The organism is Rossellomorea vietnamensis (assembly GCF_008180415.1).
Lineage (GTDB): Bacteria > Bacillota > Bacilli > Bacillales > Bacillaceae_B > Rossellomorea > Rossellomorea vietnamensis_C.
On sequence record NZ_VTEI01000004.1, the window covers coordinates 172,401 to 230,071 of the forward strand.

Annotated in this window: 49 protein-coding genes, 1 pseudogene and 2 riboswitches (1 of these 52 only partly in view); of the genes and pseudogenes, 30 read left to right on the forward strand and 20 right to left on the reverse strand. The window is 38.8% G+C overall.

Annotated elements, in window-relative coordinates; all coding sequences use genetic code 11:
* From FZC78_RS10670 to FZC78_RS10680, 3 genes are all read right to left on the reverse strand, one after another.
* A protein-coding gene (locus tag FZC78_RS10670) for a hypothetical protein (RefSeq protein WP_148939690.1) crosses the window boundary here: on the reverse strand, positions 1-225 show its 5' portion. It extends 6 nt beyond the left edge of the window; only the first 225 of its 231 coding nucleotides appear in the window; it begins with the start codon at positions 223-225; the stop codon falls past the left edge of the window.
* A 549-nt stretch (positions 226-774) separates the two neighbouring features.
* Complete coding sequence (locus FZC78_RS10675) at positions 775-1,335, reverse strand: hypothetical protein (protein ID WP_148939691.1); 561 nt, start codon at positions 1,333-1,335, stop codon at positions 775-777.
* A 524-nt stretch (positions 1,336-1,859) separates the two neighbouring features.
* Entirely contained in the window at positions 1,860-4,628 is a 2,769-nt protein-coding gene (locus FZC78_RS10680; protein ID WP_187444894.1) for a CsxC family protein, read from the reverse strand.
* A 609-nt stretch (positions 4,629-5,237) separates the two neighbouring features.
* Between FZC78_RS10680 and FZC78_RS23645 the strand changes: the two genes are divergently transcribed.
* From FZC78_RS23645 to FZC78_RS10700, 4 genes are all read left to right on the forward strand, one after another.
* The gene (locus FZC78_RS23645) at positions 5,238-5,384 is read left to right on the forward strand and encodes a hypothetical protein (protein ID WP_187444895.1); all 147 of its coding nucleotides are present in this window, start codon (positions 5,238-5,240) and stop codon (positions 5,382-5,384) included.
* 148 nt (positions 5,385-5,532) lie between these two features.
* Positions 5,533-6,414: a DNA helicase gene (locus tag FZC78_RS10685; protein ID WP_148939692.1), complete on the forward strand. Its 882-nt coding sequence runs from the start codon at positions 5,533-5,535 to the stop codon at positions 6,412-6,414.
* On the forward strand, positions 6,359-7,678 hold the full coding sequence (locus FZC78_RS10690) for a replicative DNA helicase (RefSeq protein ID WP_252183583.1): 1,320 nt from the start codon (positions 6,359-6,361) through the stop codon (positions 7,676-7,678). Before FZC78_RS10685 ends, FZC78_RS10690 begins: the two co-directional genes overlap by 56 nt.
* A gap of 593 nt (positions 7,679-8,271) precedes the next feature.
* Positions 8,272-8,505 carry a hypothetical protein gene (locus tag FZC78_RS10700; RefSeq protein ID WP_148939694.1) on the forward strand — a complete coding sequence of 78 codons (234 nt, stop codon included), beginning with the start codon at positions 8,272-8,274 and terminating at the stop codon, positions 8,503-8,505.
* 77 nt (positions 8,506-8,582) lie between these two features.
* Here the strand turns inward: FZC78_RS10700 and FZC78_RS10705 are convergent, their stop codons facing one another.
* From FZC78_RS10705 to FZC78_RS10725, 5 genes are all read right to left on the reverse strand, one after another.
* A complete protein-coding gene (locus tag FZC78_RS10705) occupies positions 8,583-9,128 on the reverse strand; it encodes a GNAT family N-acetyltransferase (RefSeq protein WP_148939695.1) in 546 nt (181 codons plus the stop codon).
* A gap of 102 nt (positions 9,129-9,230) precedes the next feature.
* The gene (locus tag FZC78_RS10710; protein ID WP_148939696.1) at positions 9,231-9,518 is read right to left on the reverse strand and encodes a hypothetical protein; all 288 of its coding nucleotides are present in this window, start codon (positions 9,516-9,518) and stop codon (positions 9,231-9,233) included.
* 265 nt (positions 9,519-9,783) lie between these two features.
* Complete coding sequence (locus FZC78_RS10715) at positions 9,784-11,355, reverse strand: hypothetical protein (RefSeq protein ID WP_148939697.1); 1,572 nt, start codon at positions 11,353-11,355, stop codon at positions 9,784-9,786.
* Positions 11,348-11,899, reverse strand: coding sequence for a sigma-70 family RNA polymerase sigma factor (locus FZC78_RS10720; RefSeq protein ID WP_252183349.1), 552 nt, complete (start codon positions 11,897-11,899; stop codon positions 11,348-11,350). The genes FZC78_RS10715 and FZC78_RS10720 overlap by 8 nt, the downstream gene beginning before the upstream one ends.
* A gap of 481 nt (positions 11,900-12,380) precedes the next feature.
* Positions 12,381-12,620: a VOC family protein gene (locus tag FZC78_RS10725; RefSeq protein ID WP_148939698.1), complete on the reverse strand. Its 240-nt coding sequence runs from the start codon at positions 12,618-12,620 to the stop codon at positions 12,381-12,383.
* A 266-nt stretch (positions 12,621-12,886) separates the two neighbouring features.
* On the opposite strand from FZC78_RS10725, the gene FZC78_RS10730 reads away from it, so the two are divergent.
* Genes FZC78_RS10730 through FZC78_RS10740 form a run of 3 tightly spaced genes read left to right on the forward strand, consistent with a single transcriptional unit; the run spans position 12,887 to position 14,874 of the window.
* Positions 12,887-13,255 (forward strand): helix-turn-helix domain-containing protein, encoded by a 369-nt coding sequence (locus tag FZC78_RS10730; RefSeq protein ID WP_148939699.1) that lies wholly within the window; start codon positions 12,887-12,889, stop codon positions 13,253-13,255.
* A 4-nt stretch (positions 13,256-13,259) separates the two neighbouring features.
* On the forward strand, positions 13,260-14,051 hold the full coding sequence (locus FZC78_RS10735; protein WP_148939700.1) for a hypothetical protein: 792 nt from the start codon (positions 13,260-13,262) through the stop codon (positions 14,049-14,051).
* The gene (locus FZC78_RS10740; protein WP_148939701.1) at positions 14,038-14,874 is read left to right on the forward strand and encodes a hypothetical protein; all 837 of its coding nucleotides are present in this window, start codon (positions 14,038-14,040) and stop codon (positions 14,872-14,874) included. Before FZC78_RS10735 ends, FZC78_RS10740 begins: the two co-directional genes overlap by 14 nt.
* 146 nt (positions 14,875-15,020) lie before the next feature.
* Here the strand turns inward: FZC78_RS10740 and FZC78_RS10745 are convergent, their stop codons facing one another.
* The 3 genes from FZC78_RS10745 to FZC78_RS10755 form a co-directional block, all read right to left on the reverse strand.
* Positions 15,021-15,422, reverse strand: a complete 402-nt coding sequence (locus FZC78_RS10745) for a DUF4362 domain-containing protein (RefSeq protein ID WP_148939702.1) — start codon at positions 15,420-15,422, stop codon at positions 15,021-15,023.
* Positions 15,423-15,524: 102 nt separating this feature from the next.
* Complete coding sequence (locus tag FZC78_RS10750; protein WP_148939703.1) at positions 15,525-16,331, reverse strand: VOC family protein; 807 nt, start codon at positions 16,329-16,331, stop codon at positions 15,525-15,527.
* Between the two features lie 122 nt (positions 16,332-16,453).
* A complete protein-coding gene (locus FZC78_RS10755; protein WP_148939704.1) occupies positions 16,454-17,542 on the reverse strand; it encodes a carbohydrate kinase in 1,089 nt (362 codons plus the stop codon).
* A 328-nt stretch (positions 17,543-17,870) separates the two neighbouring features.
* Between FZC78_RS10755 and FZC78_RS10760 the strand changes: the two genes are divergently transcribed.
* The 3 genes from FZC78_RS10760 (at position 17,871) to FZC78_RS10775 (ending at position 21,466) form a co-directional block, all read left to right on the forward strand.
* On the forward strand, positions 17,871-18,977 hold the full coding sequence (locus tag FZC78_RS10760; RefSeq protein ID WP_148939705.1) for a carbohydrate kinase: 1,107 nt from the start codon (positions 17,871-17,873) through the stop codon (positions 18,975-18,977).
* A 1-nt stretch (position 18,978) separates the two neighbouring features.
* Entirely contained in the window at positions 18,979-19,896 is a 918-nt protein-coding gene (locus FZC78_RS10765) for a pseudouridine-5'-phosphate glycosidase (protein WP_148939706.1), read from the forward strand.
* Positions 19,897-20,485: 589 nt separating this feature from the next.
* Positions 20,486-21,466, forward strand: coding sequence for an SDR family oxidoreductase (locus tag FZC78_RS10775; protein ID WP_148939707.1), 981 nt, complete (start codon positions 20,486-20,488; stop codon positions 21,464-21,466).
* A 765-nt stretch (positions 21,467-22,231) separates the two neighbouring features.
* On the opposite strand, the gene FZC78_RS10780 is transcribed toward FZC78_RS10775, so the two are convergent.
* The gene (locus FZC78_RS10780; protein WP_148939792.1) at positions 22,232-24,988 is read right to left on the reverse strand and encodes a carbohydrate binding domain-containing protein; all 2,757 of its coding nucleotides are present in this window, start codon (positions 24,986-24,988) and stop codon (positions 22,232-22,234) included.
* A gap of 597 nt (positions 24,989-25,585) precedes the next feature.
* Between FZC78_RS10780 and FZC78_RS10785 the strand changes: the two genes are divergently transcribed.
* Entirely contained in the window at positions 25,586-26,665 is a 1,080-nt protein-coding gene (locus tag FZC78_RS10785; protein WP_148939708.1) for a LacI family DNA-binding transcriptional regulator, read from the forward strand.
* A 192-nt stretch (positions 26,666-26,857) separates the two neighbouring features.
* On the opposite strand, the gene FZC78_RS10790 is transcribed toward FZC78_RS10785, so the two are convergent.
* Genes FZC78_RS10790 through FZC78_RS10800 form a run of 3 tightly spaced genes read right to left on the reverse strand, consistent with a single transcriptional unit; the run spans position 26,858 to position 29,372 of the window.
* Positions 26,858-27,682, reverse strand: a complete 825-nt coding sequence (locus FZC78_RS10790; RefSeq protein ID WP_148939709.1) for a MetQ/NlpA family ABC transporter substrate-binding protein — start codon at positions 27,680-27,682, stop codon at positions 26,858-26,860.
* 21 nt (positions 27,683-27,703) lie between these two features.
* Entirely contained in the window at positions 27,704-28,369 is a 666-nt protein-coding gene (locus FZC78_RS10795) for a methionine ABC transporter permease (RefSeq protein WP_148939710.1), read from the reverse strand.
* Entirely contained in the window at positions 28,359-29,372 is a 1,014-nt protein-coding gene (locus FZC78_RS10800; protein WP_148939711.1) for a methionine ABC transporter ATP-binding protein, read from the reverse strand. The genes FZC78_RS10795 and FZC78_RS10800 overlap by 11 nt, the downstream gene beginning before the upstream one ends.
* A 69-nt stretch (positions 29,373-29,441) precedes the next feature.
* Positions 29,442-29,546, reverse strand: a riboswitch (SAM riboswitch).
* Between the two features lie 256 nt (positions 29,547-29,802).
* Between FZC78_RS10800 and FZC78_RS10805 the strand changes: the two are divergent.
* The 7 genes and pseudogenes from FZC78_RS10805 to FZC78_RS24270 all read left to right on the forward strand — a co-directional run.
* Positions 29,803-30,474: pseudogene (locus FZC78_RS10805) on the forward strand (ABC transporter permease); the annotation flags it as partial.
* Positions 30,475-30,837: 363 nt separating this feature from the next.
* Entirely contained in the window at positions 30,838-31,974 is a 1,137-nt protein-coding gene (locus FZC78_RS10810; protein WP_148939712.1) for an ABC-three component system protein, read from the forward strand.
* A complete protein-coding gene (locus FZC78_RS10815) occupies positions 31,961-32,482 on the forward strand; it encodes an ABC-three component system middle component 2 (protein WP_148939713.1) in 522 nt (173 codons plus the stop codon). The genes FZC78_RS10810 and FZC78_RS10815 overlap by 14 nt, the downstream gene beginning before the upstream one ends.
* The gene (locus FZC78_RS10820) at positions 32,475-34,334 is read left to right on the forward strand and encodes a hypothetical protein (protein WP_148939714.1); all 1,860 of its coding nucleotides are present in this window, start codon (positions 32,475-32,477) and stop codon (positions 34,332-34,334) included. The genes FZC78_RS10815 and FZC78_RS10820 overlap by 8 nt, the downstream gene beginning before the upstream one ends.
* 245 nt (positions 34,335-34,579) lie before the next feature.
* On the forward strand, positions 34,580-35,182 hold the full coding sequence (locus FZC78_RS10825) for a hypothetical protein (RefSeq protein ID WP_148939715.1): 603 nt from the start codon (positions 34,580-34,582) through the stop codon (positions 35,180-35,182).
* A 237-nt stretch (positions 35,183-35,419) separates the two neighbouring features.
* A complete protein-coding gene (locus tag FZC78_RS10830) occupies positions 35,420-35,866 on the forward strand; it encodes an EcsC family protein (protein WP_252183584.1) in 447 nt (148 codons plus the stop codon).
* 39 nt (positions 35,867-35,905) lie between these two features.
* Complete coding sequence (locus FZC78_RS24270; protein WP_252183585.1) at positions 35,906-36,235, forward strand: hypothetical protein; 330 nt, start codon at positions 35,906-35,908, stop codon at positions 36,233-36,235.
* Positions 36,236-36,355: 120 nt separating this feature from the next.
* On the opposite strand, the gene FZC78_RS10835 is transcribed toward FZC78_RS24270, so the two are convergent.
* A complete protein-coding gene (locus FZC78_RS10835; protein ID WP_148939716.1) occupies positions 36,356-37,519 on the reverse strand; it encodes a hypothetical protein in 1,164 nt (387 codons plus the stop codon).
* Positions 37,520-37,822: 303 nt separating this feature from the next.
* Between FZC78_RS10835 and FZC78_RS10840 the strand changes: the two genes are divergently transcribed.
* The 7 genes from FZC78_RS10840 to FZC78_RS10865 all read left to right on the forward strand — a co-directional run bounded on the left by FZC78_RS10840 (position 37,823) and on the right by FZC78_RS10865 (position 43,419).
* Positions 37,823-38,047 (forward strand): type II toxin-antitoxin system HicA family toxin, encoded by a 225-nt coding sequence (locus FZC78_RS10840; RefSeq protein WP_148939717.1) that lies wholly within the window; start codon positions 37,823-37,825, stop codon positions 38,045-38,047.
* Between the two features lie 73 nt (positions 38,048-38,120).
* Positions 38,121-38,507, forward strand: coding sequence for a toxin-antitoxin system HicB family antitoxin (locus tag FZC78_RS10845; RefSeq protein WP_148939718.1), 387 nt, complete (start codon positions 38,121-38,123; stop codon positions 38,505-38,507).
* A 104-nt stretch (positions 38,508-38,611) separates the two neighbouring features.
* A complete protein-coding gene (locus tag FZC78_RS10850) occupies positions 38,612-38,836 on the forward strand; it encodes a hypothetical protein (protein ID WP_148939719.1) in 225 nt (74 codons plus the stop codon).
* 152 nt (positions 38,837-38,988) lie between these two features.
* The gene (locus FZC78_RS23650; RefSeq protein ID WP_187444896.1) at positions 38,989-39,159 is read left to right on the forward strand and encodes a hypothetical protein; all 171 of its coding nucleotides are present in this window, start codon (positions 38,989-38,991) and stop codon (positions 39,157-39,159) included.
* Positions 39,160-39,441: 282 nt separating this feature from the next.
* A riboswitch (SAM riboswitch) is annotated at positions 39,442-39,605 on the forward strand.
* A gap of 144 nt (positions 39,606-39,749) precedes the next feature.
* Positions 39,750-40,829 carry a sugar ABC transporter substrate-binding protein gene (locus tag FZC78_RS10855; protein ID WP_148939720.1) on the forward strand — a complete coding sequence of 360 codons (1,080 nt, stop codon included), beginning with the start codon at positions 39,750-39,752 and terminating at the stop codon, positions 40,827-40,829.
* 66 nt (positions 40,830-40,895) lie between these two features.
* Positions 40,896-42,431 carry a sugar ABC transporter ATP-binding protein gene (locus FZC78_RS10860; protein ID WP_148939721.1) on the forward strand — a complete coding sequence of 512 codons (1,536 nt, stop codon included), beginning with the start codon at positions 40,896-40,898 and terminating at the stop codon, positions 42,429-42,431.
* The gene (locus FZC78_RS10865) at positions 42,400-43,419 is read left to right on the forward strand and encodes an ABC transporter permease (protein ID WP_148939722.1); all 1,020 of its coding nucleotides are present in this window, start codon (positions 42,400-42,402) and stop codon (positions 43,417-43,419) included. The genes FZC78_RS10860 and FZC78_RS10865 overlap by 32 nt, the downstream gene beginning before the upstream one ends.
* 125 nt (positions 43,420-43,544) lie before the next feature.
* On the opposite strand, the gene FZC78_RS10870 is transcribed toward FZC78_RS10865, so the two are convergent.
* Both FZC78_RS10870 and FZC78_RS10875 read right to left on the reverse strand, forming a co-directional pair.
* Positions 43,545-44,273 (reverse strand): hypothetical protein, encoded by a 729-nt coding sequence (locus FZC78_RS10870; RefSeq protein ID WP_148939723.1) that lies wholly within the window; start codon positions 44,271-44,273, stop codon positions 43,545-43,547.
* A 194-nt stretch (positions 44,274-44,467) separates the two neighbouring features.
* Positions 44,468-44,572 carry a hypothetical protein gene (locus FZC78_RS10875; protein ID WP_435874087.1) on the reverse strand — a complete coding sequence of 35 codons (105 nt, stop codon included), beginning with the start codon at positions 44,570-44,572 and terminating at the stop codon, positions 44,468-44,470.
* Positions 44,573-44,819: 247 nt separating this feature from the next.
* Here FZC78_RS10875 and FZC78_RS10880 point away from each other — a divergent pair, with 247 nt between their 5' ends.
* Positions 44,820-50,456 (forward strand): reverse transcriptase domain-containing protein, encoded by a 5,637-nt coding sequence (locus FZC78_RS10880; protein WP_252183586.1) that lies wholly within the window; start codon positions 44,820-44,822, stop codon positions 50,454-50,456.
* Between the two features lie 448 nt (positions 50,457-50,904).
* Here FZC78_RS10880 and FZC78_RS10885 read toward each other — a convergent pair whose 3' ends face one another.
* Together FZC78_RS10885 and FZC78_RS10890 are read right to left on the reverse strand one after the other, a co-directional pair.
* On the reverse strand, positions 50,905-52,404 hold the full coding sequence (locus FZC78_RS10885; RefSeq protein WP_187444897.1) for an SIR2 family protein: 1,500 nt from the start codon (positions 52,402-52,404) through the stop codon (positions 50,905-50,907).
* Positions 52,405-52,686: 282 nt separating this feature from the next.
* Positions 52,687-55,836: a DEAD/DEAH box helicase gene (locus tag FZC78_RS10890; protein WP_148939726.1), complete on the reverse strand. Its 3,150-nt coding sequence runs from the start codon at positions 55,834-55,836 to the stop codon at positions 52,687-52,689.
* 94 nt (positions 55,837-55,930) lie between these two features.
* Here FZC78_RS10890 and FZC78_RS10895 point away from each other — a divergent pair, with 94 nt between their 5' ends.
* From FZC78_RS10895 to FZC78_RS10910, 4 genes are read left to right on the forward strand one after another with little or no spacing between them, the layout of a single operon-like run.
* Positions 55,931-56,440, forward strand: a complete 510-nt coding sequence (locus tag FZC78_RS10895; RefSeq protein ID WP_148939727.1) for a hypothetical protein — start codon at positions 55,931-55,933, stop codon at positions 56,438-56,440.
* A 20-nt stretch (positions 56,441-56,460) separates the two neighbouring features.
* The gene (locus tag FZC78_RS10900) at positions 56,461-56,856 is read left to right on the forward strand and encodes a hypothetical protein (RefSeq protein WP_148939728.1); all 396 of its coding nucleotides are present in this window, start codon (positions 56,461-56,463) and stop codon (positions 56,854-56,856) included.
* 36 nt (positions 56,857-56,892) lie between these two features.
* Entirely contained in the window at positions 56,893-57,228 is a 336-nt protein-coding gene (locus FZC78_RS10905; RefSeq protein ID WP_252183587.1) for a hypothetical protein, read from the forward strand.
* Between the two features lie 41 nt (positions 57,229-57,269).
* Positions 57,270-57,575: a nucleotide pyrophosphohydrolase gene (locus FZC78_RS10910; RefSeq protein WP_148939730.1), complete on the forward strand. Its 306-nt coding sequence runs from the start codon at positions 57,270-57,272 to the stop codon at positions 57,573-57,575.
* The last annotated feature ends 96 nt before the right edge of the window (positions 57,576-57,671 follow it).

Below are 57,671 nucleotides of genomic sequence, written 5' to 3' on the forward strand. Positions count from 1 at the left end.
ATTAAGATCTTCCCAATCAATTAGATGATCATTTTCGATGTCCACTTCAACCTGTTTTAGTATCTTTTTTTCTTTTTCGGTTAAAGGAGTATTATCGGCTTCTACAATCGTTTCTTTTTCATTTTCTTTTTCAATAACTACGCGAAGAATATTATAAACGAGATTGGTATCCTTTTCGTTCACAAGGTCGATAAGCAAATGAAGATCTTCTTTTTGAATACTCATAGAACCACCTCTTGAAGGATTTTGTTGTTTTTATTATAAACCATAAGCGGTAATGGGGACAGTTGCGTACCGGGGGTCAGGCCCTTTGATAAAAATTGATAACTACCTGTCACATGAATTACTATAGAAGGTAGTAAATTAGCGTGATGTTGGAGTGAGTTTAGGGAAGTGGACTTCTGAAAAAAACAAGAAAACTCTTTTAGTATTGTAAGTAGTTCACTTTGGAGGTAAAAAACATAAATATCCATAGCCTTCAGCATACGAATTAGCACCATTATTCGTATGCTATTTTTAATTGATATTACAGCATTTCTTTTACTTTTAAGTGTGTTTCCACATCTAATTTCGCACACGTTTTCGCATCACTGAAATATATATTGTAGTCTTGTGAATTATGTAGTGAATTGACTTGCGGAATGACATAAAAAAAACCAAAACGGATTTTATCCATTATGGTTAATTCGTTCTTTGATAAGGGCTTTAACTTTGTAGCAAACTTACTGTTTAAGAACGGCTTTTTTAACTAACGCCCCTCGTTAGCTTAATAATTTATTTTCCTTTCTGATAAAGCAATTCCCCATCAGTAGAATAAGCAGAAACCACGCCTACCCTTTCATTACCGTCGTCTTGTTCAGAAACAAGATACCAATAAGTTCTTTCGTTGTTTTTTATTAAAGTTGCATCTCTTTGATTATCGTTATATTCAACTGTTATTTTACTAATCTTAGGGTTGCTTACTTCTCCTAAGAATACAGTTGTATATGAACTTTTGTTATCCATAGAAATTTCACCTTTATGCCACGTTGATTGACTTAAAGAAAAAGACTTTATATCAGTATCAGTAGAGTGCATAAAGCCTGAACTCCCTTGATAATCCCAACCATTTTCTTTGAGTGAAAAGTGAAGAATTCCATACCCATTAGGAGATTGATTAAAAGAGAATGCTGTTTCATCCATTTCTTCAGTATGAAAAATATCATCTAAAGGAATATCACTTTTATATGTTGCTTGTTGTACAGTTTTAAATTCAGTTTTTTTATCATCATCTACATTGCTACAACCAGAAACAACCATTATAAATACAAAGAAAATCACAAACAATGATTTCATTAAGATACTCCTCTTTTAAAAAAATTTCAAATATCCCTTATACCCATTCTTCCACAAACCTGCCCTTCCGCTTCATCTTACCATAATTCTCCCAGTAAGGCTGACAGTTTTGGTTGCACTTTACCTTACGAATTAGGGTGCGGATTAGTATGCGATTTCATATAAAAAAAGCAGTTCAATTAAGGGTACAAATCGTGTTTTTATACTCCAAAACTGAACTACTTATTTAGTATTGATCCTTATCTTTTTATTCATTGCCGGTCTGCTCGATATACTATTCCAAGGCTTGGTCTTTCAATTATTACCTGAATCGGTTCAGACATTTTTAAAAGGCTGAAAATCTGTTAACACCGATATATGAATTTTATTTTAGAATGCTGACTCTCAGTCTGAGAGCTCAGCATTTTTTTGTCGGGGTGTCACTCGACTTTATGTAGGACCTGACCCCAGTACGCTAAAGTATTAACGTACAGGGGAAGCATGCCAGGTCTTTGGAAACAATTGTTGGTTACAATGCTCGAGACTTAGGGTGAAGGAGTGTAAGATAAACTAGCGCTAAATGAAAGTTGAGTAATATCAGCTGCTGATGGATCCGTTGCTTGAATGGTTCTTACACGAATACCAATACGATCACCGGCTGATACTTCTAATGATCCGGTATTGAGATTGGTTGCTGTACGGAAAGTACCAGCTGTGATGGTGTTATTTGGAAATCCGAATCTAACCGAACTGCTCAGCGGAGTTGTCACGTAAGGTGCAGAAATATGATCAATACCATTATTAGGAACGGAAGGTGCGCGGAATACTGTGAATTCATATTCTAGACCTAGAGTGTTTATAGAAACCACAGAAGCAACCAGTAAATCTGCGCTGATCTGTAAATTTTCAATGATCCCATCAAATGGAACTGGGAAAGCGAAACCTCCTGCTTCTGGCGGCATAGTTGATTCTCCAGAACCGTCAATAACTTCAACCGTACTACTTCCAAAGCCCATTAAAAGTGGAGCAGCTGATACTACTGTAGCCCCGCTCCGGATGATACCTGTTGAAAATGGAATTAATCCTCCACTTCCCGTTTCCCCAGCAGGTCCAGTAGGTCCAACAGGTCCCGCCGGTCCAGTAGCGCCCGTGGCTCCAGTAGCACCAGCAGGTCCCGCCGGTCCGGTAGCGCCCGTGGCTCCAGTAGCGCCAGCGGGTCCCGCCGGTCCAGTAGCGCCCGCCGGTCCCGCTGGTCCGGTAGCGCCCGCCGGTCCAGTAGCGCCCGTGGCTCCAGTAGCGCCCGCCGGTCCCGCCGGTCCAGTAGCGCCCGCCGGTCCAGTAGGTCCAACAGGTCCCGCCGGTCCAGTAGCGCCCGTGGCTCCAGTAGCACCCGCAGGTCCCGCCGGTCCAGTAGCGCCCGTGGCTCCAGTAGGTCCAACAGGTCCCGCCGGTCCGGTAGCGCCCGTGGCTCCAGTAGGGCCAGCAGGTCCCGCTGGTCCGGTAGCCCCCGCAGATCCCGCTGGTCCGGTAGCGCCCGTGGCTCCAGTAGGTCCAACAGGTCCCGCCGGTCCGGTAGCGCCCGTGGCTCCAGTAGCACCCGCAGGTCCCGCCGGTCCAGTAGCGCCCATGGCTCCAGTAGCACCAGCAGGTCCCGCCGGTCCAGTAGCGCCCATGGCTCCAGTAGCACCAGCAGGTCCCGCYGGTCCGGTAGCGCCCGCCGGTCCAGTAGGTCCAACAGGTCCCGCCGGTCCAGTAGGTCCAACAGGTCCCGCCGGTCCAGTAGGTCCAACAGGTCCCGCCGGTCCGGTAGCGCCCGTGGCTCCAGTAGCGCCAGCAGGTCCCGCCGGTCCAGTAGCGCCCATGGCTCCAGTAGCACCAGCAGGTCCCGCTGGTCCGGTAGCGCCCGTGGCTCCAGTAGCACCCGCAGGTCCCGCCGGTCCGGTAGCGCCCGTGGCTCCAGTAGGTCCAACAGGTCCCACTGGTCCGGTAGCGCCCGTGGCTCCAGTAGGTCCAACAGGTCCCGCTGGTCCGGTAGCCCCCGTGGCTCCGGTAGCACCCGCAGGTCCCGTCGGTCCAGTAGCGCCCGTGGCTCCAGTAGCGCCAGCAGGTCCCGCCGGTCCGGTAGCGCCCGCCGGTCCAGTAGCGCCCGTGGTTCCAGTAGCACCAGCAGGTCCCGCCGGTCCGGTAGCGCCCGTGGCTCCAGTAGGTCCAACAGGTCCCGCCGGTCCAGTAGCCCCCGCAGGTCCGGTAGCGCCCGTGGCTCCAGTAGCGCCAACAGGTCCCGCCGGTCCAGTAGCGCCCGTGGCTCCAGTAGCCCCCGCAGGTCCCGCTGGTCCGGTAGCGCCCGTGGCTCCAGTAGGTCCAACAGGTCCCGCCGGTCCGGTAGCGCCCGTGGCTCCAGTAGGGCCAGCAGGTCCCGCCGGTCCGGTAGCGCCCGTGGCTCCGGTAGCCCCCGCCGGTCCAGTAGCGCCCGCCGGTCCCGCCGGTCCAGTAGCGCCCGTGGCTCCAGTAGGTCCAACAGGTCCCGCCGGTCCCGTGGGTCCAGTAGGTCCCGCAGGTCCGGTCGCTCCTCCTGTAAAGGTAGCTTGTTGTTTTTGCAGAATTTTAAGTTGGAGGTCTAAAATCATACTCTCTGAAAGCTGAGTAAACAAGCATTCTCCTTCTGCAGTTATGCCTGATGTACCTGGTATGGGGCAACAATTCAAAGCTTCATCCCACTCGGTAATATCAGCTCTGAGCAATTCACAGTAAATCTGTTCATTAAAAAACTCGGTACTTTGCTGATGAAAATCCGAAACGTCAGTTGATATCAATTGATCTTTTTCGGGAAAGCCAGCACCAAGAGGTCTAGAAACTAGGAAGTCAAACTCATTACGAGTATTTAGAAAAGGCCCGACTGGTGGATTTATAAAACTTAAGTTGTCAATCGACACGGCACAGCTGAAAGGAACATCAACAGTAAAAGAGTTGAGTTCTGAGTTTAGTCCAGTCTTTTTGCCAACAATAGGATTTGCGGCGTATTGTATATTTTTACGCACAAATCCAGCAAGAAATAGCTGGCTTTCGGCGTTATTTTCAAGTTGGAGAAGACGACACTGCGTTAAATTTACACGTTTTTTGACATTCTTAATTTCTAAAACGTGCTGCCCCTCTGGAAAATTAATTTTTGCATGCATCGGTATTTTAACAGAAATTTCAGCTAGAACCACAGGGACTTTTACCAATGTAGGATCGGAAACAGGACTAGGAGTGATAGCGGTTGCCTCACATTGGCCTATGGTTGCTGAAGGTTGTTTATCGGGTTTAGATGACATTAATTTTTTCACCTCTTTCATTTAATACTATTAATTTATGAAAGAAAAAGTTTTGTTCTTGTATGTTCATCCATGCCCAGAAAAAAATCTTGAATAAAAACGCACTCCACCACAATAGATTACACCTTAATATCCCAATAAAGCTCATTCTCTACCGAAAATATGAGAGAGGATTTGATTCATTCATATATGGAAGCTTTTATACTATTAGAACCTGAATGGATTTTATTATTTATTATTGAAAGTCAAATTCAGAGAGACAAAGGGACAGGCACCTCATACCACCAAATATTTACAATAACAATCAGGATATCAGGACCCGCCTTCCGACTATGATTAACCAGGCTGGTAACCTACCTGTCTTCTTTTATTTCAGTTTGAATTGGTCTTCTAAATATTTATATGATTACAAAATGAAGCAGGAATTCGTTTTTATCCACACGGCATTTTCCTCTTAATGGGATTGATCTTGGGTGTTTGGAAGTGAAAAGCTTGCGCGTGGGGATAAGGTTTATCTATCTGAAGCAGCGTTTACTAAAAAATTGTAAGTACCTGCTACATCAATTACTATAGAAGGTAGTAAAATAGCGTGATGTTGGAGTGAGTATAGTGAAGTGGACTTCTGAAAAAAACAAGAAAACTCTTTTAGTATTGATCCTTATCTTTTTATTCATTGCCGGTCTGCTCGATATACTATTTGAAGGCTTGGTCTTTCAATTATTACCAGAATCGGTTCAGACATTTTTAAAGTTCTGAAAATCTGATAACACCGATATATGAATTTTATTTTGAATGCTGACTCTCAGTCTGAGAGCTCAGCATTTTTTTTATAAAAGTGGTGTCCTGTTTTCAAAAACCTCTCTATATAAAAGGTGAGAAAACAATTTATTGGGAGGTTTTACTAATGACTGGATGGATTAAATTTAACCGAAGCACGATTGAAAGTCCGATTTGGGGGAGTCCGTTTACCTTGAGGCTTCTATTATTGCTGAGCTGCAGTGCGCTGCAGAAGGAATTCATGTATGTGGAAGAAGTGAAGGTGCAGAGAGGTCAGTACTTGCGCTCGTATTCGCGGCTGGCGGAGGACTTGCAGTATGTAGAGAATGGCAATTTAAAGATCCCGTCGAAGAACACGATCAAACTGAGTGTGGATCGCTTGAGGAAGTATGGGCTCATTTCTACCGAGGAAACCAAAATCGGGACGTTGTTCACGTTACTCCAAAATGACGGTGATTTTTCTGCGCCCGAAAACGGTAGAACGGAGGATGAGACACGGCAAGACGAATCGATTATGCATGCGTCACTAAAAGAAGAATGTAAGAAAGGTAGAGAAGAGAAAGAAAAAGAGAGCGTGCGCGCGAGGAATGTCCCTCCTTCCAAACCAGAGATGCAGAGTAGAGTGGAGAAGGTCACGGAAAAATTTTTGAAGCTGCGAAACTCAGGGTTCTATCTTTCGCCTAAGGAGCAGTGTGCCATTGAAAAAATAGCTGAGAAGGATGTCGAAATGGCTACGCTGCTGAGCTGGATGGAGAAGATAGAGTCCTCCTACCGAGAGCGGAATGGGGACAACACGATCAAGTCGTTTACCTATTACGAGAAGGCTTTGCTGCGGAAAATCAAGAATTCCAGGAGTGCGCCTAAGCTCCCAAGCTCTTCTGCCAACCTGGTAAAAGAAACGAATGACTTCCTGGCCAAGCTGGAGAGGTGGAAGAGAGAGGGGGAGGACCGTATTGCAAACGGATCCAAGAGAGTCAAACCGTCCTTTGGGTCTGTATGGAACCGGTGAAATGGAGGGGCAGGAATTGTATGAAGCCGAAAGCATGGTGCTCGGAGCGGTTTTCCTGGAGCCTTCTGCCATAAGCGACATTATCCTGAAACCCGAACATTTTTCCCAGAGCCGCCATCGAATAATTTTTACAGCGATGAGAGAGCTGCAGTGCGATGGTGTGGAAATCAATCCTTTCAGCTTGGTCAATCTTCTGGGAAACGAGATTGAAAATGTCGGCGGCGTTACATACTTCACGGAGATCTCTCTTTGCTGTCCTTCGGTAAGCGGGCTGGAGCATTATCAGGAAGTGGTGCTGAAATCTTACAGGATAGGGGAGCTGCGTAAATCGGCCGCCCAATTTCTGAATGACTCAAGTGCCCAAACGGCAGAGGCTTTTTATCAAAAATATGTCGAGACGCAGGAGCTGGGACTGGAGAGTGGGAAAAGAAAAGGCGAGGCGTTGGTTGAGCTCTATGAGTCGCTGTATGCCGACCCTGTACATGCTGGCATCTCTTCCGGATACGAAAAGCTCGACGGACTTACAGGAGGATTCAAACCAGGGGAACTCATCATCGCTGCAGGAAGGCCGTCGATGGGAAAGACCGCGCTAGTACTGAATCTGGCCTATAACGCAGCTTCAAAAGGAACCGTTGTCGATTTCTTTTCACTCGAGATGAGCGAGAAGCAGCTTTATCAGAGGCTGATCAGCAGGATGGCCAGCATCGATGCGTCCAAGTGGCATAATCCGTTCCGCGTGTTCTCGGATAAAGAAACCAGAAAGGCGAACGAAGCGCTGAACACATGCTATAAAATGCCTTTTCAAATCCATGACCAAGGCAAGCTGACCTTGGACGAAATCCGCGCAAGAATCCAGAAGACAAGAAGGGAAAACGAAAATGCTCCTTGTTTAGTAGTGATTGATTACCTGCAGCTGATTCCGATTGAAGGGAAATTTGAACGCCATGATCTCGCGATAGGGAGCATCACCAGGGAATTGAAGCAGATGGCGAAACAGTATAAAGTGCCGATCATTCTGCTGTCCCAGCTCTCCCGGTCAGTCGAGCAGCGCCAGGATAAACGTCCAATGATGTCCGACCTCCGCGACTCAGGCAGCATCGAACAGGACGCGGACATCGTCATGCTGCTTTACAGGGAGGCGTACTATAAAAGAGGTTTCGAAGGGCAAGAGACGGAAATTAATCTGGTCAAGCACCGGAATGGGCCGGTGGGGACGGTTGGGTTGAAATTTGTTAAGGAGTTTAGTTGGTTTGTTTCGGGGTGAATGCGGTTGGTGTAAAACAGGTAATTCTAAATTAATTTTTTAAAAGGTAAAAGTGATGGAAAAGGCTGTGTATTCCAGAGCCCAGGTACAATAATGTATTCTTTACCTAAGCTCTGGCCCTGACTTTACTGCACCTTCCGACAATTATTGGGGGGGCACTGTGAGTATAGATTAAAAGGAAAGGCCCTTTTCTAAAAGATTGTTTCTTTTGAGTGCTATTTTATCTCCTCCTCATTTTCACGTAGAAGGATTGGAGCGTAAGGCGTGTGACCTCCTGCAGGACTAGCGGGACAGGTGAGACCCCGAAATCCAGTTGTAGCGCCCAGCCCCTCGGGGTCAAATAACCCGCATCGAATAAAAGGAAAGACCGCCTTTTTTTCGATGCGGAACATTTGCCTGTCGGGTCTGAGCAGGGCGCTTCCACATTTTATACAGGCGAAGCCGAGGAGGCCGGGCGCCCGGCCCTGGAGCGGAAATCCATTACTTTTAAAATAGCCACAATCTTTGCGAAAACAGTCAAAGGAAAAGACTAACCCTGAAGAGTCCTGAATAATATGTTGAGAGTAAACTCAATATTAACGAGGGAGGAGTCCATGTTAATAAAACCAATAAAAGATTTGTTCGCTAAATGGGAAATGAACTATTCCACTCATGATTTCGCTGAATACTCAGCCATGAAGGGAAGGTTGGAAAACAATAGCATTCCCTATAAGATGAAAACGGTGAGTCCAGGAATAGAAAAGGGAGAAGCGGCCTCGTATCAGCTTTTCGTGTCAAAAGCCTTGATGAAAAAAGCAAACGAGGCAATTCATAATAAAGATTCTTAAATCAAGAGAATCAGAGAACAGAGCCTGCCCCCCATCACATTAACGCTTTAACGTACCGGGGGTCAGGCCCCTGTGATTCACTCAAACAACTTATACCAATACAATGTAGTTTCAATATTGGGATTATATGACTGCTTCAGTGTATCTGCCCCACCCAGCAAGAATCCGTGTTTCACGTAAAATCTGCATGCACCAAGATTATCATCTTGTGTTTCCAAGGACATTCCGATAAGTTTCCGTTGTTTTGCCCATTCTTCCGCTTTATGTAAAAGCAGCTTTCCAACTCCGCTTCCTCTATACTCTTGTTTAGCAGCAATGTTTTCAATATAACAGAAGTGATTCCAGTCCTTAACGATTCTAATCTGCCCTATGCAAGTATCGTTGGTATAAGCTAAAAACAAGGCTCGATCCTCTGAATTTATATATTGGCTCCAATCAAGCTTGTCATCTGGGAAACGTGTTTCGCTGGCTTCATCAAAAAGAATCTCTTTATAAGTCCACTTTCCTGATTGTAAACTAGGGACAACTCTGCCATACAACGTAAAATAATCATTAGTCTTAGGGATGTCCTCTATTAACTCCTGTTTCAATGAAGCAATGATGATGTTACTTTCACTATTCATATTCCACCCTGCCTTTTCGTTGAATTAACTATCATTAAAAACAAACTTATTCAGCAAACGCCACTTTTACCCCTAGTAATTATGAACAGAAATTTGGTGGGATTAGGCGTTTGGCGGGTTACCCATTTGGCTAAGCATCATGATAACGATCACAATCCCCGCACTGAATAAGGCGATATAAATGGCTATTCCAGCAAGTATATTTTTTTCTGTCTTTTTAACGAAAGCCATAACCCCAACAACCACCGATAAAATAATGGACAAGGCGATAAGAGATAAAGCGAAATAGATATCAATCCTTATTAGCCTATAAAGGATCGCAAAGAAAAAGGGTACTGGGAAAACGCTTAATAGTAAAGACCAGTAGCTTAACCAAGAGAATTTTTTCAATCTACTCACTCCCTCAAAAATTAATTATTCTTTCGCCATAGCCGCCCATGCCTCACTTTTCCTGAAACGTAAGATACTGTTTTTTCACATAAAGAGATGTATCCTTTATTTTCCTATCTTAAACGATTTTATCATTAGTAGGTGTTTTACAGTAGGAAATAAGGGCCTGACCCCGGTACGTTAATGCGTTAATGTACTGGAGGCAGGCCCTTTTATTCTATTGCCTTCAACGGAACAGCACATGTTACCATCATTGCCACTTATTTTATTTTACCTTCTGAAATGTGCTTAACATTCTTTTGGTTTCATCAAATGATACATCGTGGGTGACTAGTTCAAGGATATGTTCATCTAACTCTCCTTTTACATGAACATCATCTGTTCCTTGCACTTTATATATCCTCCATTGGATGCCATTCACCTTCAACGCTTCGATTTCATCACCAAGCGGTCTGTCAAAATCTCCTGTTTTTCTAAGATAGGTGTCCTTTGGATAAATCCTTGTATAAAGCAAACGTGATCCTGACCCTTGTTCAGTTTCTGGCTTATCATAGCTATAGACCACAAAGGCTTGGTAATCTTCCTGATACTTTTCAATACTGGCGGAAAAAGGTGTGATCTTTGAGTTGGCAAACTCAAAAAACAATGGCATGGTTTCTCTTTGATCCACCATGACTTCTTTCACCTTACTAAGTTTTGTATCAGCATGTTCAATAACCTCTAGTTCACTTTCCCTTTTATCTTGAGGGGGAGGATTTAACCATCGCCGTTCCTCTTGATATTCTTCAAGTTCAGGTTCAAATTCATCTGTCAGATAAGTTTCATTAATAACAAGGTTGGATGGATGTAAATAACTGACTAATTCTCCTGCCTCATTATAAACCTCTCTTTTAACAATTATTCCAGTGTCTTTATCAATCCATATACGAAAATCCTTTTCTTCCGGCTGCATAATATTAACAAGGCTATCGTCAAGTCTTCCATAAATAACAAGTGTGTTATGTCCCAGCAGCTCTTCATTTTGTTTTTCGATGGTCCATTCATTTTCGTACCTTAAGAACTTTGCCACAAATGTATAATTAAAAAGGGAACTAAAGGCAATTAGACTTGGCGGGCTTTCCCTGTACATTTTTCTAGAATCAAATTCAAAAATATCATCGGGATCCATATTAAAAATATCCTCTGCTTTCACGACAGGTCTTTTCTCTTCTGGTTCATAGTCTTTCGTCGAATATTGATTTAAATCCCATTTCAAATGCCACAGTTGGTTACTGTTATAATAAGTCTCCTGAGTAGTCTGTTTCGTCTGGGGATTCTCAGGATCCGGGTGGTTGATAATCTTCTCGTAACCTCCAATAACTCCCTTATTACTCATCTTGTACTCAACCGTTTCCTTAGAGGAGGAACCATCATAATACCTTTCATATACTTCAAATTTCCCTGCAGCTGTTTCAAAGTAATCCACGGAGTTAAATAATTTATGCAGTATTTCCTCTTTGGTCATTTTTTCATAGTTTTCCTTTGGTTTGGGGTGTGAAACTTGTAAAGATTTTTGATCGTTATCAGCAATGACGTCAACGTCAGTTTCCTTTGTGAGAGAATCCTCTTCAGATATATTTGTATTATTCACCAGAATATAGCTGGCAGAACCGATGAACAGAGTGGTAAAGCAAAGACTCAACACAAAGCCAAGGTTTATCCTCCGATTATGTTTGACATTATCATGGTTTGTGACAAAGGTTTTCCTGACTTTCACTTTGTTCTTCTCCCTGAAATCCAAGCCATTAAGAACCGTGTCATCCATATCTTCTTTTAGCTTTTTTAATCTGTCAGTCAATTCTTTCCCCTCCTTTAAGTTGCTTCTTCAAAAGGTTCCTTGCACGGTGCAATCTTGTTTTGATTGTTTGGCTGCTGATTCCCAAGAGCTCGGATATTTCTTTGTAGGATAATTCTTCATAGTAGAATAATATGATGATTTCTCGGTATTTAACGGGCAGTCCCAGTACACATTCGGAAAGTTCCCTTTTTGCTTCAAGATTGATGACATCTTTCTCAGGTGTTTCATGGGTGACACTTTTTAACGAAAAAAAGTTACTTGTAATAAGATTCTTGAAACTCCAGCTCTTTAATCTATCTTTACATAGATTTACAGTGATTGAATAAATCCAAGTCTGATAAGATGAGTCGTGCCGAAACGTATCTAACTTTTGAAAACATTTAATGAATACTTCCTGTGCAATATCTTCAGCTAGCTGTTCTTGCTTTAAATAGGTATAAGCTAGCCTCACAACCTTTCTGCCATACTCATTCATCAACCATTCTACTATTTCTTCTCTGTTCATTTCATTATGATCCATCACTAACCTTTTATCTCTTAACATCAGTTATCCCCTTTCCACCTTTAGACGACTCCCAACAGATATGGTTGCAAAATAAATAAAAATCACAGCAAATTTGCCTTCCAATTAACTATCCGTCGTCTAACTGATACGAAACCAAAGTAAAGAGCCCCACTACGGAAGGTTGAAATAAGTTAGAAGGAAATCTGACCGTTGATGAAGTCAACGTGGAAGTCGTTAGGTAATGTGTAGAAAAAGGAAACCTAGAAGGCACTGGGACGAGCACTAATACGACTCATACAGAAGCAAATACATTTAAGTGTACTGCCGACATGGACAGAAGGAGAGGGTAACTGTATTAGATTTCCATTAGGGAGATAACGTCTATGCGCCTGCCGAATATATGAAATTAGTTGACGGATTTTCAATAAGGCAAAGGTTAAAAGTTGATTCTCAGTATTTTAGCAGAGAGACATGTCATAAGTGAGACAAGGAACCTCCATCCCTCTAACGTTCAACCTCTCTAGTCAGCGACAAGCTGTTGAATCAGCGGGTTATCGTCAACCTGTACGGCAATAGACCGATCTTGAATTCCGAGCCATTCGATATAACTCAAACCAAAATAAGCAAGCGTGTTATAAGTCCCCCAGTTTTCATGCTTTCCACCCTCAATAACCTGAATGCCATGCTGCAGCATCGTTTCTTTCGCGGATGCAGGATCAGATGAAAAGTGAACAAGGTGGTCAAAGGCAAGTGAAGTCATTTTGTATCCCTCGTTTTTGTTTAGTGGTGTGATTCTATTTTAGCAGGTTTCCTAAAAGTTCTAAGTGTCTGTATGTGCTTCTAAGGTCTTGCCGCACCGGCTATATTTATCGACAAATGTCGGGACGTCACTGTGACATTAAAAAGAAGGAGAATAAGAATTTATGATTTGGGTAAAAATAAATTTTACAGATTGTAAAATTTATTTTTACACGCGGTTTTACTTTTACTGTATAATGAAACTAAATAAGTTCGGAGGTGATTAAGATGCCGCTCTATCAACTACAGAGTATTATCGGGGAAAACTTACTTAAATTTTTAAGACTGAATGGCTATACAAAAACTTCTTTAGCTAAAATGACAGGAATTTCCCGGCCGACAATTAATCAAATAGTAGAAGGCAAAAGTCCTAACCCGAAAATTTATGAGGAACAGATACAAAAGATAACGGATGCTTTTAATTTGCCCATTGACTATTTTACGTATTTTTCTGATGTTCAACAGGAAAAATGGCATTTACCATCTACTCAGTATTCAGATAGATCGACTTTCTCTAATAGAAATGAATTAACCAAAGATCTATTAAGTGATTTAGATGAGTTATTAACGGTTGCCACTTTTTATATAAAGGGGTGAAGAAATGAGAATATCGAGTAATAACCTAAATGAAACAGTAAAATTAAATAGACAAATTAATAATGAAATCCAGCGCCACTTAAAATATATGCATAGGTTTCTTGCTAAATATGATATACAATCCCCGGAAAAACTTGCCTTGCAAATTTTAAAAGACCATTATTTAATCCAAATTCCTATTCCTGATCCTGATTGGGGAGGAGCAATTAGAGAACTTCCCAATGGCAAAAAAATCCCAGTTATTAATACTGCACAACCGCGACTATATCAATACTTCATTTATTGGCATGAAATTTACCATCTAACAGAGGACTTTTCAAATTCACATGAAATTTCAACAGAATTTGATCTAACAGAACGGAAAGCAGATTATTTTGCAAGTCAAATGTTAATAAGTAATGATCTTTACAATTATTTCTTAGACTTAAAGCAAACAGAGTTTATCAATCGAGCTGCTATTTGTATGGATACTTTTAAAGCACCGTATAAGGCTATCTTAATTCAACTATATGAATCGGCAATAGAGTATAAGAATGAAGTTCTTCAAGAAGAAATAAGATCTAACTTTGATCTATCCTTTAATATGGAATCCTGGGTAGAGATATTTCAAAAGTTATCGCTTGATGAAAATCTAGTTAAACCTTCGTATATAGTGGATTTTGGACTTTTGAAATATGAAATTGACTCTATAACAGATACTGATGACCGTGTTTATAATGAAACAAAGGAATTTATTATCGGATTAGAAAAAAAATATTTACTAGTGAAAGGGAAACTGGAAAGTGGGGAATTATAGAGATTTAAGTGGGAAACTTAATGAGAAAGAGACTAATCGAATTCTGATTATGGACAACAATAATTTGGAATTTTGTACTCAGCATAAAGATATCTTTCTTGTTGATGAAGTATTTAGGAATTACGATATTATACTGATACCTGAATGGGTTCATCGTGAAATCTCTCATAGTGAAAGGCGGCTAGAGTACCTAGCCAGAATCCCTGTTCCTTATTTTATAATCAACGAAGAGGAAGATTATGTTGAGTTTGTTGAATATCAAGAGTTTAGATTGATGGAGCTTTTTAAACATGCTTCTTCTTCTATATCACCTGCTAGAAAGTATTTTTCAGGATTAAAGAAATATTATAACCAGAATGTTGATCTGCCAGAACAGTGGATCGATGATTTTTATGAAGAAGGATTTGAAGTGAAGGATGGTTCGGATTTAAGAAAGAATGCGGGAGAAACTTCAATTTTAGTGTTAGTGTACTTGTTGCTTCATCATTACCCTTCCTCAATAAAAAATATCACGATATTCTCTAGTGATAAGGGAACCATGACTATTAAAGAAAAGATTATGGATAACCTTCATAAAATAGAATTAATACATAATCCAGCAACTCCTATTAGCTTTATGAGTACCGATATTTTGCTAATTGAGGCTGTTTCCAAAGGTTGGGCTGATATTGAAGATATTGAAAGGTTGCGTCCGAATAGTAAAAGAGTAATTTATTCTATGAAGCTTGAAAATCAAAGTAGTTCAAGACATGAGTATGTAATGGAAACAGGCGATTTTATTAAGGCTTTAAAAAATATAGAACAATATCATTTTGAATTCTGAGTCCTTTATTCTATTATGAGCCGGATTAACATGCCAAATTTATGTTCCTGCTAAATAAGCAGATGAAGTGTTATAACAGAATAATAGAATCAGGGCCTTCCCCCTAGTACACTAACGCATTAACGGGCCGGGGGTCAGGCCCTTTGTCAATCATCACTAATTATAGTTACATGTATGACTGTTTCTTTGCCATTACATCCCTGTAACTGATAAAAAGTTAGATTGTTTTTGTCTATTTTCTTTATGCTTTCACATACATTTTCCATTACTAATTGGTCCCCAAACTCATCTTCTCTTGTATCCTTCACCGAGGTAATTAAATCGTTGGAATAGTTTAAGTCATGAATAATTGGATCGCCTTCGTCAGTGTAATTCACTACTCGGACTTTACTATCCCTATCCATAGAAACATTTTCTATAAAATTTTCAAGTAATCTTAAATTCTCTATATTTCCATGTGTATTGACTACATCATGCTTAGAAGGAGAATACTGGCCACAACCTGAAAGAAGAAATAGTACTATAAAGGTAGAATATAATTTCCTCATTTTATCACTCCCTGATAGTTGGGGCAGAGGGACAGGTGACTAGAAATTAGTTGATGAGCCTTCACAAGGTTCCCCCGTCCCTCCATGGTCCAACCTCACTAGTCATTCTTTAGTAATCTCATACATTCCTCCCTGTAAAAGAATGGATTGGTCTTGGCGGTCGTTTTCAAACTGCAGCCCAAACGGTCTTTCACCAAATTCATCGAGGAAATCTTGAACAAAGCCATCCTCGACAGGTGCACAAAACAACAGGTTTCCATGCGGCAAGTAAAGGCGCTGGCATTTTGCACCCCATTTCTCATTTATAAACGCCTCTCCAACCTGCAGATCGAAAAGGGAAGACCAGCGGGGAATTTTATCATCCAAATCTTCAACGGCTAACAACACATCCTTAATTTGAAGAGAGCCGGCCGGATGGCTGGAGTGTACCTTCAGTTTCTCTCTTCTGACCGCATCTTCTTCTCCCCATTGGATGAAGAAGGGAAGGGGAAGTGTTGGCTGCTCCTCCGCGATAAACAGCATGGACCATTGCAAAAGTTCTCCGCTGTCCGTTAACCGCGAACCTTTGACAGGGCCATGGAGTTTCAGACCTTTTTCTGTAAGTTCAGCAACAAGTTGATCCATGTTATTCGTCCTAAGGGCGATCCTCCCCGGGTGGTCACCCAAAGGCAGCTCAGTGACCAGCTGTTGAATCAGCGGGTTATCGTCAACCTGTATGGCAACAGATCGATTTTGAATCCCGAGCCACTCGATATAACTCAAACCAAAATAAGCAAGCGCGTTATACGTCCCCCAGTTTTCATGCTTCCCACCCTCAATAGCCTGAATGCCATGCTGCAGCATCGTATATTTCGCTAATGAAGGATCAGATGAAAAGTGAACAAGATGGTCAAAGGAGAGTGAAGTCATTTTATTTACCTCGTTTCTGTTAAGTAATGTAATTTTATTTTAACAGGTTTCCAGAGATATCTAAGAGTCTTTGCTTCTACCGTATAACGCACCGGCTATATTTATCGGCAAATGCCAGGGCGTCACTGTGACATTAAAATCTCATGGATTTTGTCAGGATTTAAAAGAGAGGATATCGATTTTTCCGTCTGAAGTGTCAGGGAAGCGCCAGCAAGTCCTAATTGGCAGGCCTGAACTAACGATTCCTCATTCATGATTCCGTAAACCGCACAGGAGGAAAAAGCTTCTCCCGCTCCTGTAACATCGACTACATCCGTTTGAAAAGCTGGCAAATGGCCGGATTCTTCAGGAGAAGCGTAATACACCCCTCCATCACCGAGTGTGATGATCACTTTTTGAACGCCGCGCTGTCTGAGTTTTTCAGAGGCTGTCTTGCAATCGTCAATCGAGTCAATTTTTATTTCGGCAAGCAGTTCCGCTTCTTCCCGGTTTGCGAGTAACAGCTCCACTCCGTCAAGACGGAAGGGAAGTTTTCGTGCCTTGGCGGGGGATACAGGGTCGATATACAAAGGAATGCTTTCCTCTTTACAGCGTTGAATCAAATAGGTTACACAGTCCTTGGGAATGTTCGTATCCAGATACACAGCTTGTGAGGCAGCAATGTGGGACCATTTTTCCTCGAACATGGAAGTTGTTAGTTTCTCGTAAATATTCATATCAGCCATAGAGACGATACTTTCTCCATCAATATCCAACAAAGTGGTGAAAGTTCCTGTCCGTTCGGTTGGCAAGACCCAAACCTGGCTGACATCCACTCCCTGTCCTTTCGTTTCTTGCAGTATCCAGTTACCTTCTTTGTCGTCTCCCACACACGTCATGAGGGAAGTGCTGACTCCAAGCCGGATTAAATTTTCGGCAAAGTTGCGTGCCACCCCGCCGCAAGCCTCCGTGATCTCGACCGGGTTGGATGAATATAGTTTAACCTTTTGATTTGTACGGGCTTTGCGGTCGGTGTTCGCCCCGCCGATGCAAACAATCGATGATTCTTCCCGTATAATATAGCCGCGCCCTTTGATTTCACCGCGTCTCGTCAAGCTGGCAATATAATTTGCGACAGCAGGACGTGATAATGCAACTTTAGCTGCCAAATCCTGCTGTGATATAAAGGGATTCATTTTTATATGATGTAAAATTTGTTTTTCTTTATCCATGATTAATCCTCATTTCTTCTTAGAACGATCGTTTTAACCAATCGTTATAAAACTTCATTCTCCCGATAAACAAATTATACGTAATAGGCATGTGGCATACAAATTAAATTGTAAATGGAGGCAGAGGGACAGGTGAACTGTCTCATTTTTCATATTGAGCCTACAAGAAGGCAGCTCCTAAAAGTTGATTCTTGTCGTTTAACAGAGAGATACGATTTTGGCGGGACGAGCCTCCTCCGTCCCAAAAAACCTGTTGACAAGAAAAAACGAAAGCGTATACTAAACTTATGTTTACTATTTAAACTTTTGTAATGAGAGGAGATGTAAAATGGCGGATGATAGAAACGAAAATGAAAGATTACTAGTAGATATGATTCGGAAAAATCCATTTGTTTCTCAGCAGGAGTTAGCAGAATTAGCAGGAATGTCCCCGTCCTCCATGGCGGATCACCTTTCTGCCTTGGTTAAGAAAGAACTTGTATCAGGACAGGCTTATGTGTTGAATGAAGCAGCGCCGATTGTCTGTATTGGCGGAGCGAACGTTGATCGGAAATTTTATGCAAAACAGAAACTGATTCAGGCGACATCGAATCCCGTCACGTCTTCTACATCTGTAGGAGGGGTTGCCAGAAATATTGCCGAAAACCTTGGGAGATTAGGAGAGGAAGTCGTCTTACTGTCTGCAAGAGGGAATGATTCGGAGTGGACAGAGATTTATGATTTATCTGCACCCTTTATGAATTTAGAACATGTCGCATCATTTGAAGACTCATCAACAGGTTCCTATACGGCCGTTTTGGATGAAGATGGTGACTTATCCGTCGCATTGGCAGATATGGATGTCTATGAAAATATCACTCCTGAGTTGATGATAGGAAGCAGTCACATCCTCAAAAGAGCGAAATGTATTGTAGTAGATTTGAATTGTCCAAGTGAAACAGTTGATTTTCTCTGTTCGTTTACAGCGGAGCATACTATTCCATTCGTCATCATCCCGGTTTCATCGCCAAAAATGGATAGACTTCCAAAAGATTTGAGTGCAGTGAACTGGCTCATCGTCAATAAAGATGAAACAGAAAGCTTTATGAAAATGAAAATCAATGATGATAGAGATTGGGAAGAGTCGGTTAAAAAGTGGTTAGATTTCGGTGTAAGTAATGTGATTGTCACGAACGGTTCAAAGGGTGTAATGGCTGGAGAAGAAAATGGAGAGATTCATCATTTCCCGGCGATTGAAACAACATCAGTAGTCGATGTGACCGGTGCGGGAGATTCATTCTGCTCAGGAGTGATCTATTCCTGGCTGCAAAAGGAAGAACTCGATTACACCATCAAATCAGGTTTGGTCAACTCACACAAAACCATCCTGTCAAAATATACAGTCAGACAAGAGTTAACACAAAAACAATTTATGCTGGATATGGAGGAGTTTTAAAATGGAACAATACATTGAATTATCACAAGAAGTACAACAAGCCAAAGAGGAAGGCAAAGCAATCGTTGCACTCGAATCGACTATTATCTCTCACGGTATGCCTTATCCGCAAAACGTACAAACAGCTCGCGAAGTGGAGCAGATCGTCCGTGATTACGGTGCTGTCCCGGCGACCATCGCCATCATTGAAGGCAAGATCAAAATCGGATTAACAGACGATGAATTGGAACTGTTCGGTAAAAGCTCAGACGTAGCGAAAGTGTCCAGACGTGACCTGGCGCAAATTATCGCCACAAAGAAATTAGGGGCCACCACGGTTGCCACCACCATGATCTGCGCTGATTTAGCCGACATCAAAATCTTTGTAACAGGCGGCATTGGCGGTGTCCATAAAGGAGCAGAAACGACAATGGATATCTCGGCGGACCTGGATGAACTAGCAAAAACAGACGTAGCCGTCATCTGTGCAGGCGCCAAATCCATCCTGGATCTTGCGCTCACACTCGAATACCTTGAAACAAAAGGCGTCCCTGTCATCGGCTATACAACAGACTTCCTGCCAGCATTCTATACGCGAAAAAGCGAGCATAAATTAAACTTCTCTACCGATTCCATCGACGTCATTGCCGAAACGCTAAAAACAAAATGGGACCTGAACCTTCAAGGCGGAGCGGTCATCGCCAACCCAATCCCTGAAGAACACGCCATGGACGAAGACTACATCAATGGAATCATCGCCCAGGCAATCAAACAATCAGAAGAAAATAACATCATCGGAAAAGACAGCACACCCTTCCTGTTAGGAAAAATCAAAGAACTAACCGAAGGCAAAAGCCTTGTTGCCAACATCGAATTGGTCAAGCACAATGCGAAAGTAGGAGCGGAGATTGCGGTTAGTTTTAATAAAAAAACCAACTGAGTTAATGTAAGTGAAAACTTTTATAAAAGGAAAATAGGGCCTGATTCCCCGATACACGAATGTATTGGGGAATCAGGTCTTTTTTTTGACGGATATAAGCAAGAGAACGTTATTAATCAAACGTTTGTTTAATAAAGGAGACAGAGGGGCAGGCGGCAGCACCGTCTTCAAAACAGGGCCAGACCCCCAATGCACTAACGCATTAACGTGCCGGGGGTCAGGCCCCTGTGTGCACCGGCGCACCAATTGACTAAAAATCTATTAAATTACTCCATTAATAAAGGAAGCCAGTTCTTGTTGCTCTTTTTACAGAATGTTGCAGGAAATTTAGTCTTCATCACAGCCTTGTACTTTTAGTACCCACTTAGGTTCCATTATCAATTCCTTCCTAAAGCGAATAATGGTACACCTATTTCAAATGCTTTCAGCAATTCATCTGTTGTCCAGAGCATCCCCACACCAAGAAAAAAGGTGTCTCTTTGGAAGAAATGTGTTGAAAGCAAACCACTTTTTCACACGTTTATTACTTTATTTGTAGTAAATAACATATAAATTGTCTAGAAGAAAATTCTTTCTATAGGAGGTTTCTATGGACCAAAATGATCAAAGTCGTCAATTAGAGCAAATAAAGCAAATGCAGCAAATGTTTAAAGCGAACATGCAAACTCAGCCTTATCCCATGTATCCTAACTATGGGAAAATCACACGTTACGAAGAAATTCCGATAAGTCTACCTGAACAGCGTCAGCTGCGCCATCCCGGAGTGGAAAAATTAATGGTCCCCCTTCCTATTATCGAAAACCCGAACTATATAGGGAGTGGAAAGTTAACAGGGAAAGTAGCACTCATTACAGGGGGGGATAGTGGGATTGGTGCAGCAGCTGCAATTGCGTTTGCTAAAGAAGGCGCAGATGTTGCTATTTCATACTTAGATGAACATGAGGATGCAAATAGAACCAAAACGAGGATTGAACAACTCGGACAACGTTGTTTACTAATGCCTGGTGACTTGCGGGACAAACAACAGTGCATCTCCATTGTAGAACAAACAGTAAATACGTTTGGACGTCTCGATATTCTTTGTAACCACGTTGGCATCCAATTCCAACAACTAAGTCTGCTTGACATTACAGATGAGCAATTCGATGATACGTTCAAAGTGAATATATACTCTCATTTTTACACAACAAGGGCAGCGCTTCCTCATTTAAAGCCTGGCAGCTCAATCATTGGCACTTCTTCAGTGGTGACGTATGTAGGTGAGCAGCAAATGATCGATTATACTGCCACAAAAGGGGCAATAGTTGGTTGGACACGTGCATTGGCTAAAAATGTCGTGAAACAAGGGATCCGAGTCAATGCCGTTGCTCCCGGCCGAATCTGGACTCCGCTTATTGCAGCAAGTTTCTCGTCAGACCAAGTCGCTGTATATGGAGCGTTTAATCCAATGGAACGAGTTGCCCATCCATTTGAACTTGCACCAACCTATGTCTATCTTGCTTCTGATGATTCTCGTTTTGTAACTGGTCAAGTCCTTCATGTTGATGGGGGAGAATCCACAAATTCCTAATGGAAGGGGGGTACCATATTGAGATATGAATTTAATCCAGAAGTAAAGCTGCTGCTAGTCAACCATTCAAATGAAAAAGTAAAGATGGTCTATATCGAAGATTCCTGGCCAATGTCAAAAATTGGACTTAGACCACCATACTATTGCTACCCAAGTTACGAGCTGAATTATCCAATAATCTAAATAAGACCAGACAAAAAGACTTCTATCCACAGTGGAAGTCCATTCAGCATGTCGCTTAGAGTTCGCAATCATGCCAACTTTCAATTCATCAATTTAAACTAATAAGAAAATGGAGAAACGGGTTAAAACATTTGATAACCAAGACTTGCGTACTTCGTTTCGTTATTATTTCGGGAAATTCAGGCATAAAAGTGCCTGTCCCACTCTCAGTTTGGTATTTCTAGGCCAACGCAGTGGGAATACATTAAAGTTGCCTTCATATGTTCATGGTTTTGATGTTCCTGATTTTTATGTGTATAAAGAGAAAGGTTAAAGTGAAATGTCAGCGTTGTGGCAGCACCTTTTTTGAAGCGAGGGATAGCCTCAAGTGAATGACTTGGGACGTGGTTTAAGTCGCGTTGGCGATTTTGTTCAAAGATAAGAAAGTTTAAAAATTTGCAGTCTGAAAATTCGGTTGCGATTCTGAATCCAGAAATCAGGGCCTGACCCCCAGTACACTAACGCATTAACGTACCGGGGGTCAGGCCCCTTTTCCCTTAAAAAACAGCACTATTCTTCTCGAGGAATAGTGCTGTTTTACTGTTATAATGATTTTTTTCTACGAGCTGTAACACCTAAAATTGAACCTAATAGGACTACTAATAAACCTAAAGCTAGTAGGGTAAAACTGTTAGTAGCAGTGTTAGGTAATTTCTGCTTACCTTTAGAATTTTGATCCTGTTTAACTTCTGGACCTTTAGTGTCTTGATCCTTGGTCCCAGGATCTTCAGTGCTAGGATCTTCAGTCCCAGGATCTTCAGTGCCAGGATCTTCAGTGCCTGGATCCTCAGTGCCAGGATCTTCAGTGCCAGGATCTTCAGTCCCAGGATCCTCAGTCCCAGGGTCTTCGGTGCCAGGGTCTTCGGTACCAGGATCTTCAGTGCCAGGAGGGTTTTCAGGGTCATTAATATCTTCTGCTTTTTTAATTACAACATTATCAATCACTACATCTTGAATTTCTGCTGGTGTTAATCCATCAGCGTCTTTACCTAAAGCAAACCCGAATTTAGCTGCAGCATCTGTAGGTTCAGTCATTCTAAATGTGTAAGTAAATGTTTGTAATGTATCCGTTAACTCTACTACTTGATCTGAGTATCCTGTCCAATTGTTGTCTTCTTCACCATTATGTTGAAGTTGTACACGTAATGGTCGGTCAACAGTAGATTTTGCATCAAAAGATACCTCATAGGCAGTATCTTGTTCGATATTAATTCCTTGTTGGAATAATTGAATGTTCCAATCAGCTGTACCAATATCAGTGATGGATGCTTTAGCTTGTCCTTCTTCATTTACCGCAAAAGTTGCTTTTCCAGGGTTGAATGCTTCTGCTCTCCAATTAGCTAGGCCATCAAAGATGCCATTTTTAACAAGATTACCGTCTACTTGTTCTAATGGTAGCCTTTTCAAAAATACATTATCAATGTAAACATCACTAGGATTACCACCAAGATTAAAGTGAAGTTCAGATTGGTTATCTGTTGCCACAGTATTTGTGAATTCTAACGTATATTCTTTTGTTTCTGGAGTTAAGTTTACTGTTTCTTCATGAATTACTTCGGCGTTCGAGCTTGTGACTTCTACCTGAATTTCCCTTTCTGCTTCTGCACTTGCTTCAAAGGTTAATTGATATGGTTTTTCATTTTCTAGGTTAAGCCCATTTTGAACTAATTGTACAGAATTTTTGTTGTTACCACCATTGTTGATTAATGCTTCAAATCTTCTTTCATTTACTGCACTTCCGATATAGCTAGTTGCATCTGCTGATTCGTCTGTTTTAAATTCCCAATAACCCATTCTCTCAGTACCTTGGTCAAACGTACCGTTATATATATAGTTTCCAGTTGGAAGAGGTTCTCTTACAATTTTAGATGGATCAACAGGAGGTGCATCAGCAATTTTCACTAATTTCACATCATCAAGTGAAATATCACCATTATCTAGACCCATATTGAATTCATAACGAGCTTTATTATCTGTCTCATCATTCATAGTAAATTCAAATGAATAATCTTCCCAAGATGTTGTCAAAGTGATCGGATCTTTAGCAGCATAATCTTTCCAGCTTCGATCTCCATCTGCACCTATTTTAATTTTTACTGGTCTTTCCGTTTCTGCTTTTGCTTTAAAGGAGGCTTTATACTTAGCACCTTTTTCAAGCTGAATCGGTGCTTGAAGGAATTGAACTCCATGTTCAACATTACCACCTGATTCAATTTGTACATCCATTGTACCGTTGTTTGGTGAGAGATTAGCAATAGCACCACCATCTTTTGAAAATTTCCAATAATCAGAGTATTGAACACCTTCTACACCGCCAACCTCAGGATCATCCATGTCGAAACTACCATTGTAAATATAGTTGCCGTCTTCAAGAGGAGCTCTAACCTCATCAACTTCTTCACTTATAGGCTTTTCGCGTATAGGGTACTCATCTTTTTGATAGACTTTTACATAATCAACTGCCATTTGTTGAGGGAATACAGTTGTTTCATCAGGATTACCTGGCCAGCCCCCACCAACTGAAATATTCATAATTAAGAAGAAATCTTGATCAAATGGAGCTGGATAAGTATAGTCATCTGCGTTAGAGTCACTTTTAGTGAACCAATCATTTGCCGTGTGATATAACTCACCATCAAGATACCATCGAATTTCACCAGGTTCCCATTCTATACTGTAAATATGGTAATCATCAGCAAATGATTGACCATCAGGTAAATAATAATGTCCTTGTCGTTGTTGGTGTGGGTTACCGAAGTGGATCGTTCCATGAATTGTATCAGGTTCATGCCCTATTAATTCCATAATGTCAATTTCTCCACTAACTGGCCATGTACCATAAAAAGGCTCATCTTCTGGCATCATCCAAATTGCAGGCCAAATTCCTTGTCCTGAAGGCATTTTTGCCTTTACTTCAACTTTGCCATACGTCCATTTTTGTTTACCTTTGGAAATTAGTTTCGCTGAAGAGTAGTTATATGTTTTCCCATCTGCCTCTGTTATATCTTCTTTCCTAGCTTCAAGAATAAGAGATCCATTATTAACAAAGGCATTGTTTTCTGTATATGATTGTATTTCGCCGTTATATCTACCATTTGTAGGAACATCATAACTCCAATTTTCCATGTTGATCTCGTCATCATTGAATTCATCCGACCAAATCAATTCCCAATCATTTGAGGCTGAACTTGTACCAGTTGATGGGTTTCCAGCAGCTGATACATTTTTTTTGAGGGGAAAGCTGGAGCTAAATAGAATAACAGCAATTGTAAAAATAACTAATTTTCTAAATTTCATCATTAACCTCCGCATTAGTATTTTATTGCTAAATGTTTGGTTAGAACTAATCACCACCTTTAAATATATTTAAGAAACCGGTTTCCTAAACTATAAAAAAATCCTTTATTTCTTGAATGATCTAATTTAAGAAAGTGAAATGATTAAAATCTCATTAAAGATATCAATTCGTTTAGTTTAGAATTTGTTTTCTTTTGTAAGATCTAAAAGTTTGTATTGTTGTTAATTGAGTGCTATGAATCCACTTTACCGTTTTACTAACCCGCGTTAGTAAAACGGTAAAAAAAATAGCAGGCATGAATTTTCTGAGTGGTTTGTTGGCAAAATAGGAAACGCTTTCAACAATGATATTAAACCACTAGTCAGAAAACTTCAATTACTTTTTGTGTAAAAATTTTTTAGGTCTTTAATCTTAAGAGTCTATTCTATTTGCACTCTTCCAGAATTTAGGGTTGATGAGTTTGGGCTGGGAGTTCAAAAGGTGACGGTGATCTTATAAAGGCCTCATATGAAAACGGATGAAGTAAAACGTTAATAGAAAAATAACGAACTGCATTCTCTGATATACTAAGATAAATATAGTGATTAGGTGGAGACTTTATGCGCAGTAAGGACTTAGCTAAGCTTCTAGGATTATCTAGAAGTACAATATCAAGAGTTATTAACAATTATCCAGATATACCACAATCCACAAGAGAAAAAGTTTGGAAAGCCATAGAAGAATACAATTACGCTCCAAATGCTTCAGCGCAAAAGTTAGCTGGCATAAAAAATAAAATGATTGCGATCATTTTATTAGACGTAAAAGATAGTGAGGAACCTCATCATGTCAAGTCAACGGAAGATACTTTAATACATGATAATCCGTTCTTTTCTCCAATTGTAAGTACAGTCAGTGACCAAGCGAATAAAATGGGTTATTATGTCCTTATTTCTATTGTATATTCAATAGAAGATTTAAAAAAAGTTCAAAGTATTTTTTATCAAAAAATAATTGATGGAGCTATTTTTGTGGGGACACAAGAAGCAGAAAATGATCTTATATTTAACCTAATTGAACAAAAACATTTCATTGCTATGATAGATACGAATGAGGTTTATAACACAAGTCATAATGCGATCTATATTAATGCGGATAACTATGAGGGAAGCGTTAAGGCGGTATCGTACTTATTGGAACTTGGACATACATCCATTGGTATTATTACTGGGAATTTAAATAAATTGTCTGCAAAAGAAAGGCTGGCAGGCTTTAAAACAACATTAATAAAACACGGAATTGAGATAAAAAAGGAAGCTATTTACCATGGTGATTTTACAGAAATAAGTGGATACGAAGGTGTAAGGTATCTTTTAAAAGGCCCCAATCCGCCAACGGCCATTTTTGTAAGTAATGATACGATGGTAATTGGTGCATATAAAGCAGTAAATGAATTAGGGTTACGTATTCCGGAAGATATTTCAATCATAGGATTCGATAACTCATTTTTTTCATCCTATCTAAATCCACCACTAACAACAGTCAAAATTTCGTTTTCTGATATCGCCAAAAAAGCAACAACGCTGCTTATTGAATCAATTGAGGATGAAGAGCAAAGAGGAATTGTGGAAAAGGTAAAAACCACACTTATCAAAAGAGAATCTTGTCGATCAATTAAAAGTGAAGAAGAGACTAGGTAGCATTCTTTCGAATGGAAGAAGCAACAACTGTCTTCACCATACGTCGGGTCATATGGGGAAGCAGGGCCTGCGCCCAGCACATTAACGCATTAACGTACCGGGGGTCAGGCCCTATTTCTCATAAAGATGGGAAGCCCCCATTATCCCGGTCAACAAGCAGCGGAATAATGGGGGCTTCCTTTGATGAATATTTTATTCTGTCATCCACTCGGGTTTGCCAAAACCTTTGAATTCTTCATCAATAATTTCTTCAAATTCTGCGGATTCAACTACTTCCTTAATGTCTTTGGCCAATTGTGAATCGAGATCTGCTGTGTTCATGACTACACGGTTCCGGTACTGATCAGGCATGGCTTCCAATTGAAGGGCATCCAAAAGGTCCATTTTTGCAGCAAGGGCAAAGTTGCCTGGCACAGCAGAAAGGTCAGTACTTTCAACTGCTCTTGGAAGCTGTGCTGCCTCGATCGGTTGGAACTTAAGCTTTTTGACGTTGTCCTGTACGTCTTTCTCTGAAACTGTCAGCGGATCTGAGTCAGAATTCAATGTAATCAGCTTTGCATCTTGCAGTATCTGAAAGCTGCGGGCAGCATTTGTGGGATCATTTGGAATCGCAATGGAGCTTCCTTCTTCAATTGCATCAATGGAAGTAAACTTGTTTGAATAAATCCCCATTGGTGCAGTAGGCACCACGATTACTTCTGATAATTCAAGCCCATTTTGTTCGGCGAATGTCTCCATGTAAATTTTATGTTGGAACAGGTTGGCATCCAGGTCGCCCTCAGCCAGTGCATTATTAGGCTGAATATAGTCGCTGAATTCCTTTACTTCCACTGTGTATCCTTTTGCTTCGAGTCCCGGCTTGATTGCTTTTGTTACCATGTCACTGTATGGGCCAGCTGTTGCACCAATTGTAATTTCCTTGCTTTCTCCTTCGGTACCAACAGCTTCTTCTCCTCCGCATGCAGCCAATAGGCTAACGGTCATTGCCATTGCTAAAAATAAGATCCATTTTTTCATGTTGTTTTCCCCCTAATATAATTATCTCTTATCTACTAATCTTGCTAATATGTCACCGGAGTACTGGATAATCTGGACTATGCCTATCAAAATGACCACTGTCGTCACCATGATCACATTATCATAGCGGTAATATCCAAACCGGATTGCCAAGTCACCGACTCCCCCGCCGCCGACAATGCCCGCCATCGCAGAAAAAGCGACTAGGCTGATCGTCGTAATGGTTACAGCCTGAACAATCGCGGGACGTGCTTCCGGAAGAAGAACATCTTTTATGATCATCCAGGGACTGGCACCGACGGAAACCGAGGCTTCGATGACTCCTTTATCAATTTCTCTTAAAGAAGTTTCCACCATCCTTGCAAAGAATGGTATACCGGCCACGGACAGTGAAACCGAAGCGGCTGTCGGGCCTATGGTTGTTCCTGTCAGGAATTTAGTCAATGGCAGCAGTGCCACCAGTAAAATGATGAATGGTACAGACCGGATCATATTGACAAGAAACCCGACCATTTTTTTAATAAAGCTGTTCTGCAGGAACAAGCCTTTATCTGTCACAAACAGAAGGATCCCAAGAGGCAGGCCGACGATGATTGATACAGAAAGCGAGATTCCCACCATGTAAATCGTCTCAAGAAATGCTTTGTTCAGTTCTGGTATGATTGCTGTCAAGGATTCAGGCAACATTATTGAGCACCTCCAAACTTGACGTTTTGAGGCGAATATAACGAACAGCAGCATCAATCTCTGCTGTATCTCCAATCAGTTCCATAACAAAGATTCCAAGTGGAATATCCTGAATATATTCAATTTTTCCATGAAGGATATTGCCCCTTACCTTATACTTCTGGAAGACCTCAGAGACGACACTTTCTTCTGCAATCGTCCCTTTGAACTGGAATTTGATCAGCTTGCCTTGTCTGGACTGAAGTAGATGGGGAGGCAATTCAAACTGAAGGATATTCTCGATAAATTGCTTCGTCAAAGGTTGCTTTGGATTAGAAAATAAATCATATACCGGACCTTCCTCGACGATTCTGCCGTCCTGCATCATCGCCATCCTGTCGCAGATTTCTTTTACGACTTCCATCTCATGGGTGATGAGAACAATCGTCAACCCAAGCTCTCTGTTAATATTCTTTAACAACTTCAGAATCGATTTAGTTGTACTTGGATCAAGTGCTGAAGTTGCTTCATCGCATAACAGGACGGAAGGATTATTGGCCAATGCCCTGGCAATGCCCACCCTTTGCTTTTGACCGCCGCTCAACTGAGATGGATAGGCATCCGCTTTATCGCTTAGACCGACCTTTTCCAATAGTTCTGTCACTCTTGGTTTGATTTCGGCTTTAGGGACCTTTGCTGATTTCAAAGCGAACGCGAGGTTTTCATAAACCGTCTTTGCTTTGATAAGGTGGAAATGCTGAAAGATCATACTGATTTTCTGTCGTGCATAACGAAGTGATTTGGAAGAAAGTTTCGTCAAGTCCTGTCCTTCAATGATTATTTCTCCAGAAGTCGGCTTTTCCAAGAGATTCAAACAGCGGATCAATGAGCTTTTTCCAGCACCACTATAACCAACAATTCCGAAAATCTCGCCTTTATCAATCGTTACAGAAACATCGTTTACTGCAAGGACCGTCTGTTTTTTGCTCTTGTATTCTTTAACAAGATTCCTAATCTCAATCACGGTGTACACCCCTTTTTTAAGAAAAATAAAAATGCCCCTTTCAACTGAAAGAAGCATCTGTTTATCGATAACTTATCTTCCAGAATGAAAACACTCTGCAGGAATTAGCACCGTTCCATAAAGGAGGTTGCCGGACGTCATAGGGCCTGTTCCCTCGGTCACTCTAGATAATTGAATTTATTAAATTATTAGCAAATTAAACTCTATACTGGATAATAATCGCTTTAGTGTGTTAAGTCAATAAAGAATTTATCAATAAATTAAGTGAAAGCGCTACCTTTCCTTTTGTATCAAGTGAAAATTTTTTTCTTTGTGAAATTACTTGAGGCAGGGGAGGGATGTAATTCTCTCGGTTATCCCGGCGGGGAAGCATAATGGGAGCCTGACCCCCAGTACACTAACGCATTAACGTACCGGGGGTCAGGCCCCATTACCCGATCTGCTGGCAACCTTAAGGGGCATGTATATCATTTCCGGACTGCACCGCACATACACGGAGGGATATTCTATCTACAGCCACATGGAATTGACAACAGGAGGAAAGGCACCCGGGGAGTTCTATCAAAATTTCCTTTGGATCGGGCAGGGAAGACTATGGGGAATTCCTGTACCCGTCATCTTAATGCTGGTATTGGTAGCTGCTGTTTACGTGGTACTGAATAAAACCCGGTGGGGAAGAATCCTGTACATGACCGAGGGGAATGCAGAAGCAGCCCGGCTGTCAGGAATCAACGTGAAAAAGGTGAAAACCCTTGCTTATGTCGTTTCCGGAATATTTGCCTCGCTGGCAGGGATTCTATTTACAGCCAGAGTTGGCTCGGGACAAATAGACTCGGGGGCTTCCTTGCTGATGGAGGCTGTAGCCGCTGTCTTCGTCGGATTCTCCGTACTTGGAGCGGGAAAACCAAATGCATTAGGAACTTTCTTCGGAGCAGCATTAATAGGAGTGCTCCTCAATGGGCTGCCGATGCTGAATTTACCATACTACGCATTCGAAATTGTAAAAGGTACCGTTCTTGTTCTTGCGCTCACGGTCACGTATTTTCGGCTTAGTGCGAAAAGATCAGTGCGATCGAAAGTAGAAATGAAGAGTGCCGGTTGATGATTGGTGTGAGAAGACAAGGCCTGATTCCCAGGACATTAACGTGTTGGTGGTCAGGCCTTTTTACCTATAAGCATTTGATAAATGTGGCTTAGAGGAACCTAGTCCCTCAGTTCCTCTAAGCCCAGTACAATATAGACTTAACATACCGGGGTCAGGTCCTGCCTTGTAATATATGTGATTTGCTGATTGAATTTCAAGGAGGTACCTTAATAACGAGTATTTCTTATACTAACAATTATCTATTTGTGTTTATAAAAAGGTCAATATGCTTCAAAGAATGGAAGGTTTCGACAAAATTCAACATATATACTTGTCGAAATTTGATACCATTGGTATACAAAAATTTATAGGGGATTTGTTATGGAAAAAATTAATCATGAAGAGTTGGTTGAAATTCATGAGCCGAATTACATTACCAGTGCTACAAATTTTCAGCTGCTAGTGGGTAATTCAGTCTTACCCATTGATAGACTTAAAATAATTTCACCAAATGAGTATGAGGAGATAATAGAAGAGTGGATTTTTGGATTTCTTAGGAAAAAGTATGAAAAAGTGGTGAAGGTTGGTGGAGCAGGGGATAAAGGACGAGATGTAATAGCGTTCCAAAAGGATTCCAGGGACGGAGAAGAAATTTGGGATAATTATCAATGTAAACATTATCACGCACCTTTAACTCCTTCGCAAATGTGGGTTGAATTTGGAAAGCTATGTTACTACACATTTATTGGGGCTTTTAATATTCCTAGAAAATACTATCTTGTTGCTCCTAATGGAGTGGGTGGAAAATTGTATGACTTTATAATGCAGCCCGGAATTCTAAAAGCCGAATTAATAAAAGAATGGGATAATCACTGTTTGAAAAAAATCACTAAAACTAAGGAAATACCACTTACAGGTGACTTTAAGAAATATGTAGAAAGCTTTGATTATTCTATCATTGATGTAATAAATCCAATTGAGTTTATAAACCAGTATCAACAGACCTCTTACTTTCCATTAAGGTTTGGCGGGGGGTTAAAAAAAATGCCTGACAGACCTAAAAATGCACCTCAAGAAATTAGTGAAAAAGAAATGATGTATGTAAAAAAATTATTTGGCGCTTATGGTAATCATAAAAATAAAATAATTAACAGCTTGGAGGACTTAAAGGCTTATAAACGAATGTTACACCATTTCAATAGGCAGCGAATTTATTACTATCAAGCGGAGTCTTTGAAGATATTTGAAAGAGATTCGATGCCTAGTGGAATTCATGCATTTGAAGATTTAAAGGAAGAAATTTTCCATGGAATTATTGATACGGTTTATTCTAAATATGAAGATGGTTTCGAAAGAGTAAAAGCCACAACACAGCAAGCTAGAAACCTCGTTGTTAGTGGGGAGAATATCTTCAGTGATTTTCTCACTGGAAATGATAAAAGCGGTATTTGTCATCATTTAGCAAACGAAGAGAAGCTAGAAGAAGAAATAACTTGGGTGATAGATGATGAAGAATAAATTTACAACTAATCGGGATACTTTCGTTTTTAATACTCCACTAGAAGTTGGACTTAGAGCGCTTATGATTTTGAATGAACTATCTCCTTCTTTAATAGATTTGAATAGACTTGTTATTTACGATTACTTGGTGACGCATAGTAGTGATGTTGATACTAATGTAGAAAGTTTACATCCATCAATACCCAATCGTTCAGGGGAAATAATAATAAAAAGAAAAGTAATGCAAGAAGGTATCGATTTAATGTATTCAAGGGAATTAGTAGAAATTGTGTATACAAAAGGTGGGGTAAGTTACAGGGCTAATGATTTAAGTGCATATTTTATTGACTATTTTGACTCCATTTATGCAAGAGAAATAAGAAATTATTCCCACTGGTTAAACGAAACCTTTAGTCACCTTTCTGATAAAGAACTAGAAGAGTATATAGATGAAAATATTCACAAATGGGGTAGTGAATTTACAAAGGAATCTTTAGTGAGAGGAGGGTTCGATCGAGATGAATGAAATGGGGTTTTATATAAAGAAATTGATGGTCACTGGTAAAAATGTTGAGAATGCAATTGTTACTTTCGAGACAGGGCTAAATATTATTTCAGGACCATCAGACACTGGAAAATCTTACATCTTCGAATGTGTAAATTATATGTTAGGTGCGAAGGATGTCCCTAAAAAAATTGATGAAAGTAAAGGTTACTCTTCTATACTAATGGAGATCGTCTTATATAGCGGAAAATCATACACACTAAAAAGGGAATTTGGTAAAAATACTATCGAAGTTTATGATTCTCCCACTTTATCCATAAAAAATAACATTCCTGAAATTTTAAATTACAAACATGATAAGCAAAAAACGGACAATCTATCTGCTTTTTTACTTCAAAAGTCAGGATTTATTCATCCGACTAGTGTATTAAAGAAGAAAAATGGAGAGCTACGCACATTAAGTTTTAGAGACTTACCTATTTTTATTACAATTAACGAGTCAAAAATAATTAAGGATAAATCCCCTATACTATCTGGACAATTTGTTAGTGTAACTGTTGAAAAGTCTGTTTTTAAACTGATTGTTTCTGGAATTGACGATAAAAAGAATGACGATATTATTGAAAATGATAATGGTTCCAAAGCGAAATTAGAAGGACAAAAGGAATTATTAGATAGACTAATACATGAGGAAGAAAAATATCTATTTAATTTTCCATCAGCAGATATATTCCTGGAAATTGATATGGAGGATAAATTTAAGGAACTACAAGTAGAGTTAAGAAGTATTAATAATGAAATTAAAGAGCAGACATTTATCAAAAGAAATCTTTGGAGTGAAATTGAAGAAAAGAAATCTAAGTATATAGCAGTATCAGAGTTAATTAAAAGATTCCATCTTTTAGAGGAACAATACAATTCTGACTTAAAAAGACTGATCTTTGTTAAAGAAGGAGATCATTATTTTTCACAACTTAACTTTTCGGTATGTCCTTACTGTAATCAAAAAGTAGATGGTTCTCATGAAACAGAATGTATAGGTGAAGAAAATGAAGTCAATATAACAGAATCAATTGAAGCAGAGATAAATAAAATAAATATTCAATTGAAAGATTTAGAATCTACAATACTGGAAACAGAGTTAGAACATTCAGAATTGCTGATAGATATTGAGAGACAACAAGAGGAATATGAGATTATTAATGACAGTATTGTTAATACATTAGAACCACGAGAAACTAATATTAGGGATATTATAGACAACTATATATCCCAAAGAGATATGTTAGCTGACTATAATTCAACAAACGAGAGAATTACTGATTTAATTAATGAAAAAGAAATAGTTTTAGAAAAGTTAAGGAAACAACCAGAGAAGAAAAATATTAATACAAACGAAAACGAAGGATTAATATTAAGCGCCTATAATGAATTTTGCAAGTATATGTCCAATATATTAAAGAGATGGAAGTTTTCTAAAGAACCTACTGTTATTTTTGATGAAGGAAAATTTTATGTTAATAATAAATTAAGCAATGACTATGGAAAGGGTTATAGGGCAATTATTTATAGTGCTTTTGCAATCTCGCTAATGGAATATTGTAAAGATAATAATTTTCCTCATCCAGGTTTTGTAGTTTTAGATTCTCCTTTGACGACTTATCAAGGTAAAAAGGAAAAAGAGGATGATGAAGTGGAGAATGATATTCAAGCGGCTTTCTTTAAGGATTTATCCTCAAGGGGGCACAAAATGCAAATAATTATACTTGAAAATAAAGAGCCGAACGATAAAGTAAAAGATAAAATTAATTACATTGAGTTTACTAAAGATAAAAGTTTTGGAAGATATGGTTTTTTTGGGATCACAGAATAAGACCGTTGACTTAGCTGGGGGAGAATAACTGTCCTTTTGGTTTGGTTGTCTTGTGTTATTTAAACTTTTTTTGATTAAGGAACAGCCTGTACTGTCCCAAATTTAAGAGAGTGCTGGGTATTCCTTTATGATGACAATGCCAATGCATCGATCGAATTTTATGAAAGTAGTTGATGAGTCTTTAAGAAGGTACCCCCCTCAAAGTCAATTCTCTTTATTTAAGCAGGAAGGAGGAAATGAAGAAGATGGAGACTTTATTTATTGGTATAATTACAACTGTTTTCCTTTTATGCATTGCTTTTATTGTTACATTTATATACCAATTCAAAAATACAAAGAAATTAAAAGAAAAAGTTAATTCGCTTGAAAAGAAAATTAAAGTGAGCAAAGACTTGGTACATGAGTATGATATCAACTTTCAAGAGTTGGAAAACAAAATTTTGTTTGGGTCTGACCCCGACTTAACTGAATATGTAAAGATAATCTATTGGGAGAGCACTGAAAATTCTTTTCAAAAAAGTTTTGATAAATTTCCAATGCTTGATTTGAAAGTAATAGAGTATGGCTTAATTCGTATGAAAACATTGGAAGATAGTAATGATTTGTCAAAATTCTTGCCACCTGTAATTGTGCTAATTTTAGCATTTATCGCTTCATATAATGATTTTTTTAAGCAAACCTTCTTTAATGACATTTTATTTTTGCAAGTCGGTTTTCCTTTGGTCATATTATTAGTTGTTTATTTGTTCTTAACAAAGACAATCGGTGATACTCGGAGAAGTAGGGCGGCAGTGATTTACTTTAATGGTCTTTTACAATACGCAAAAGACAAAAATGATAAGGAATAGTAATGAAGAGCTTCCTTTAGGGGTGCTCTTTGTGTTGAAAAAACCAGGGCAGGCGTCCTTTTGAATTTATTACAAAAAGGTGAGACAGTTTAATGATATACTGCTTTAATTCTTTATAACTAAACAATGAGAGAGTAATTAAATACTAAAGCTGAAGTAATAGATGTTCCAACATGTTTCAACCCCCTATTTTGTATTAAGAGGAATTACTATATATCCTAATTTTGGAGGGGCAAAATGCCAGATCATGAAATAACAGAAAGCAAAGTAGGTAAATTGTTGGATTGGGCTTATGAAAAGTCTGTAAATGGAATACCAGGCACCGATACAGCCTATGAATTAGCTGAGAATTTTATGTCGAGGCATGATTCAATAGATAAAGCTATTAATAGCCTTATTCGCTGGCAGAACACAAAATCTGCAACAAGTGGTTTTTTATCAGGATTAGGTGGATTGATCACTTTGCCTGTAGCTATTCCGGCTAATATCGCTTCTGTTACATATGTTCAAATTAGAATGATTGCAGCCATAGCCCATATGAAAGGCTACGATTTAAAAGATGACCAGGTTAAAACATTTGTTTTTGTATGTTTAACAGGTCAAGCAGCATCAGACATACTAAAACAAACCGGCATAAAAGCAGGAACTGCCCTTACAACTCAAGCTATTAAGAGATTGCCTTGAGAAGTCATAAGATCAATAAATAAAGCAGTTGGTTTTAGGATGGTAACGAAATTTGGAGAAAAAGGAGTTGTTAACTTAGGAAAAGCTGTTCCTCTAGTTGGAGGCTTTATTGGTGGGACAGTCGATGGGATCGGTACAAATATAATAGGGAAAACAAAAGGGTATTTGTTTAAAATAGGGGCAAGGTCCTCCACATTCGCTTTATTCCTGATAAATGTAAATTTTACGGTACGGGACAAGAGGAGGCCTTGTCCCGATATTAATCTGGTTTTTTTTTTTTTCAACAAAATACTTCTCACCATTCTTCTACTTTTCCTCCAGAATATTCTAAAGTTCAAATTAAGATCAGAGGAAACCATCAGCGAATAGATGAGACATCCGAAATTTGTTTTGAGTTGGTCCTGTCTATACCCCAACTATTACAAAGCCTTCTGATTCTGTTCCTTAGACTACCTCCACTGGGTTTAAATTGAAGGGAGTTAATAGGTATTAGTCAAATCCCAAGTCACTCTWATTTCGAACTTTGGATGCAGTTTTTAATGCGCCACTGGCATTAATTCTTTCAAAACGGATGGTCTTGTTATATTCCTGGCTAAGTTCTTCGGCTTTACCATATAAAACCTTAGACTCTTCAAAGATTTCCTGTGTATAACAAACCAAAACAAAATAACCAAAGTCTACTTTTTCTGCTGATAAGTAGGTGGGCAACTGAAATTTTAATCCATCCTTATAACGTTGGTGACTTCCTAATTTAAGTTCTATTAGAACTTGGAACTCCGAGCCTTTTGAAAGTTGAAAATCAACGGTTCCTCTCCCTGTGTCTACCTCTGGTGAAATTACAACTCCTGAACCCTTTAGAGCTTCATTAGCCAACATACCGAAAGCTGCTTGAACCTGTTTTTCTGAAGCGAGCCCCATTTTAGTATTGAAAAGAATATGCAATTTTTTATGTTCAACGTAATGTTTAAAGGAATTAATTAGAGAATCAACGATATTCTTAAAATGATCTTTACTGTGTATGGTTTCAGGTATAGCTTTAGTGTCTGACCCCAGAGTATTGTTGTTTTCTTTAGAATTGAGGAATTTTTGAATTTCCTTGTATTCAGATAAGATGTCTTCAGGCAACAACTCTAGATAATAATCTAAATCCACATGCAAGAATTCAGTTACATATTGAGGGTAATTCTTGTATATTTCAAAAATACTTCCAACACTAAGGAAATCCAAATCTTCAAAACAAATCCCAATTAAATCTTCTGGGGTTTCAATCGAATGTAAAGCCTTTAGTTCATCTTCATCAAAATCATTTGTATTTAATTTCAGTAATGACTTTTGAATTGTGTCAGTAAGTAAAAAAGCACCCTCTGACCCATCATGAACATGCCAGAGAATATGATATAAAATATACTCCTTTAAAGGGGAAAACTCATGGGAAAATTCATCAACGATTTCTCTATGCAATTTTTTTAGAAAAGCCATTCCCTGCTTTTCTCTATCTTCTTCATCTTGTTTATGCAATGGAAACACAACCCCATATACATCATCGAATTCTAGGTTGCTTCCTATTATTATGAAATCAGTCACGACCAAATCTAATGCTTTGTGAATTACTTTCTTATAAGCTATAGAGCTACCCTCAAGTATATCAAGCATATGTGATTCCTCCTGGAATTTAGTGTGTATTTAACATTCACTTAAAGAGAAAGATTCGCCAGTAAAAGAAGTAATTCCTGTAATTGTGTTTCATATAAAGGGAAAATAAATATCCAAAATATACGTCCTGCCTCGTGAGAGTTAAAGTACTAAAGAGGTTTTGTTGGGAAGGCTGGATAGGGTGCAAATTGGAAAATCCGCTTCTTTTACGGAGGAAAACAACAAATTTATCTCTTTTGCACCCATTTTTTGTTTTTTGATACTGTATATGATACTATTTGGTTGGAGAGGAGGTACATAAATTTGACCAGCATTGACAAAATACTTAATAAAATGAAGCGGCAGCCAAGAGGTATAACCTTTAAGGAAGCTGAAAGAGTCCTTATCTATTATGGTTATACTCTTGTACGAAGTAGAGGTTCTCACCGTTACTTTCGTAATGATGCTGGCGACTTAATAATGGTAAAAGAAAAGAATCCGTTAAAGATTACCTATGTGAATGAAATTCTGGATAGGGTAGGGGAGTAACCCCATCTCCTGCCTTTTAATATAAATAACGATATAAAGAAAACAAATCCTTACTATAAAGGAGCGTATATTAATGAGCAATGTAACGACAAAGGATTTAAATTATTACCTTTCCTTGGATTACTCTATTGTGATCAATAAGGTTAAAGAGGACGATCATGAATATTATTTTGGGAAAATTGCCGAGCTTGAAGGTTGTCATACCGATGCAGACACTGTAGATGAATTAATGGAAGAACTAGAGGAAGTTAAGGAAGAATATTTAAAGATTAAATTAGAGCATAATGATACAATACCTGAACCTAATGAAATGCCAAGTGGAAAAATTGTATTAAGAATGCCGAAAACTTTGCACTGGCGACTTGCTGGGGAAGCTGCTCAAGAAGGAGTTTCATTAAATCAGTATATGATATATAAATTATCCAGGAGTTTAGATAGCAAAGACAATGAATATGAATAATATTGTAATTTGCAAGAAAACTTATCCTGAAATATTTAGGTTAAAGGGAGAATTAATATTATGAAACGCTTTTATCTGACACAGCCGGAGCTGGTGATAAAATTATGAGCAATCTGGGATTATTCCGATACGAAATAGATATAACAAAAAGTGAAAGTGATTTCTTTGTATACAAAGTTGTTTTCGGAAATCAAGAAGGTCACTTGAACTTCCGTGTGGAAAATGGAGAAATAAGGGATGTTAACCTTGATGTTACCGGTTTCTCCAAAACACTTGGTTCTCATAATGACGCTAGCCTGATAAGAGTGGCAGAAATGGTGTATAGATAGAGAATAGCACCAAGTTTATCGCAAATCTAAGAAAGTAATAGTAGCAATTACAGGGAGAAGTAAGTTAACGAACGATGAAATTGATCAAATAGTCCTTGTCAATCATAATAATCTTATAAAAGGAATACACTATCTTTTTGGAGGTGTTTCTCGTGAATAGACTTAATATGGTTGGAGCGAAAAAAATATCACAGGACAATTCTTATAAAATTGGAAAACCTGTTCAAGGTACTAAAGCGATTGTTTCTTCAAAAAAAGGGGATAGAGAAGAGACGGGTGTAATTGTGTATAAAAGAAAAGTAGAATATAAAGAGAGAGCTTAATTTCAATATTATAAGTTAGAGGTATTATTCAGAATTTCATGCACATTAAAAAACCCGGAAGTACGGTGGACCGGATTATTAGCATAAAGTTGTTTAGGAAAGCGTCAAGAACAGTTCTATGTTCTTGACGCTTTTTTGAATAATGTAATGATTAATAGATATTTTCTCGGGACGTCACTGAGATATTAAAAAAAATTTAAAATTCCAAAAACATATTGCGCACATCTAATTTTGATGATAATATTCAGCACAGGTAATTAAAATTGAAAAGCAAGCTTTCAACTCTTATCGAGAGCAGGCGGAGGGATTTGGCCCGATGAAGCCCAGCAACCGACCGTAATTCCGTTGTGAAACGGGGCGCTAGCAAGTTTTGCGCCGGTATGTAAATACCTTAAGGCACGGTGCTAATTCCAACAGAAAAGATATTCTTTTCTGGGAGATAAGAGGTGTGGAGATTCGATACATAATCTTCAGCCTCTTTCTCTATGGAGAAAGAGGCTTTTTTATATCTAAAAAGGAGTGATATACAGGCCAGCAGCAAAAGATTCAATGCAAAATCATTAAAAAACCATTAAAGGAGAGGGAAAAGGATGAAAAAAACGTGGAGCTTTTTACTGAGTATGATTATAGTTACCCTGCTTATAGCCGGGTGCCAGCCAAAGACAGGCGTCACCACCGAAGGAGAGGCGGCAGCCAATGAAACCAATAGTGATAACCAGCTTGCCAATAAAAAAGTCGCTTTAATTATGCAGCAAAATCTTGGTACGTTTTCTGCTCAATATATTGACGGTGTAAAGGAGCAGGTTACGAAGTTCGGTGGAACGACGACAGTATTTACTTCTGATGGGGACCTGGCTAAAATGTCTTCCAACCTGGACGCAGCGATCAACCAGGAATTTGATGCGATTCTAATAGACCATGGCACGAAAGAAGCATTGGCGGCCGGAGTGAAAAAGGCGATTGAGAAAGAAATTCCAGTCGTTGCCTTTGACGCAGGGATAAGTGAACCCGGTGTGACCGTGCTTGAGCAGGGTGATCAGCAGATGGCCGAGAGCACTCTGAAGCAGCTGGCTGAAGACTCCAATGGAAACGCAAATATCGTGAAAATCTGGGTTGCCGGCTTTGCGCCAATGGAGCGGAGACAAGTCGCCTATAAGGAATTCCTTGAAGAGAACACGGGGATTAAAGAGGTCGCCGCTTTTGGAGCAGCAACGCAGAATACGGCTTTGGATACTCAGTCACAAATGGAAGCGATTTTAAAGCAGTATCCGGAGGAAGGGCAGATTACAGCGGTTTGGGCAGCATGGGATGAATTTGCCAAAGGAGCCGTTCGTGCTATCCAGCAGGCCGGCCGGACAGACATCAAAGTGTACGGAATCGATATGAGTGATGAAGACCTGCAAATGATTCAGGAGAAAAATTCTCCTTGGGTGGCAAGTGCAGCCGTAGATCCTAAGGATATTGGCAGAATTCAGGTTCGCTATGCGTATCAAAAATTATCCGGAGAAGAGACTCCAGACAATGTTAAATTAACACCGGTGTTCGTTTCAAAAGAGGACCTGCCGGAAGAGCCAATCACAACCACGGAGCTGAATGAATATGTGGAAGGCTGGGGCAACAGCGACCAGGGATATACCGAAAAGCTGAAGGAATTGGAAGAAGGCAAATAACATAGGAACATTAGGCTGCCGGGATGAAAGGCCGCCTGATGTTTTCCTTTGAAAGGAGGAAACAAGATGGTTGCATCACTTCTTGAAATGAGAAATATCTCCAAGAGCTTTGGTGCAGTAAAAGCTTTGAAGGGAGCTGGACTTCATTTGTCCTCTGGTGAAGTACATGCTTTACTGGGAGCGAATGGAGCAGGAAAAAGCACGCTTATAAAGATTTTGTCAGGTGCTTACAGCCATGATGAAGGAGATATTTATCTTGACGGAAAGCCAGTCAGCATCTCTTCTCCCAAAGAGGCTAAGGATCTCGGCATCCACTGTGTGTACCAGGAGGTGGATACGGCATTGGTGCCGCAGCTTACAGTCGCGGAAAATATCCTGCTTGATTCCTTTGCCGGAGGAAGCGGCTTTTTCGTCTCCAAAAAGAAGCTGAGACGAAAAGCGGAAGAAATTCTGGCACTCCTAAATGAAGAACAAATACTCGTAGACCAATATGTCTCCCAATTGACACTCGCTCAAAAGCAAATGGTCCTGATAGCCAGAGGGCTGGTCAAAGAAGCCGACATCATCATTTTGGATGAACCGACGGCCCCGCTGTCGATCGAGGAAACAAAGTACCTTTTTAACATGGTGAGAAAGCTGAAGACTAGAGGAGTGGGCATCATCTTCATTTCCCACCGGCTGCCGGAAGTATTTGAAATCAGTGACCGCATTACCGTCATGAGAGACGGTGCAACCATTGGGACGGTAAAAACCACGGAAGCTTCCCATAAGCAAATTGTTGAAGCCATGCTGGGCAAAGACCTTGTCATCACAGAAAAACAAAAAACGGTCCCGGGGAAGAAACTGTTAGAAGTCGATGGGATAAGTGATGGCGGGTTAGTGAAAAATGCCAATCTTTCGGTTTCAAGAGGAGAGATCGTAGGAGTCGCAGGACTGGTGGGAGCTGGAAAAACAGAGCTGTCGCGAATACTGTTCGGCCTTACGAAGACGGAATCAGGTGTAATAACGATGAATGGGAAAAGGGTCCCCTTTAAAAGTCCGGCAGATGCGATACGTGCCGGTGTAGTTTTAATTCCCGAAGAAAGGAGGAAAGAGGGATTGTTTATCAATGAGTCGATCCAACATAATCTCACTTTCCCGCATATAAAATCATTTTCCTCTTTCCTTTTCATGAATAGAAAATTGGAGAAAATGCATGCGGAAAAAATCATTAAAGATTTTGGTGTGAAAACAGGCGGAAGCACTGACCCGGTTCTCCATTTAAGCGGAGGAAACCAGCAGAAGGTGGCGATCGGAAAATGGACCGGAGCAGACAGTGACCTCTATCTCTTCGATGAACCGACCAAAGGCGTGGATATTGGGGCAAAAAAGGAAATCTTCGACCTGATCCAAAGCCTGGCGGACCAGGGAAAAGGCATCCTCTATCTAACGAGTGAAATCTCAGAAATCCTCACTGTCTCGGACCGGATCTTAGTGATGTATGACGGGATGATCGTAAAAGAATTATCAAGGGAAGAGGCCTCACAAGAAAAAATCCTGCTTTATGCGAGCGGGGGAAAGGAGGAAAGCGATGAGCAGCCAAGTGTTTCAGTTTGTATATAAATATGGTGCGATCCTATTGATGGCTCTGATTTTGATTTATTTCAGCATCGTGAACCCGGCATTTTTTTCTTACAGTAATATATCCGATATTCTGCGTTCCATTTCCATCGTCACCCTGCTGGCTCTAGGAGTAACATTCACCCTGATAGTGGACGGATTTGATCTATCGGTAGGATCCACGATGTCCCTTGCGACGGTCATTACAGCTTCTTTGATGGTATGGTTTCAGCTCCCGCTTTGGGCAGTCCTGATTCTCCCAATTTTGGCGGGCGCTGCGGTGGGGCTATTTAACTCGCTTCTTATTGTAAAAATTAAAATACCCGATTTGCTGGCAACCTTAGGGGTCATGTATATAATATCCGGACTGCACCGCACATACACGGAAGGATATTCTATCTACAGCCACATGGAACTGACAACAGGAGGAAAGGCACCCGGGGAGTTCTATCAAAGCTTCCTTTGGATCGGGCAGGGAAGACTATGGGGAATTCCTGTTCCTGTCATCTTAATGCTGGTATTGGTGGCCGCTGTTTACGTGGTACTGAATAAAACCCGGTGGGGAAGAATCCTGTACATGACCGGGGGAAATGCAGAAGCAGCCAGGCTGTCAGGAATCAACGTGAAAAAGGTGAAAACCCTTGCTTATGTCGTCTCCGGAATCTTCGCATCGCTGGCAGGGATTCTCTTTACAGCCAGGGTTGGCTCTGGACAAATAGACTCGGGGGCTTCCTTGCTGATGGAGGCAGTAGCCGCCGTCTTCGTCGGATTCTCCGTTCTCGGAGCGGGAAAACCAAATGCATTGGGAACCTTCTTTGGAGCAGCATTAATAGGAGTGCTCCTCAATGGCCTGACCATGCTGAATTTACCATACTACGCATTTGAAATTGTGAAAGGTACCGTTCTTGTCCTTGCGCTCACGGTTACTTATTTCCGGCTTGGTGCAAGAAAGTCAGGGCGTACGAAAGTGCAAATGAAGAGTGCTAATTGATGATTGGTATATGAAAATAAGGCCTGATCCCTGGCGTACTAACGTGCTGGGGGTCAGGCTTTTTTATTCCTATTAGCATTCGACGAATGTTTCGGATAATGTTGGGACGTCGCTGTGACATTAAATTATTCAGAACTAGAACTAAGGTGTTCAATGATAGTTTCATGTCTCATATATTCTAATTTTGACATGAAAATTAATGCTCTTAAGAAATATACAAATTCTTTTCTTTCGGTTACATTAACCTCTAAGTTGAATTTTTTCTTATCTTGATAAACAATATAAAAAGTAATTTTAGGTCCTTCATTAAATTTGTATTCTAGATCGAAAAATCTAAAGGAATTCTCATTATTTGACCCAATTTGAACATGGTAATTAGAAAGAAACATGGTTATTGTTGATTCTATTACTGAGATAAAAGCTACTACTAAATCATAATAAACTTCAATTTCTTGAATATCTGGAATTTTGTAGTCGTGTTCCATTTTGTTTCTTATTCTGTTTAGTCTTGAAAGTGATGCTGATTCAATTACACCTATGTCCTTTAAAAAATCCATTTTCTTATCAAACTTTAGGTTGTTCTTTCTTACTATTGAATACAAACCAAAGTGGTGAAAGAAGGAGTCAAGCTGACAATCTAGTGCTCTTTTTAGATGCGAGAGGCAATTGATAATATGAATTAATTTATCTTTCTTTTGAGTGAAGTTTTCTAGTTCATTTTTTGCGAATTTCAAGAAATCCCTGGGGTGCAAATCGAATGTTGGGTATATAGCGTGTGTACCTGAAGAAGAGCTAGTCTCTAAATGTTCAATATTACTAATTAGAAAATCTTTTAAAAACACGGCTTTATTCATTTTTATCTTCCTCCTTTCAAAAATAATATGAATATCTTACCATGTGGTGGATCTGGATAGGAAATATTTTTTCTTATTTCTTTATATTGGCCGAGAATAAACAAAGGCAGTTTTTGAATAGGCCCTGGAAAAATCCTATTTAACAGATTGTACTCTGGGACAAGGTGGTGGTCCTGTCCCAAGTTTAATTTGGATTATTTATTTTCTATAGGGTACTTCACACCATTCTTCTCCAACTTATCCTCAACAATTTTCTTCACATCCAACTCAAGATCAGAACAAAGCATCAACGAATAGATGAGAACATCATGCTTTTAACCTCATTGTCTTTTTTAAAATAGTAACACAATTCATTTGGTTTAATTAACCATTTTGTTCTGGTTTACAATGTGCCTGTAACAGTTTTAAAAACAATATACCTATTGAAGTTTCATCATATAAAGTTTCATAAAATCTTTTGAAAATATGGTAAAATATAGATTATTAATTGTATAATTCTTGAATAAGAAATAACGAGCGGAGGTAATTACAATTTCAATTCAAACAGTGATTAAAGATACTGATAATTTATATAAAAGTATTGCTAAAAAGTTGCACGAAAATTTTGTCATTAATAAAAAGTACTTTGCGGAACAATCGGAAACAGGAAAATATAGTACCAAAAATAAAATGTTTGATCCTCTAAGGATAAATAATATGTTAGTTAATAAGAAAAGCTATCTAACCTATCAACAATTAAAATCGAGATTGATATGGTTATGTCTAGACTATGATATAGATAAAAAAGTAGTCGAGAAAGACTTCTTTTCAAATCAAGAATATTATTTTGATCTATTAATCAGAGAAGTTCGTAATACATGTAGGTACCTTGATGAATTGGGTATTCAGTATATAAGCGAGTTTTCAGGAAATAGAGGAATCCACTTGTGGATTGTTTTCACGCAACCGGTAGAAAAAAAACAGGGATATTTATTGTTAGAAAAAATTTTGAATAAACAAATAAATAATCTAGATGAAAATATCAATATTGATTTATTTCCTAAGAATAAAACGAGTAAAAATAATAAGGTGGGGTTTGGTGTGAAGCTTCCACTTTCATTCCATCAAAAATCCAGAGCATACTCATACTTAATAGACGATATTTATTCATTTGAATATTCTACAGATATGTGGAGAACTAGCATTGATGATAAAACTTTTCTTTTCTCCCAGTTAGATATTTTAAATAATTATATTAAACAAGAATATAAGGAAATCGCTGTGAAATTGGATATAGAAGAAGTCGACGACGAGGAAGAGATAGGTCCTGTTAACCCATTTTTACCAACTAAAAAGGCTTTATTAAATCAGCCTTTGAACTTAGCGGAAGTTTTAACAGGTATTAAGAAATGTTCAATAGTAGATGAAGTATTAAAAAATTACCCTAATAATATGAAAGAAAGTGAGAGGGTGATTATTGTTGGTTTGCTAAATAAATTAAGAACAAAAGAAAATAAAAATTACGGTAAAGAGTTATTGTGGGAGTTCTTTTCTCTAATGGATAACTTTAGACCTGAACTAACTAAAAAGAAACTTGAAAATCTAAATCTTTATCCGCCTACATGTAGTTTTTTAAAAAGCAAATATGATTATAAATGTGATTTTAATTGTAAATGTGACCATAAAATAAGGAATATTGAAGATGATGGAGGAAAATTGGTTAATATAACTCCGTTAAGATTTTTAGATAGTATAGATATTTCGTCTTTTGAAGATTTTGAAGTAAGAGATTTTGAGATAGAACGGGTTATTAAGGCACAAAAAAAATATACAAACCAAAATGATGAAATATCATTTCTGAGTACCCAAATAGATTTGGAAAGATTAGATAGGAAAGATATGAAGGAAGCAATTGAGAGTGTGCTCGATAGAAATAATTATACCGTTAAGGAAGTGTACAAATTCTCTAGGTTAGAAAAACATAATAAAACAAGAGTCTTACACTCGTTGCAAGCTGAAGACAAAGTCATCACAACTTATTTGGTTAAGTTGCTAAACTCTTTCTATTATACAGAGTTCTCTGATAATTCTTATGGCTATAAATTTGAAAACAGTTTTGCTAATTATAATATTTTTAAACCATGGATGCAGCAATGGTTAATTTATAAAAAGATGATCATGGAAAGGTTAGAAGATGAGGTGCTCCAGGATCATTATGTAGTAAAACTTGATATAAAGAATTTCTATTCACGTATAGATATAGGAAGATTAAAGACAAAATTGATTCATGGCCCTTCAAAGACAATAAAAGAAAAAATTGCATTGCTTCCGGATGATAATCTAAGAAAATACAATAATATGGTGGATTATTTAATTGAATGTTGTAGTAAAGAAACTTTTGAAGGGAAAGGTGTTCCACAAGGACCCGCCTATGCCAGATACCTAGCAGAAGTTTATCTTATTGAATTAGATAAATATATTGAGGAACAGCTTGAAGAGGGGTTTAATTTTTATTTCAGATACGTAGATGACATAGTCTTAATAGTAGAAGATAAAGAAAAGGCTAGCAAACTTCTAAGTAGAGTCAACGACTATCTAGAATCATTAGATTTAGAGATTAACTGGGAAAAGTATTTTCAGTCACAAGTGATAGATTCGAAAAGTGAGTTTGAAAACTACTTTAATCAGAATAAATACTTTGTAGATAGTAGTTCTAAACATCAAGCAATAAACTCTGTATTTACCAATAAGAAAGCAACTAGTTTGTTAAGTAAAATGGTAAAACCAAATTTAGGGGAGATTAATGATGATAATCTAAGCTTTTATTTTACCCATTATAATAGCAATAAGAGGCTATTGGAAGAGAGAAGAAAGTTTGAACCATATATATTTAATTTAAAGGTCGGTAGAGGGTCTTTATTTAGGAATTATTTTAATTTCTATTTTAAGAAAAATATGGTATTTGGTGAGTTGGTCGAAAATTCAAAATACCTAGATGGTCTCGGCAGAGGAGTTTTTTTAAATACTCTTTTAGATGCATACTTTAATAGTGAGTTTAATGATAAGCCAAAGATTAAACAAATACTTCAACAATTTACAGCAGTAGATTTACTGAAGTATGAAACAGAATTAGTTTTGTCTTTTATGTTACTGGACAATGAATTAATAAATGAGAAGTTTATCTTGAACGTTGAAATGAACATCTTAACAAAAGTTATAGGGTTTAGATTTGAAAAACAAATACCAGAAGTTCTAGAAGAGGTAATATTAGAGCACCTAGAAAAAGAAAGAGATTTAAAAGAATTTATTTCTTTAACATATAACTTAGTTTTTTTTAATAACTTATCACAGAACTTTATAATTTATATCTCTAAGTTATTTTTCAATAAGATTATCCAGTCCATGGGGACTATTGAACCTAAAGACTTTATACCATCTTTCCTTAATGGACGCCAATCAATAAATCAGTATTACCAGCTATGTTGTTTATTAACTTTAATAGAGAATAATTTTATTAATATAAAGAGGGTTTGGGAAAACTTAATAGTATTCACAAATGTAAACTATCCTCAAATAGAAATTGATTACAATAGTTGGTTAAAAAGGACTTCAGCATTAAATTTTAAAGTACTAACGAAAAATAATTTAAATACAATTTTGACGATTAAATTACATGATAACTTTGTAGATGGAAAAGGTGATATTGACAATCTGAAAATTTATGATCACTTTCATACAGGTATAGTTTTATTTTTAATGGAAGTCAAAGAGGATACAGAGATGATATCTGATTATCTAGCCAAAGAAAGTTTGGTAATAATAAAGGATATACAAAAGAAATATCATTTAGAGTTTTTAAAATGGATAATTGATGAATCTAATGTATTTTTATTTCCGGATAAAAAAATTGGCCAGAAGAACATTATTGAAAATGATAGAATTGTACTTCAACGAGGAAATCAACTCTTAGTACGGTTCTCAAAAAATGAAGTTAAAGATATCACCTTTGGTTACTTGGAAGAGGTACAGGTTAAACACGAAAAGTGGCTAGAAGGAGAATATGTTTCAATTATATATAAATATAATAAAGAGGATTACAAAACTATAAAAACTATATTTATAGAAGAAACTGATTTTCTCAACTATCTTAGAAAAATTATAGATGTTAACGCTGGTATAAACAAATTCAGAAAATCTTTAGTGAATAAAGATAGATTTCCGAATGCACTTGGGGATTTGGATACAATACATAAAGAAACCTATCTGCCGCTAATCCCTTTCTCCACCTATGATAAAAAACTTATTTTGTCTGATAATGAAATAATAGATAACAATGCTACCAGCTTTTACACAACTTTTTTTAGCAAAATAAAAAATGATATTGAACTATTTGAAGGTAAACCATACTCCATGAAAACTACAGATTTAGAGTCGAAGTTTTTCCCAGTAAAAATCCGAAAAAATCCAGAATTAATGTTTTACTACCTAAAAATATTCTTAGAAAATGCAACTACCCAAAACCTTAAAGATGTATTTAATTTTGAAAGCACTAAGTTTAAATCAGTAGTATCTTTACTTAATACTAAAAGTAAAATATTGGAGGAAGAAAAGAGATTATTCTATCTTTATTTTGAGTATTATCATTCTTTTTATAAAGAGGGTGAAGATTTACTTAAGCTATTGTTTTATCCAATTGATGTTGAAGATGGGAGTGTATTTGAAGTCTATCAAACTATTAGTAATAGTTTATGCACCTTAATTACCACCACTGACAGAAAATTTTTTAGTGACCTAATTCAAAAGGAGATATCTAATTTATCCGATAAATTGTCAAATGAACTGAATTTTGAAGATAATAGTGACCCTTTAAAAGTTTTAAATGCTTTTAAGCGCTGCTCCTTTGACTTTGATGAAGTATTAGATGAAATAAATATCAAAACTCATGAAAATGATTGGCACTTAACTGAAGAGGAATTCTATGATATTAAATTACTTTCTCCGCAAGATAAAAAAACATTAGTAAAAGTTTTTGAAAGAAGTGACATTAATACGATTGAAAATACTGCACACCTGTTCGCTTATAAGTTTGAAGGAAACTATCTTTTGGTAGTACTACCAGACATTATGACAAAAACATTAGACACCATACGTACGAGAAAGAAGTTGAAAGAAAGGTATGAAAAAGAGAAGGATAATTTAAAATTGGATTGTTTTCGGAGTAGTGTAAAGATTGAGGATAATATTGTTTATTCACCATACTTTCCAAAAGCAGTAGAAATGATAAAAGAGCAGTCGTTTTACAATCAGAGAGAGATAAAAAAAATTGAAATGGACTTAGTAAGTTGGTTGAGGAACTTTGATGAAGCTTATCACATTCCACTTTTGGCTGTCATCTCTAGTCATCAGTGCATTAAGAATGAGGACTTAGAAAATTATTTAACAACTATACAAGAAGCTCTTAAAGATAAGACTAAAGTATTTTTTCATATTAAAAAAGCCGAGGACTTTAATGGATTCCATCGATTAATAACCAGTAATTTCCCAAAAACTAGGGAATTAAAGCTCAACCAATTTGTAAGCAGGGTATTAACTGAGCAGACTTCAGATCTTGAGTTGGTTATCCTTTCGGAAGTAGGTATATCTGGCAGCCAATTTATAAATGCCTTAAAGCGGTATTATTTAGCGGATGAATTAAATACCAAGATTGCTGAAAAAGAAAAATATTATTCTATCCCACGTGATTCTTTTGAGAGTTTTAAGAAGAAATTTAAATCCTTTAAGAAAATACACTTATACTTTGTAAGTTATACTGACAAATCAAAAAGGAAAATAATCGAGGAAATATGTTCGCTTTTAGACTATCCCATAGAAAGAATTGTCTTTTACCCAGAAACAAATAGTATAAGTTTTGAAGAGTCAGTATTGATTTCCAACCCTGAAATTGATGCAAAGCACAAAAAACAATTTGAAGAATTAATCAGGGACAGTGAGTCTATTGCAGAAATCTTTAATTTAAATGAAGTAGAAAAGTTAGAATATACCAAGTATCTTAAAGACCTGGATAGAGTTCGGAATAAATACAATTCTGATTACAGTTTAATTTTAAGGAAAGGCTCAACTCCAAAGAAAAGTCACCCTATTTTTTGTTTAAGTTCGTCAAAGATTCCTTCTCTCTTTGAGAGGACTAAGGAGCATGAAGAATGAACAGAGTAAGTTTGAGGGGGAGGAAAGTGAAAAAGCACAACCTCAGAAATTTCTTAAGTATCTTAGATTTTTGGTAAAGGTTAATTGGTAAAATATAGGGTGTTATACTTTTGGAAATAGCTTGAAAAAGTAGAATTTAAATAAAAAGACAATACGAAGAGGGAGAGTATTGAAGACCTGTTGGGTTATTAGTTGTAGTGTAGACAGAATATCTGCGATAGTTAAGAAAGTTTGCTGTACTATATAGCTACCTTTATAGATAGGGCAAGGTTACCTATGTCCCATCTCATGTTTTATTATATAAAATATGAGATGGGACATAGAACCTGGTCTCCTATGCTAGAGATACAATGTTCTATGGAATGAAAGGGTCACTACATCCTTTGAATAAATTGGATAAGGAGTCTGATATCGATAAAGAAAGATTCATAGTTAATGTGATGGAAAGTTACTGCCTTATCTTATCCAATATTCCAGGGATTTCGTCGTAGTCATCCACCCATATTATGTTTAATCCTAGCTCTTTATAATACTCTTCTTGTAAGTTTTGATTTACTAGATCAAATTTTTTGATGTTTTCAATGTTGATTAGAGGATCTTCAATATTATGGTATAAATGTCTCTTTAATATGGCATAGTGTTTAGAAATATCACTTTCTTGTTTTCTTGATGCTATGTCAAGGAGTCTTCTTAGATTGGGATCTGTTAGGGAGAGTCCAATAAATAAACAAGTATTTTCCCTAAGATAATTGAGCTGAACTAAATTAGACCAATCATAAGGATCAAGCATTAAATTATGGTATCCTTCCTCTGAAAAAACTAAAAGGCTTTTAGCAAGGTTGGAATAATTCCCACCTTCTCTAGGTAAAAAACCATGTACGTGGTATATTCCCAACTCATCCCTTGAAGGAATGTCCCCTTCTCTAAAGATTGCACGGTGATTAATATCATGTTCTGAAAAGTTATACTCTAACAAGTCGTCAAAGTTATAATTTACAACTCCACGTACACCAATACCATTCCTTACTGGCTTGCATAGCTTAGTAATGGCAGTCAACAAGTTAGATTCATTAATACAGGACTTATATAATATTTCGGTTAATATATCTGTAAATATTTCTTGTAGACCTTGTCGTATATACCGGGCTAAAAGGAGGGGTGAATTACCATTTGAAACTTTTAAATTTTGTATAATATAATCTCTTTCACTTTCAGATAAGTTTATATTAAATTCTTCAAGTTTATTACTTAATAGAGAGACTAACAAATCTGTGACCAGATTATCCCACATTGGAATTTTAGCATCTCTTGAAACCCCTGCTCCTAAAAATAATACTAATTCATCTTCGAAAAAATACTTTCTCAATTCAGATATATATTTTTCCCTATGATTTCCAATATTATTTGGTTCATTGTTTATACTATTTAGAAGCTGATTATTTAAAACTAATTGAGAGATGTTTTCAAGAGTTTCTGATACTACACCTGGATACTTCTTAAATATATCTTGAAGAATATTTAAATCCCATATCTCAATAGTTAATTCTTTCTCAGTCTCAAGGTTGTTTAAAAACTTTCTTTTTTCCTCCTCAGTTAGATTTAAAGAAATAATAAATACTAAGTTTTTTATCTCTTGTTCAGAATAATTAATCAGGGTTGATAGTTTATAAATTGTATCTTTTAGATTTCTTAAGGAATTTTTATTCCTATAAGCCTTAACTTCAAATACTGTTATTCCTTCAAGGTTATTAATTCCTTCTGGTGCTATTGCATCAAATTCAAAAACTTTTTGATGGGGGGTGTTTTTGAGTCTGTAGTTGGGAATGAATTCTTTGTTATTATCTTCGCAATATTTAGCTAGTACATTGAAAATTAAAGTCTCAATCATTACATATGATGTATAGTTCTTATTATTTAATAATTCATTAAAGATCTTGTTAATTTCCATAAAGACCTCCGTATTATTTGAATTTATAGGTAATTCATGCCATACTCCCATAGTTTACTTAATAAATTGCAAGAATGCTAGATGATTATTAACTTTGAAAAAAATATATAGGAAACTAATGTTAAACTTTTCAATAACTCATCAAAATTACCTATCTATATGTAGTTGCACAATGATGGAGTTTCTTAAAAATGTGGTCTCATTTTAATATTCTCCTTTTGGCAATTGAGCTTAATAGAATTGAAACTAATGTTGAAATAACTAAGATTGACTATCCATGGTTCACAAAATATTCTTATTAGCCCGCGGCACCAAATAAGAAGGCATCTCCTCCTCTAATTCCCAAACAAAACTCATCGGTTTGTTTCCAGAATGCTTAATATAATTCGCTGTCCCAAGAAAGACGAAAGGTGAAGGAATGCTACCTTTCTCTTTTTTGTATTCTCTGACAAACAGAGCGATTTTGTTTCCGGTCTGGCGGTGGTGGATATACCGCTGGCCGGTCGGGCTTTCTTCACCTACTTTACTCTGTGTTTCCCAGTGAAACAGTTTTTCGTTTATCGCATAGTCCTCGTATAGTGTTGATGGTGAGAAGTCTTTTTCTGATTTGTTCAGGGTGATAAAGAAGATGTCGAGCTTCTTGTCCTTAAAGTATTTGACTCCTTCCCTGAATGCCGGGCTTTGTTCTTCATTGTTGTAGTCGAAACCTGCCAGCACTTGAGCTGTTGAGTAGCGGCTGTGGACTTGGAGCGGGCAAGGGAAGTTAAAGTTAGGCTGCAGTTCTACCGTTTCTAATGAGTCGTATAATACCTCGATAATTCGCCTGATCTCCTCTTTGAATCCAGGGTGCTTTAACACTTTTTCAATTCCTTCCTCTACTGAAGAGAGTCCTTCTTTTTCAGGATGGGCTTGGTAAAAGGAGTAATAGAACATGTTCAGCATCAGTTCTTCTTCTTTTCCGTTGGCTTCTCCTGTTTCCATATAGCTTTTTATAAACTCCAGCAGCTTTCTTGAATTGAGATGAAAGAGGCTTGGTAATCGTTTGGTCAGCCAGGTCTCGTCCTCATAGGTGAAATCTTCTGCAAGCCCCGCCTCTACTAGTAGCCGGGAAAAGCTTCGGTCCCTGTTTCCTCCATAGAAATCATAGAGATCCAGGTGATAGTACTCCAGGAAGTTTTTCAGTGTAATAGGTCTCCCGGTATCGTGCTCAAAGGTTTTTAGTTTGGCTACCAGGTTTCCTTTGGTATTGGCTCCTGCTTTGATGTTTCGCAGGATGTATTCCTTCGCTTGTTTTTCAAGCTGGACGAAGCAGCCTTTTGGCAGGTTGAAGAATCCGTTTTCGACATAGTACTGGACGGAGTGCTTTGATTTGCCGATCAGGGCTCGCAGTTTCTCTTCGTATGAATAGTTGCGGTGAGCTTGTCCGACGAAATCCAGGACAGTCAGGCATTCCTTGTCTTCTGAGAGGCGAAGGCCGCGTCCTAATTGCTGCAGGAAGACGGTCATACTTTCTGTCGGGCGCAGGAACAAGACGGTATTGATTTCCGGGATGTCGATTCCTTCGTTGTATAGGTCGACGACGAAGAGGAACTTGATTTCTCCAGAGACGAGCAGCTGTTGTGCTTCCTGACGGGATTTACGGTCCGTTCCTCCATGTAATGCGATGGAGGGGATGCCGGATTTGTTGAAAAAGTCAGCCATATACTGAGCGTGGGCAATCGATACGCAGAAGCCCAGTGCTTTTACATCGGTGATATCTGTGACATATTTCTGCACGCTTTGAACGATTTGCGTGCTGCGAAGATCGTTGGACGTATAGACATTTTCCAGTTGCTTGGTGTCATAGCCGCCCCTCGACCATTTCAGGTTGGAGAGATCGACGGTATCCGTGACACAGAAGTATTGAAACGGGCTTAATAGCTTTTGGTTGATCGCTTCTGTTAACCGCATCTCAGCTGCTATGTGGTCATCAAAGTAAGAGAGGATGCTTTTTCCATCCATCCTCTCCGGGGTAGCGGTCAGTCCCAGGAGAATCTTCGGCTGATAATGGTTCAGCAGCTTTTGATAAGAGTCAGCGGCCGCATGGTGAAACTCATCGACGATAATGAAATCGTAGTAGCCGCTTTCGGTATGTTGATGAAGCTCCTTGCTGTTAAAGCTATGGATGCTGACAAATAAATGATCCAGGGAGGAAGGCTGCTGTGTTCCAACAAGCATGTCCCCGAAGTTCGGTTCCCGTAAAATCGCGCGGAAGGTGTTCAGACTTTGTTTTAAAATTTCCTCGCGGTGAGCGACGAAAAGCAGCTTTGCCTTTCCTCCGTTTGCTTTTCTGAAGCGTTTGTAGTCGAAAGCAGAGATGACGGTCTTACCTACACCAGTTGCGGCAACCAACAGATTTTTATAGCGATGATGAACTTCCCGTTCTGCCTGCAGCTTTTCAAGGATCTCTTTTTGATAGAAGTAGGGCTGGATGTCAAAGAGGTATTGAACAGTTTCCTCCGCCACTTTGCTTTTTTCCAAGGCGAGCTTAAGAGTCTGGTTGTCTTCCGCATTCTCTCCATTAAAAAGTTTGAACTCCCTGTCATTCCAGTAGCTTTCAAAGGTGGCTTCACATTTTTTTAGAACATCAAAGGAATCCTTCTCCGTTACCTTCACATTCCACTCGAGACCGGAAGTCAGCGCGGGATTGGATAGGTTGGAGGAGCCAATGTATGCCGTGCTGAAGCCGGTGTCTCTTTTAAAAAGATAGGCCTTAGCGTGAAGCCTTGTCCGCTGCACATCATAGGAAATACGGATCTCGGTGTTAGAAAGCTTGCTCAGCTCCTGAATCGCCTTGAAGTCCGTTGCTTCCATATAAGAAGTCGTGATGACACGAAGCCTGCCGCCAGCCTCGGTGAACGTCTTCAATTCTTCCAAAATGATCCGCAGGCCGCTCCACTTGATGAAGGAGACGAGCATATCGATAGAGTCAGAGGAGACAATCTCCTTCTTCAGTTCACCCAGCATGTTCGGCTCGTAGCTGGAACCGGTGAATAACGAACTCTCGGAGATAGGGGTCACAGGGCGTATGACTTCCTGTTTCCCGATGCTGCGGACGGAATTCATCTTAGAGTAAATATGGGTGAGGACTTCGCCTTCTTCAGAGATTCGTAGTCTCTCAAATTCCTGCCGGTCCAATCGCTGGCTGAGGATGTCAATGATTTCATTGCAGGTCTCGATTTGTCTGAGGAGAGCCTGCCCATCATTCCGCTCCTCATCACGGACAGCTTTCAGAGCATTCCTGGTGACCGAGCTGATGTAGGAAGACAGAACCTTTCGTGCTTCCTCCACATCCAAAGGGGTCTTGCGGATATCAAAATCCAGGTCGGAGCCTGCAAGCTCTTCCTGTAGCTTTTCGGTAATAATTTCTTCGTAGATTCCTTGTTTAAGCATGATGGGGCTCCTTCCCTAATATATGGTTTTATTTGGTATAATCATAATAACATAGTTAGGGTTGAAATCGTGCAGACGAACAGAGGAGGGCCACATGCTTAAGAAATTCCTAGAACTCTCAAACCTTGAAACAACGATTAGCTTAAGACAGAAAGAATTATTGGAGTTAGAAGAAAAGATAGAGGAAAAGAAGCGGCTGCTGAAACAGTTAAGCCGGAAAGTCCGCAAGTATGAAGAATATAACGTTGCTGAAGAAGAGGTTGCCGTAACAGCAGCAGTGGAAGCTGAGCCTGTCAGTGAGAAGAAGGTAGGAGTAATCGCCAGAACGGATTTAGTAAGACTGCTGGAGAGTGGGCGTGTTCCACAATCCGTGATAGAGCGTCTGAAGGATCAAAGATATTCAAAAGATACCTTTGACCTAAATTTTCCTATGCTCAAGGAGATAACAGACATGGGGAAGATTGATGAGCTAAAGAAGGATCATACTGGGCGGAGCCGTTATTATGCGAAGCCTATAACGATACAGGGGAAGAAGTATCTGCTTTGTTCCCAATGGTTTGATTGGAGTAAGACGAGGTTGATTCGGTGGATTGGGAAGTATTAGAAAAATAGAGGAGGATGAACATGGAAGCATTAGATTGGGATTCAGATCAATACAAATTATTTTCTACTACAAATATTGAAAACAGAGTGAATGCGGATAAGTTGTTTTTACGGTTTCTGATAGAAGTGGAAAAGAGTAAAGTAGATCCACGCAAGGTTTTCACTATTAAAGAAATCATGATGTTTATACCTAGAAAAAATTCAGGGATAAAAAACTATACTACATACGGTTTTTCATTTATGAGTATGCTGAGCACCCAAAAGAATCGTGACTACTTCATATTTGAAAATCCAGGAGTCAGAGACGAGTTCACATCTCAATGTCAAAATAGATTAAGAGATAATTTTTATTGGAAGAAGCATTCCATGGGTCAAAGAGTAAGGATCAACCCCAAATACTTAACCAATTTAGAGTAGAATGAAGAAGTAATCCATACCAAGGAGATGATGATGGTGGAAGAACTAGTGAAAATCTTTAAATTACATAATTTCGACGTGATACACGAAACCACTAAAGCAATAGAGTTTGAGAACATAGACACAAAGGAATTGGTGTACTTGATGCCTAACAAGGAAATATCCCTGGCATTAAACCCGGAGACTGTAGAAAGTTCAATATTGCTAAAACATATGACGAAAGGTTTCACTCATAGTACAGCTTTAAAGAACTTTCCTAAAAGAAAAAATACCGGGGAAACGCCAATCCCGTATGGGTATGGTTATAAATTTCAATCTGCTGAAGAACTATCCTTATTTTTGAGAGAGTTTAACTTACTTATTGCTGAATAACTCATAAAGATTAACCTATTTAGGAAGTAGAGGAGAAACCCATGCAAAACCTAACAAAAGAAATACTAAGATTCCGAGACGACCGAGGCTGGAATCAGGACCACCGGGAAAAAGACCTGGCAATATCCATCGTCCTTGAAGCGAGTGAGCTGCTGGAGAACTTCCAATGGAAAACAAGTGAAGAGGCTGCCGTGGATACCAGGCAGAATATCAAAGAAGAAATGGCCGATGTGCTGATTTATTTAGTCCAGTTGGCTGATTCACTGGATGTTGATTTAGAGGAAGAGGTTTATAAGAAGCTTGAGAAAAATAATATTAAGTACCCCGTAAAGGCAGAAAATCGATAGAAACGAAGCCTATCCAGCGAGCCCTATAGGATGGAGATGTGGATAGAATTTAAGATTCCATTTTAAACATGTGACTATTTCAACTATTATAAAAAG

Excerpts from the sequence above, each read along its gene's own strand:
- FZC78_RS10675 (WP_148939691.1), bottom strand. The coding sequence starts at position 1,335 with ATGAAATCATTGTTTGTGATTTTCTTTGTATTTATAATGGTTGTTTCT.
- FZC78_RS10685 (WP_148939692.1), top strand. The coding sequence starts at position 5,533 with ATGACTGGATGGATTAAATTTAACCGAAGCACGATTGAAAGTCCGATT.
- FZC78_RS10700 (WP_148939694.1), top strand. The coding sequence starts at position 8,272 with ATGTTAATAAAACCAATAAAAGATTTGTTCGCTAAATGGGAAATGAAC.
- FZC78_RS10705 (WP_148939695.1), bottom strand. The coding sequence starts at position 9,128 with ATGAATAGTGAAAGTAACATCATCATTGCTTCATTGAAACAGGAGTTA.
- FZC78_RS10720 (WP_252183349.1), bottom strand. The coding sequence starts at position 11,899 with ATGTTAAGAGATAAAAGGTTAGTGATGGATCATAATGAAATGAACAGA.
- FZC78_RS10725 (WP_148939698.1), bottom strand. The coding sequence starts at position 12,620 with ATGACTTCACTTGCCTTTGACCACCTTGTTCACTTTTCATCTGATCCT.
- FZC78_RS10730 (WP_148939699.1), top strand. The coding sequence starts at position 12,887 with ATGCCGCTCTATCAACTACAGAGTATTATCGGGGAAAACTTACTTAAA.
- FZC78_RS10735 (WP_148939700.1), top strand. The coding sequence starts at position 13,260 with ATGAGAATATCGAGTAATAACCTAAATGAAACAGTAAAATTAAATAGA.
- FZC78_RS10745 (WP_148939702.1), bottom strand. The coding sequence starts at position 15,422 with ATGAGGAAATTATATTCTACCTTTATAGTACTATTTCTTCTTTCAGGT.
- FZC78_RS10750 (WP_148939703.1), bottom strand. The coding sequence starts at position 16,331 with ATGACTTCACTCTCCTTTGACCATCTTGTTCACTTTTCATCTGATCCT.
- FZC78_RS10755 (WP_148939704.1), bottom strand. The coding sequence starts at position 17,542 with ATGGATAAAGAAAAACAAATTTTACATCATATAAAAATGAATCCCTTT.
- FZC78_RS10760 (WP_148939705.1), top strand. The coding sequence starts at position 17,871 with ATGGCGGATGATAGAAACGAAAATGAAAGATTACTAGTAGATATGATT.
- FZC78_RS10765 (WP_148939706.1), top strand. The coding sequence starts at position 18,979 with ATGGAACAATACATTGAATTATCACAAGAAGTACAACAAGCCAAAGAG.
- FZC78_RS10775 (WP_148939707.1), top strand. The coding sequence starts at position 20,486 with ATGGACCAAAATGATCAAAGTCGTCAATTAGAGCAAATAAAGCAAATG.
- FZC78_RS10780 (WP_148939792.1), bottom strand. The coding sequence starts at position 24,988 with ATGATGAAATTTAGAAAATTAGTTATTTTTACAATTGCTGTTATTCTA.
- FZC78_RS10785 (WP_148939708.1), top strand. The coding sequence starts at position 25,586 with ATGCGCAGTAAGGACTTAGCTAAGCTTCTAGGATTATCTAGAAGTACA.
- FZC78_RS10790 (WP_148939709.1), bottom strand. The coding sequence starts at position 27,682 with ATGAAAAAATGGATCTTATTTTTAGCAATGGCAATGACCGTTAGCCTA.
- FZC78_RS10795 (WP_148939710.1), bottom strand. The coding sequence starts at position 28,369 with ATGTTGCCTGAATCCTTGACAGCAATCATACCAGAACTGAACAAAGCA.
- FZC78_RS10810 (WP_148939712.1), top strand. The coding sequence starts at position 30,838 with ATGGAAAAAATTAATCATGAAGAGTTGGTTGAAATTCATGAGCCGAAT.
- FZC78_RS10815 (WP_148939713.1), top strand. The coding sequence starts at position 31,961 with ATGATGAAGAATAAATTTACAACTAATCGGGATACTTTCGTTTTTAAT.
- FZC78_RS10820 (WP_148939714.1), top strand. The coding sequence starts at position 32,475 with ATGAATGAAATGGGGTTTTATATAAAGAAATTGATGGTCACTGGTAAA.
- FZC78_RS10825 (WP_148939715.1), top strand. The coding sequence starts at position 34,580 with ATGGAGACTTTATTTATTGGTATAATTACAACTGTTTTCCTTTTATGC.
- FZC78_RS10830 (WP_252183584.1), top strand. The coding sequence starts at position 35,420 with ATGCCAGATCATGAAATAACAGAAAGCAAAGTAGGTAAATTGTTGGAT.
- FZC78_RS24270 (WP_252183585.1), top strand. The coding sequence starts at position 35,906 with ATGGTAACGAAATTTGGAGAAAAAGGAGTTGTTAACTTAGGAAAAGCT.
- FZC78_RS10845 (WP_148939718.1), top strand. The coding sequence starts at position 38,121 with ATGAGCAATGTAACGACAAAGGATTTAAATTATTACCTTTCCTTGGAT.
- FZC78_RS10850 (WP_148939719.1), top strand. The coding sequence starts at position 38,612 with ATGAGCAATCTGGGATTATTCCGATACGAAATAGATATAACAAAAAGT.
- FZC78_RS10855 (WP_148939720.1), top strand. The coding sequence starts at position 39,750 with ATGAAAAAAACGTGGAGCTTTTTACTGAGTATGATTATAGTTACCCTG.
- FZC78_RS10860 (WP_148939721.1), top strand. The coding sequence starts at position 40,896 with ATGGTTGCATCACTTCTTGAAATGAGAAATATCTCCAAGAGCTTTGGT.
- FZC78_RS10865 (WP_148939722.1), top strand. The coding sequence starts at position 42,400 with ATGAGCAGCCAAGTGTTTCAGTTTGTATATAAATATGGTGCGATCCTA.
- FZC78_RS10870 (WP_148939723.1), bottom strand. The coding sequence starts at position 44,273 with ATGAATAAAGCCGTGTTTTTAAAAGATTTTCTAATTAGTAATATTGAA.
- FZC78_RS10885 (WP_187444897.1), bottom strand. The coding sequence starts at position 52,404 with ATGGAAATTAACAAGATCTTTAATGAATTATTAAATAATAAGAACTAT.
- FZC78_RS10890 (WP_148939726.1), bottom strand. The coding sequence starts at position 55,836 with ATGCTTAAACAAGGAATCTACGAAGAAATTATTACCGAAAAGCTACAG.
- FZC78_RS10895 (WP_148939727.1), top strand. The coding sequence starts at position 55,931 with ATGCTTAAGAAATTCCTAGAACTCTCAAACCTTGAAACAACGATTAGC.
- FZC78_RS10900 (WP_148939728.1), top strand. The coding sequence starts at position 56,461 with ATGGAAGCATTAGATTGGGATTCAGATCAATACAAATTATTTTCTACT.
- FZC78_RS10910 (WP_148939730.1), top strand. The coding sequence starts at position 57,270 with ATGCAAAACCTAACAAAAGAAATACTAAGATTCCGAGACGACCGAGGC.